52 protein-coding genes and 2 pseudogenes are annotated in these 53,816 nt (G+C 25.3%); 35 read left to right on the top strand and 19 right to left on the bottom strand.

Annotated elements, in window-relative coordinates:
- The first annotated feature begins 259 nt into the window (after positions 1–259).
- The 6 genes and pseudogenes from lepA to GM111_RS03725 all read left to right on the top strand — a co-directional run bounded on the left by lepA (position 260) and on the right by GM111_RS03725 (position 4,537).
- Positions 260–2,059: a translation elongation factor 4 gene (gene lepA, locus GM111_RS03750; RefSeq protein WP_156299536.1), complete on the top strand. Its 1,800-nt coding sequence runs from the start codon at positions 260–262 to the stop codon at positions 2,057–2,059.
- An 11-nt stretch (positions 2,060–2,070) separates the two neighbouring features.
- Positions 2,071–2,688: a 3'-5' exonuclease gene (locus tag GM111_RS03745; RefSeq protein WP_156299535.1), complete on the top strand. Its 618-nt coding sequence runs from the start codon at positions 2,071–2,073 to the stop codon at positions 2,686–2,688.
- The gene (locus tag GM111_RS03740; protein WP_156299534.1) at positions 2,660–3,322 is read left to right on the top strand and encodes a trimeric intracellular cation channel family protein; all 663 of its coding nucleotides are present in this window, start codon (positions 2,660–2,662) and stop codon (positions 3,320–3,322) included. Before GM111_RS03745 ends, GM111_RS03740 begins: the two co-directional genes overlap by 29 nt.
- A gap of 247 nt (positions 3,323–3,569) precedes the next feature.
- Positions 3,570–3,782 (top strand): annotated as a pseudogene (locus GM111_RS03735) (transposase); the annotation flags it as partial.
- 204 nt (positions 3,783–3,986) lie between these two features.
- Positions 3,987–4,295: a transposase gene (locus tag GM111_RS03730; protein ID WP_156299532.1), complete on the top strand. Its 309-nt coding sequence runs from the start codon at positions 3,987–3,989 to the stop codon at positions 4,293–4,295.
- Positions 4,292–4,537, top strand: coding sequence for a transposase (locus GM111_RS03725; protein WP_156299531.1), 246 nt, complete (start codon positions 4,292–4,294; stop codon positions 4,535–4,537). The genes GM111_RS03730 and GM111_RS03725 overlap by 4 nt, the downstream gene beginning before the upstream one ends.
- A 174-nt stretch (positions 4,538–4,711) precedes the next feature.
- Here the strand turns inward: GM111_RS03725 and GM111_RS03720 are convergent, their stop codons facing one another.
- Positions 4,712–6,754 (bottom strand): glutamine synthetase III, encoded by a 2,043-nt coding sequence (locus GM111_RS03720; RefSeq protein ID WP_156299530.1) that lies wholly within the window; start codon positions 6,752–6,754, stop codon positions 4,712–4,714.
- An 86-nt stretch (positions 6,755–6,840) separates the two neighbouring features.
- Positions 6,841–7,365 carry a C40 family peptidase gene (locus tag GM111_RS03715; RefSeq protein WP_156299529.1) on the bottom strand — a complete coding sequence of 175 codons (525 nt, stop codon included), beginning with the start codon at positions 7,363–7,365 and terminating at the stop codon, positions 6,841–6,843.
- Between the two features lie 148 nt (positions 7,366–7,513).
- On the opposite strand from GM111_RS03715, the gene GM111_RS08490 reads away from it, so the two are divergent.
- From GM111_RS08490 to GM111_RS03615, 20 genes are all read left to right on the top strand, one after another.
- On the top strand, positions 7,514–8,578 hold the full coding sequence (locus GM111_RS08490; protein WP_156299540.1) for a thymidine kinase: 1,065 nt from the start codon (positions 7,514–7,516) through the stop codon (positions 8,576–8,578).
- Position 8,579: 1 nt separating this feature from the next.
- Positions 8,580–9,101, top strand: a complete 522-nt coding sequence (locus GM111_RS03705) for a hypothetical protein (RefSeq protein WP_156299528.1) — start codon at positions 8,580–8,582, stop codon at positions 9,099–9,101.
- 3 nt (positions 9,102–9,104) lie between these two features.
- On the top strand, positions 9,105–12,323 hold the full coding sequence (locus tag GM111_RS03700; RefSeq protein WP_156299527.1) for an FtsX-like permease family protein: 3,219 nt from the start codon (positions 9,105–9,107) through the stop codon (positions 12,321–12,323).
- Positions 12,324–12,407: 84 nt separating this feature from the next.
- Positions 12,408–12,782, top strand: a complete 375-nt coding sequence (locus GM111_RS03695) for a hypothetical protein (RefSeq protein ID WP_156299526.1) — start codon at positions 12,408–12,410, stop codon at positions 12,780–12,782.
- Positions 12,783–12,823: 41 nt separating this feature from the next.
- On the top strand, positions 12,824–13,516 hold the full coding sequence (locus GM111_RS03690) for a pseudouridine synthase (protein WP_156299525.1): 693 nt from the start codon (positions 12,824–12,826) through the stop codon (positions 13,514–13,516).
- A complete protein-coding gene (locus GM111_RS03685) occupies positions 13,513–14,346 on the top strand; it encodes a Rossmann-fold NAD(P)-binding domain-containing protein (protein WP_156299524.1) in 834 nt (277 codons plus the stop codon). Before GM111_RS03690 ends, GM111_RS03685 begins: the two co-directional genes overlap by 4 nt.
- Positions 14,346–15,062, top strand: coding sequence for a hypothetical protein (locus GM111_RS03680; RefSeq protein WP_156299523.1), 717 nt, complete (start codon positions 14,346–14,348; stop codon positions 15,060–15,062). Before GM111_RS03685 ends, GM111_RS03680 begins: the two co-directional genes overlap by 1 nt.
- A complete protein-coding gene (locus GM111_RS03675; protein ID WP_156299522.1) occupies positions 15,062–15,736 on the top strand; it encodes an HAD family hydrolase in 675 nt (224 codons plus the stop codon). Before GM111_RS03680 ends, GM111_RS03675 begins: the two co-directional genes overlap by 1 nt.
- A complete protein-coding gene (dnaX, locus tag GM111_RS03670) occupies positions 15,714–17,081 on the top strand; it encodes a DNA polymerase III subunit gamma/tau (protein WP_156299521.1) in 1,368 nt (455 codons plus the stop codon). Before GM111_RS03675 ends, dnaX begins: the two co-directional genes overlap by 23 nt.
- 10 nt (positions 17,082–17,091) lie before the next feature.
- Positions 17,092–17,544 (top strand): 50S ribosomal protein L9, encoded by a 453-nt coding sequence (gene rplI, locus GM111_RS03665; protein ID WP_156299520.1) that lies wholly within the window; start codon positions 17,092–17,094, stop codon positions 17,542–17,544.
- Between the two features lie 13 nt (positions 17,545–17,557).
- A complete protein-coding gene (gene dnaB / locus GM111_RS03660; RefSeq protein ID WP_156299519.1) occupies positions 17,558–18,949 on the top strand; it encodes a replicative DNA helicase in 1,392 nt (463 codons plus the stop codon).
- A 9-nt stretch (positions 18,950–18,958) separates the two neighbouring features.
- Entirely contained in the window at positions 18,959–20,278 is a 1,320-nt protein-coding gene (locus GM111_RS03655; RefSeq protein ID WP_156299518.1) for a peptidase U32 family protein, read from the top strand.
- Between the two features lie 19 nt (positions 20,279–20,297).
- Complete coding sequence (locus tag GM111_RS03650) at positions 20,298–20,972, top strand: response regulator transcription factor (protein ID WP_156299517.1); 675 nt, start codon at positions 20,298–20,300, stop codon at positions 20,970–20,972.
- On the top strand, positions 20,959–22,485 hold the full coding sequence (locus GM111_RS03645; protein WP_156299516.1) for a sensor histidine kinase: 1,527 nt from the start codon (positions 20,959–20,961) through the stop codon (positions 22,483–22,485). The genes GM111_RS03650 and GM111_RS03645 overlap by 14 nt, the downstream gene beginning before the upstream one ends.
- 38 nt (positions 22,486–22,523) lie before the next feature.
- A complete protein-coding gene (truB, locus tag GM111_RS03640; RefSeq protein WP_156299515.1) occupies positions 22,524–23,381 on the top strand; it encodes a tRNA pseudouridine(55) synthase TruB in 858 nt (285 codons plus the stop codon).
- Position 23,382: 1 nt separating this feature from the next.
- Complete coding sequence (gene galU, locus GM111_RS03635; protein WP_156299514.1) at positions 23,383–24,276, top strand: UTP--glucose-1-phosphate uridylyltransferase GalU; 894 nt, start codon at positions 23,383–23,385, stop codon at positions 24,274–24,276.
- Positions 24,273–25,727, top strand: coding sequence for an NAD(P)H-hydrate dehydratase (locus GM111_RS03630; RefSeq protein WP_156299513.1), 1,455 nt, complete (start codon positions 24,273–24,275; stop codon positions 25,725–25,727). Before galU ends, GM111_RS03630 begins: the two co-directional genes overlap by 4 nt.
- A 655-nt stretch (positions 25,728–26,382) precedes the next feature.
- Positions 26,383–27,567, top strand: a complete 1,185-nt coding sequence (coaBC, locus tag GM111_RS03625; protein WP_156299512.1) for a bifunctional phosphopantothenoylcysteine decarboxylase/phosphopantothenate--cysteine ligase CoaBC — start codon at positions 26,383–26,385, stop codon at positions 27,565–27,567.
- 42 nt (positions 27,568–27,609) lie between these two features.
- On the top strand, positions 27,610–28,476 hold the full coding sequence (locus GM111_RS03620; protein ID WP_156299511.1) for a tRNA 2-thiocytidine biosynthesis TtcA family protein: 867 nt from the start codon (positions 27,610–27,612) through the stop codon (positions 28,474–28,476).
- Between the two features lie 121 nt (positions 28,477–28,597).
- On the top strand, positions 28,598–29,224 hold the full coding sequence (locus GM111_RS03615; protein WP_156299510.1) for a deoxynucleoside kinase: 627 nt from the start codon (positions 28,598–28,600) through the stop codon (positions 29,222–29,224).
- 22 nt (positions 29,225–29,246) lie between these two features.
- Here the strand turns inward: GM111_RS03615 and GM111_RS03610 are convergent, their stop codons facing one another.
- Genes GM111_RS03610 through GM111_RS03580 form a run of 7 tightly spaced genes read right to left on the bottom strand, consistent with a single transcriptional unit; the run spans position 29,247 to position 34,737 of the window.
- The gene (locus GM111_RS03610; RefSeq protein ID WP_156299509.1) at positions 29,247–30,278 is read right to left on the bottom strand and encodes a M42 family metallopeptidase; all 1,032 of its coding nucleotides are present in this window, start codon (positions 30,276–30,278) and stop codon (positions 29,247–29,249) included.
- A 10-nt stretch (positions 30,279–30,288) separates the two neighbouring features.
- Positions 30,289–30,792, bottom strand: a complete 504-nt coding sequence (locus GM111_RS03605) for a peptidylprolyl isomerase (RefSeq protein ID WP_156299508.1) — start codon at positions 30,790–30,792, stop codon at positions 30,289–30,291.
- Between the two features lie 13 nt (positions 30,793–30,805).
- Positions 30,806–31,639 (bottom strand): prohibitin family protein, encoded by an 834-nt coding sequence (locus tag GM111_RS03600; protein WP_197034458.1) that lies wholly within the window; start codon positions 31,637–31,639, stop codon positions 30,806–30,808.
- Between the two features lie 7 nt (positions 31,640–31,646).
- A complete protein-coding gene (locus GM111_RS03595; RefSeq protein WP_156299507.1) occupies positions 31,647–32,318 on the bottom strand; it encodes a M48 family metallopeptidase in 672 nt (223 codons plus the stop codon).
- The gene (locus tag GM111_RS03590) at positions 32,311–32,742 is read right to left on the bottom strand and encodes a hypothetical protein (protein WP_156299506.1); all 432 of its coding nucleotides are present in this window, start codon (positions 32,740–32,742) and stop codon (positions 32,311–32,313) included. The genes GM111_RS03595 and GM111_RS03590 overlap by 8 nt, the downstream gene beginning before the upstream one ends.
- 8 nt (positions 32,743–32,750) lie before the next feature.
- Positions 32,751–34,211: a magnesium transporter gene (mgtE, locus tag GM111_RS03585; protein WP_156299505.1), complete on the bottom strand. Its 1,461-nt coding sequence runs from the start codon at positions 34,209–34,211 to the stop codon at positions 32,751–32,753.
- The gene (locus GM111_RS03580) at positions 34,201–34,737 is read right to left on the bottom strand and encodes an NUDIX hydrolase (protein ID WP_156299504.1); all 537 of its coding nucleotides are present in this window, start codon (positions 34,735–34,737) and stop codon (positions 34,201–34,203) included. Before GM111_RS03580 ends, mgtE begins: the two co-directional genes overlap by 11 nt.
- Before the next feature lie 151 nt (positions 34,738–34,888).
- Here GM111_RS03580 and GM111_RS03575 point away from each other — a divergent pair, with 151 nt between their 5' ends.
- The gene (locus tag GM111_RS03575) at positions 34,889–36,508 is read left to right on the top strand and encodes an ABC-F family ATP-binding cassette domain-containing protein (RefSeq protein ID WP_156299503.1); all 1,620 of its coding nucleotides are present in this window, start codon (positions 34,889–34,891) and stop codon (positions 36,506–36,508) included.
- Between the two features lie 351 nt (positions 36,509–36,859).
- On the opposite strand, the gene GM111_RS08570 is transcribed toward GM111_RS03575, so the two are convergent.
- Positions 36,860–37,003 carry a transposase gene (locus tag GM111_RS08570; RefSeq protein WP_408022633.1) on the bottom strand — a complete coding sequence of 48 codons (144 nt, stop codon included), beginning with the start codon at positions 37,001–37,003 and terminating at the stop codon, positions 36,860–36,862.
- 24 nt (positions 37,004–37,027) lie between these two features.
- Between GM111_RS08570 and GM111_RS08385 the strand changes: the two genes are divergently transcribed.
- A complete protein-coding gene (locus GM111_RS08385; RefSeq protein WP_231479760.1) occupies positions 37,028–37,201 on the top strand; it encodes a hypothetical protein in 174 nt (57 codons plus the stop codon).
- Positions 37,202–37,257: 56 nt separating this feature from the next.
- Here the strand turns inward: GM111_RS08385 and GM111_RS08565 are convergent.
- Positions 37,258–37,668 (bottom strand): annotated as a pseudogene (locus GM111_RS08565) (IS110 family transposase); the annotation flags it as partial.
- Positions 37,669–37,897: 229 nt separating this feature from the next.
- On the opposite strand from GM111_RS08565, the gene GM111_RS03560 reads away from it, so the two are divergent.
- The gene (locus GM111_RS03560) at positions 37,898–38,224 is read left to right on the top strand and encodes a hypothetical protein (RefSeq protein WP_156299502.1); all 327 of its coding nucleotides are present in this window, start codon (positions 37,898–37,900) and stop codon (positions 38,222–38,224) included.
- A gap of 532 nt (positions 38,225–38,756) precedes the next feature.
- Here the strand turns inward: GM111_RS03560 and GM111_RS03555 are convergent.
- Entirely contained in the window at positions 38,757–39,410 is a 654-nt protein-coding gene (locus GM111_RS03555; protein WP_156299501.1) for an N-glycosylase/DNA lyase, read from the bottom strand.
- 118 nt (positions 39,411–39,528) lie between these two features.
- On the opposite strand from GM111_RS03555, the gene yajC reads away from it, so the two are divergent.
- The 6 genes from yajC to smpB are packed head-to-tail and all read left to right on the top strand — an operon-like array spanning position 39,529 to position 44,202.
- Positions 39,529–39,789, top strand: coding sequence for a preprotein translocase subunit YajC (gene yajC / locus GM111_RS03550; RefSeq protein ID WP_156299500.1), 261 nt, complete (start codon positions 39,529–39,531; stop codon positions 39,787–39,789).
- 9 nt (positions 39,790–39,798) lie between these two features.
- Complete coding sequence (locus GM111_RS03545) at positions 39,799–40,866, top strand: N-acetylmuramoyl-L-alanine amidase family protein (protein WP_156299499.1); 1,068 nt, start codon at positions 39,799–39,801, stop codon at positions 40,864–40,866.
- A gap of 4 nt (positions 40,867–40,870) precedes the next feature.
- Positions 40,871–41,329, top strand: coding sequence for a hypothetical protein (locus tag GM111_RS03540; RefSeq protein ID WP_156299498.1), 459 nt, complete (start codon positions 40,871–40,873; stop codon positions 41,327–41,329).
- A gap of 9 nt (positions 41,330–41,338) precedes the next feature.
- A complete protein-coding gene (yqeK, locus tag GM111_RS03535) occupies positions 41,339–41,908 on the top strand; it encodes a bis(5'-nucleosyl)-tetraphosphatase (symmetrical) YqeK (RefSeq protein ID WP_156299497.1) in 570 nt (189 codons plus the stop codon).
- A complete protein-coding gene (locus GM111_RS03530) occupies positions 41,909–43,768 on the top strand; it encodes a ribonuclease R family protein (RefSeq protein WP_156299496.1) in 1,860 nt (619 codons plus the stop codon). It begins immediately after the preceding gene.
- Positions 43,768–44,202 (top strand): SsrA-binding protein SmpB, encoded by a 435-nt coding sequence (gene smpB / locus GM111_RS03525; RefSeq protein WP_156299495.1) that lies wholly within the window; start codon positions 43,768–43,770, stop codon positions 44,200–44,202. The genes GM111_RS03530 and smpB overlap by 1 nt, the downstream gene beginning before the upstream one ends.
- Before the next feature lie 38 nt (positions 44,203–44,240).
- Here the strand turns inward: smpB and GM111_RS03520 are convergent, their stop codons facing one another.
- Genes GM111_RS03520 through GM111_RS03490 form a run of 7 tightly spaced genes read right to left on the bottom strand, consistent with a single transcriptional unit; the run spans position 44,241 to position 53,686 of the window.
- On the bottom strand, positions 44,241–45,185 hold the full coding sequence (locus GM111_RS03520; RefSeq protein ID WP_156299494.1) for an FAD-dependent oxidoreductase: 945 nt from the start codon (positions 45,183–45,185) through the stop codon (positions 44,241–44,243).
- Between the two features lie 10 nt (positions 45,186–45,195).
- Complete coding sequence (gene tyrS, locus GM111_RS03515; protein ID WP_156299493.1) at positions 45,196–46,404, bottom strand: tyrosine--tRNA ligase; 1,209 nt, start codon at positions 46,402–46,404, stop codon at positions 45,196–45,198.
- An 8-nt stretch (positions 46,405–46,412) separates the two neighbouring features.
- Entirely contained in the window at positions 46,413–49,067 is a 2,655-nt protein-coding gene (gene ppc, locus GM111_RS03510; RefSeq protein WP_156299492.1) for a phosphoenolpyruvate carboxylase, read from the bottom strand.
- A 12-nt stretch (positions 49,068–49,079) separates the two neighbouring features.
- A complete protein-coding gene (locus tag GM111_RS03505) occupies positions 49,080–50,735 on the bottom strand; it encodes a DEAD/DEAH box helicase (RefSeq protein WP_156299491.1) in 1,656 nt (551 codons plus the stop codon).
- The gene (gene ylqF / locus GM111_RS03500) at positions 50,725–51,621 is read right to left on the bottom strand and encodes a ribosome biogenesis GTPase YlqF (RefSeq protein WP_156299490.1); all 897 of its coding nucleotides are present in this window, start codon (positions 51,619–51,621) and stop codon (positions 50,725–50,727) included. The genes GM111_RS03505 and ylqF overlap by 11 nt, the downstream gene beginning before the upstream one ends.
- Positions 51,605–52,285, bottom strand: coding sequence for a 16S rRNA (cytidine(1402)-2'-O)-methyltransferase (gene rsmI, locus GM111_RS03495; protein WP_156299489.1), 681 nt, complete (start codon positions 52,283–52,285; stop codon positions 51,605–51,607). The genes ylqF and rsmI overlap by 17 nt, the downstream gene beginning before the upstream one ends.
- 9 nt (positions 52,286–52,294) lie before the next feature.
- Positions 52,295–53,686, bottom strand: coding sequence for a S41 family peptidase (locus GM111_RS03490; protein ID WP_156299488.1), 1,392 nt, complete (start codon positions 53,684–53,686; stop codon positions 52,295–52,297).
- Between the last annotated feature and the right edge of the window lie 130 nt (positions 53,687–53,816).

The raw sequence follows: 53,816 nt of genomic DNA, 5'->3' as shown, positions 1-53,816 counted from the left end.
CTCTATCTGCATAATTCAAATGTTTATATTTAGCTTTTTTATTATTTTCTAAATTTATGTTATTATTAGTCATGGGTATACAGTTCCTTTCAATGAATTTAGTCGTTTATGATTGTACTATATATCCACTTTTTTTCAACTTATATTTTGGACACTTACTATTTTAATTTAGGAAAATTAAATATATTTCAATATAACTTTATTTTTATATGTATTTATGGTAAAATATAAAATAAAATACTTTTATGGAGAGGTTAAAATGTCAGATAGAAGATTAAAAAGAAATTTCTCAATTATTGCACATATAGATCATGGAAAATCAACTATTGCAGATAGATTGCTTGAAATGACAGGAACTGTAAGTCAAAGAGAAATGAAAGAACAATTATTAGATAGTATGGATCTTGAGAGAGAAAAGGGGATTACAATAAAGGCACAAGCTGTTACATTAAATTATAATGCAAAAGATGGAAATGTTTATGAACTAAACTTAATCGATACCCCTGGACACGTTGACTTTATTTATGAAGTTTCTAGATCACTTGCTGCTTGTGATGGTGCATTATTAGTTGTAGATGCTGCACAAGGTATTGAAGCACAAACATTAGCAAACGTTTATTTAGCATTAGAGAATGATTTAGAAATATTACCTGTAATAAATAAAATAGATTTACCATCTGCTGACCCAGATAAAGTTATGTTAGAAATTGAGGACGTAATAGGGTTACCTACAGATAATTCAGTTTTAGTTTCTGGAAAAACAGGATTTGGAATTGATGATTTATTAGAAGGAATTGTTGCACATATTCCTGAGCCACAAGGTGATGCAACTAAACCATTAAAAGCTTTAATATTTGATTCACATTATGATGATTTTAGAGGAGTAATTACATATATTAGAGTATTAGATGGTAGTATAAAAAAAGGTGAAAAAATTAAAATTATGTCAACAGGTAAGGAATTTGAAGTTTTAGAAGTTGGAGTATTTTCACCTAAAATGAAAGAAAGAGAAGAATTAGATGCAGGGTCAGTTGGATATATAATTACTGGTATTAAGTCAATTAAAGATACACAAGTTGGAGATACAATAACTACAGTTAAAAATCCAACAGAATTTGCATTAGATGGATATAGACCTGCACAAAGTATGGTTTTTGCAGGAGTTTATCCAATATCAACAGATGATTACGAAGATTTAAGAGAAGCTTTAGAAAAATTACAACTTAATGATGCTTCTTTAACATATGAACCAGAAACTTCATTAGCATTAGGATTTGGATTCCGTTGTGGTTTCTTAGGATTATTACACATGGAAATAATTGTTGAAAGATTAAGAAGAGAATTTGGTATTGATTTAATATCAACTGCACCTTCAGTTGAGTATCATGTTACAGTTGAAGGTACAAATAATATGCTGGTGATTGATAACCCTGCTGAATTTCCAGAAGGTAGAAAACATATTGAAGAACCATATATTAAAGGGACAATAATTGCACCTAAAGATTATGTAGGAAATGTTATGGAATTATGCCAAGAAAAACGTGGTACTTTTGTTAACATGAGTTTCTTAGATGAAAATAGATCTATGATAGTGTACGATTTACCACTTGCTGAAATAGTTATTGATTTTTATGATAAATTAAAATCAAGAACAAAAGGTTATGCTTCATTTGAGTATGAGATGATAGGATTTAGAGAATCAAACCTTGTTAAGATAGATATATTAGTAAGTGGACAAGCTGTAGATGCATTCTCGTTTATAGCCCATAGCGATAATGCATATTATAGAGGAAGATCTATAGTTGAAAAATTAAAAGAAGTAATTCCTAGACAACAATTTGAAATACCTTTACAAGCTGCATTAGGAACTAAAGTTATTGCAAGAGAAACTGTTAAAGCTTTAAGAAAAAATGTATTAGCTAAATGTTATGGTGGAGATATTACTCGTAAGAAAAAATTATTAGAAAAACAAAAAGAAGGTAAAAAACGTATGAAGGCAATTGGAAACGTTGAAATACCTCAAGAAGCATTCTTATCAGTGCTTAAACTAAATGATTAAGGGTGAACTTTATGATAAAAAAAGTTATTTTTTTTGATGTAGAAACTAATGGAGTTACTCCTTTAAATTCTGTTTTATCAATTTCAGCAATGAAAGTTACTTTTGATACAGAAAGTAATAAAATGATAAAATTAGATGAATTTGATAGATTTTACTTTAGAAATGAAGGTGAACAACCAAATCTAGATGCCTTAAAAGTAAATGGTTTATATGATGAAGAAATAGAGAGAAGAAGAGCAATGTCTTCTATAGAATATCCAAAAACTTTTAAAGAGGATATTGATAATTTTTATATCTTTTGTGATAATGCAGAACATTTTGTAGCTCACAATATTAGATTTGATAGACAATTTATACCTTTTAATTTAAAATATCAATTTGATACTATGATAGAGAATATAGAGATTGTTAAGGTTCCAAACTTAACTGGATTTTCAAAATATAAATGGCCAAAGTTAATGGAATGTGCAAATTATTATAATATACCTTTAGATGAAAATGAATTACATAACAGTATGTATGATGTATTAATTATGGGAAGAGTGATGTTTAAAATGCTTAAAGATCCCGTTGCAAAATTGAAAGTAAGGAGATTTTTAGTTGATAATATTTCAACTAAATTTAAATAATATGGAATTTAATACATTTATTTATTTAGCTAATTTATTAGGTATAATTTCATTTGCATTGTCAGGTGTATTTAAAGGTATAAAACATGATCATGATCTATTTGGTGTGAGCTTACTTGCAATAATAACGTCAGTTGGTGGTGGTATAATGAGAGATGTTATGTTAAATAAAATACCAAATGCTTTAGTAAATCCTCAAGATATTTATATTGCATTAGCTACTGCTTTATTTGCATATCTCCCTTATTTATTATTTAAACCTAAATTTGATGAAAGTATTGTTGAAAGAGCGAGAACATTGGTATTAATATTTGATGCAGTTGGTTTATCATTATTTATTTCTATAGGTGCAAATATAGCTTTACATAATAATCTAAATACTATGGGTATTGTTATCATGGCTACAATCACATCTGTTGGCGGGGGAGTATTAAGAGATATTTTGGCTAATGAAACACCATTTATTTTAAAAGAAGATATATATGCAATATTGTGTGTAATAGCAGGATTTTTCTATAAAATTATGATAGTAGATTTAAAAATTACAGAAATTCAAACAACTACAATTATATTTTTTGTAGTATTAATAATTAGATTGTTTGTAATAAAAAATAAACTTAATTTACCAAAATAAAAAGTGGCTGTTCCGAAATAAACAGCTCTAAATAACCAAAAAAGCCAGCAAAAAACTGGCTTTTTTTGATGCTAAAAATACGCGTAAACATTGATAAAATCAACTTTTTAACCTAAATAATTACAAACTTTTTGAATTTGATGTAAATTTTCCTGTAAGTCTTCTTAACGAGCTAGCTAAGGAACTAGTTTTTAAAAATAAATCGAAAGTAAAGACTTACAAAAAAGGTAGAAAACCTAAAAATTCATTAGATGTTATGTTTAAAATAATTCTTTTATATGCTTTTTATTCTGAATTAGAATTAAGAAAGATAGTAAGAAATTGCAATGAAAATATTAACTTCATATATCTTCTTAACGGTGAAGAAGCACCTAAATTAAGAAGATTACAAAATTTTATTGAGAGATATAAAGAAGATATCATAGATTTACTTTATCAATTTGTATCAATATTAATATAAATGAAAATGAAGTATTTATTGATGGAACAAAGATAGAAGCTTTTTCGTTTGGAAGGGGAGCATAAAATATTTTCAAAAAAATAATAAAATAAAATTAGAGAGAATCCTTTTAGACTATCTTGCATTAAAAGGTTCGGAGTTAAATTTAGCTGAAATAGTTTCAGAAGAAGAAGTAAAATCTCTTAGAAATGATTAGAAGAGGTTATGAAAAAAGAGAAAGAATATCAAAATCACTTAGAGATATTAGGGGATAGAAATAGTTATTCTAAAACAGATAAAGAAGCTGTATTTATGGAACATATTAAATCAAATGGATATAATTTTAAAAATGTTGTTGCTGATGCAGGTTATGAAAGTTATGAAAATTTGAAACATTTAGAAGATAAAGGATATACTGCATATATAAAGCCAAAAAAACATGAAGTTGGAGTAAAATACATAATTACTAGAGAATATAAATATAGAGGTTTACTTAGAAGTGTATTTACTTCACAAAATGAAGAAAATAAATAGAGATAATATTAAGTGAATTAGGAGGTCAGTATAGATTGAATAGATCAATTCAAGTAGAAAGACCTTTTGGAGATATTAAAGAAAACTTTGATTATGATAGATTTAGAAGAAAAGGTTTAGAAAGAACTAAGCTAGAATTTGCAATGTATGCTTTAGGGTTTAATTTAAGAAAATATATAAATGATATTAGAAAAAATAGAGAAAATATAAATTTATATAAACTTAAAGAAGTAATTGCATAATCTTGAATTTAACTTTTTTGATATGAGGGTACAACCCTCAATTTAGTGTTGTATAAAAATATGAATTTTAATAAGAAAATGTATTATTTCAAAAAAAATTGGAGAATTCTAAAAAATTCTAGAATTCTCCGTTATTTTTTGAGCTATTTCGGAACAGCCCCGAATCACCTTTTTTTATAATGTGAATAATAATTCTGTATATGTTGGTATAGTCCAATATTCTGCAGGAATTACTGATTCTAAATAATCTATAACTTTTCTTATTTTACTTTCTAATAAGATAGCCTCATTACTTAAAAGTTTAGCTTTATCTTCTAAATCTATTTCATGTATTTGTTTTAATAATTGAGATAATTCTTTTTTATAATGTAATAAGTAATTTGCATAAGTCTTAACTTCTGTTTGTTCTTCTTCAAATATTATTGTAGGTATATATTTATATGCAAAATTTAAAATATATTTATCAATCATATATATTAATGTATTACATTCAGTTAGTCTATTATCTACATATCTATTTAAGAATGCTAAGTATCTTGAATGGCATTCTACTTCATTTAAAATATTATTTGACTCAAACATATTTACAATGTCTTTATCTAAATAATATTGTAATGCTTGATAAGTATTTGATATATTTTTTAATCCTCTTGAAGCAGCTTCTTTATGCCATGAAGCACTATATCCATCTCCATTAAATATTATTATACTATGTTTTTTATATGAATCACTTATAATTGTATTAATTGTTTTCTCAATATTTTTTGAAGTTTCTAATTTATCTGAGTATTCATTTAATACAGTTGAAATTATTGCATTAATAACCATAGAAGTATTAGCTGGAGAAGAAGTAGAACCAGGCATTCTAAATTCAAATTTATTTCCAGTGAATGCAAATGGAGAAGTTCTATTTCTATCATCAAAATCTTGATTGATATTTATCATAGTAACTTTCTTTTTAATTTTTTTATCTTTTTCAGCATAAACTATTTTATTATCAACAAGATTCAATTTTGCTTCTTTAAATTTTTCTGTTAAGTGAGAACCTAAAAATACAGATATTATACTTGGTGGAGCTTCATGACCACCTAGTCTATAGTCGTTAGAACAACTTGCAATCACAGTCCTTAAAATAGGGTAATATCTATCTACAGCTTCAACCATTGCAGATAAGAAAATCATAAATGTTGGAGATTTAGGATCAAATAAATTTACTCCAGTATCAGTAGCTAAACTCCAGTTATTATGTTTACCAGAACCATTTACATATGAAAACGGTTTTTCATGTAATAAAGCAACAAAACCATGTTTCAATGCTAATTTTTCTAATGTTTCCATTACAATATGATTTTGATCAGCTGCTAAATTTGCAATATCAAAAATAGATGCAATCTCAAATTGATTTGGTGCAACCTCATTATGTCTAGTTTTTGCAGATACACCAACTTTCCATAATTCATAATCTAAATTTGCCATAAAGTTTATGACTTTATCTTTTATTTTTCCATAATAATGATAAGAACTTTCTTGATTTTTTGGGGTTTTTGATCCAAATAAAGTACGTCCTGTAAACATTATATCTTTTCTCTTATCAAAGTGTTCTTTTTTAATTAAAAAATATTCTTGTTCAACACCTAGAGTAGGTATTACATTTTTTACTTCAGTATATCCTAGTAAATTTAATAATCTAGTAGCTGCTTTATTAACAGCATTCATCGATCTTAATAAAGGTAACTTTTTATCTAATGCTTCACCATTATATGAAATAAATGATGTAGGAATATATAATGTGGCACCAACTTCATTTTCTTTTATAAACGGAGGAGAATTTGTATCCCATACAGTATAACCTCTTGCTTCAAATGTTGATCTTAAACCACCATTTGGAAAAGATGATGCATCAGATTCCCCTTTAATTAGATTAGAACCAGAAAATCTATAAAGAAAATCTTTATCTCCGTTTGGTTCAATAAACGAATCGTGTTTTTCAGCTGTTAACTCTGTTAAAGGCTGAAACCAGTGACAGAAGTGTGTTGCATTTCTTTTAGTTGCCCAATCTTTTATAGCTGTTGCTATCAAATCAGCATTTTCTTTACTTAATTCAATTTCACCTTTTTGTACCTTTTTAAATTCTTCATAAACTTTTTTTGGTACACGTTTTTTCAAATTAGTTTCAGTGAATGCATTTTCACCAAAAATTTTCATAATGTTTTCCATTTATTCCCAAACCTTTCTTACTAGTTTTTTAGATTATATCATTATACAAAAAAATTGACAATAAAAAAACTGCTAAAAATAGCAGTTTATTCAAAAGGCGAAATAGCCCATTTAAATGTTTTTTTATAAAACCCACTTGCAATTGTTGAAATTGTAACTTTCTTTTGAGCAGAAGATGCATGAATAAATTCATTATTTCCAATATAAATACCAACGTGATTAATATTATTACCACTACCAGATGTATTAAAAAATAATAAATCTCCAACTCTTAGATCTTCAACTTTTTTCTTTTGTGCATATGTAGCCATATCTTTTGAAACACGAGGTAATCTTATAGAGGTATTTTTTGAAAATACATAATTAACAAATCCAGAGCAATCAAATTTATTGGGACCTACTGAACCCCAAGAATATGGCCTATCTAAATTTGTTTTAGCAAATTCTATAATTTTATCTCTTAACACTATTTCTTCTTCATGTGATATTTCAATATTATGTTCAGATATAACAATAAGTTCATTTAAAATTTTATTTAACCTTTCATCAGTTTCATTTTGAGAAAATAATACAAATGAAAGTAAAGATAAAAATATAAAAAACTTTTTCATATTCTACCACCTCATAAAAATTATAACTTATAAATTGTGATAAGTCAATTACATGAAATAAAAAAATAATTTACATTACTTATTGATATATTTTATGATATAATATTAAAAAAGAGAAAGGAGTTTGACCATTGGTCAAAATATAAATATGTTTTTAAAAAATAGTGATAATGTTGGTAGATTAGAAGTAATATGTGGAAGTATGTTTTCGGGAAAAAGTGAAGAGTTAATAAGAAGATTGAGAAGAGAATCATTTACAAAACAAAACGTTTTAATATTTAAACATGCAATTGATAAAAGATATGGTGAAAATGGTATTTTTTCACACAGTCAAGACAGTATTGGAGCATACCCGGTAAGTAATGTTTTAGAAATGGAAGACATAATCTCAAAACATCCAGATGTTGAAGTTATAGGTGTAGATGAAGTACAATTTTTTGGTAAAGATATAGTTGAATTTTGTAATAAATATGTTAATCTTGGTAAAAGAGTTGTGGTAGCAGGATTAGACTTGGACTTTAAAGCAGAACCATTTCATCCAATGCCTGAATTATTAACATACGCAGATTCTATTATAAAGTTAAAAGCTATATGTATGGTTTGTGGTAAAGAAGCCTATGCCAGCCAAAGACTTATCAATGGTGAGCCAGCATTTAGAGATGACCCAATTGTAATGGTGGGTGCTAGTGAAAATTATGAAGCAAGATGTAGAAGACACCATATTGTTAAAGATAGAGGAGATCAAAGAGCAAAAATTTATTTCTTATTTGGTACAGATATTAATGCTGGTAAAGAGGAAGTTGAAAAATATATACAAACTAAAAATCCAAATTCTAAAACTAAAACAATTAGTATATTCAAAAATGATGAAACAGTCATTGATTTAAGAAATGCTATTGAAGAAGCTTCACATGAATGTGACATTTTATTTATTAGAATTGTAAAAAGTCCTTTAATACCAATTGAAGGGGAATATAGTATTATAGATTTAATGTCTGAATATAGAAAAATTTCTTCTGTAATTTTAATTTCAAGAAATAGACGTGGAATGATTAATGAAGTTTTAATTTCTCATGAAACAATTAGAAAAGCAGATTTAAATCTTGAAGATATATACTTTACACCATCTGATAACCCAGAAAAAGAAGAAAATATACAAAATATAGAAAATATTATTAATACAAAAGCAATAATTATTAAGGGAGGAAATTAATATGAAAAAAATGATATTTATACTTACAGCTTTAACAACTTTAAATTCTTTTTCATATACAAGACTTTCATCTGATGAATTTTTAAGTGGATTATTTACAAGTAAAGCAACAAAAGAAATAATGAAAGACACTTTTGATTATGAGAATGATTTAGCAGTTGTTTCAGATAGATTAATTACAATTGAAGATGCAAAATTAGATGCAATTGAAGGTTTAACAAATTCAATTTATGAGCTTTCTTTTAGTACTTTAAAAAATTTATTTGAAAACACTAAACTTACTGGTCAAAATTTTGATTATGAAACAATGAAACTTATGGCAGATGATATTTCAAAAGAGATAATTGAGCTAAAAAAATATTCATTTGCAAAAACGGTAGAATTACAAAATACTGGAAAATACTTAACTTTAGCTAAAATTTCTAGAGAAGAAGTAGAAAAAATAACAAAAGAACATTTTAGAAAAAGATTATTCAATGTTATTCAAAGATTAAATGATTATTATCATGAATTAGGAAAATAGTTTATGAAAACGAATAATAAAGATATTATTCGTGAATTTTTTAAATCTAAAACTAGATTTTTAGCAATTTTTATTATTAATTTACTTGGTATATCAACTTTTATTGGTTTAAATGTATTAAGTAAAGATATGCATAAAACTATTGATAACTTATATTCAATGTATAATGTTGCAGATATTAAGGTTAGTTCAAATATTGCTTTAGATCAAAGAGATTTAGATATTTTAAATAATTTAGAATATATATCTGATATTGAATATGGATACAATGAAGAAATATATATAAATAATAGTAAAGATATAATTAATGTTAAAAATATACCTAAAAAAATTTCAACATTAAAATTAATTGATGGAAAATTTCCTGATAAAATTAATGAAATAATTATTGAAAGTACTTACAAAAATAAATACAGAATTAATGATAATATTAAATTAGAAAATGATAAAATTTTTAATGTTGTTGGTTATTATGAAAATGTTGAAGATAGACTTGAAAATTCTAAAAATATTGCATTTAAGGGCTATAGTGTTGTTAAAATTAATGCATATACGATTTTAGAATATTTCCAGAATAAAGAATATACATTTGCAAATATAAAATTAAATATTAATGAACCTACATATTCAGAAGAGTATGATAAATTTGTATTTGATAAAAAAATAGATATTCAAAATAAAATTTATGAAAATTCTTCATCAAAATTAAGTAACTTTCTAGATGAGAAATACAATGAAATTAATGATGGAAAAAATAAAATTATTGATGCAAAAAATGAAATTGATAAAAATGCTAATAAGATTTCAGATGCAAAAAATAAAATTTTTAATGCTGAAAAAGAATTAAATTCAAAAATAAATGAATTTGAAGGAGCTTTTGAGAAATTTCAGATTAATGAAAATAAAATAAATAAAAATAAAACTGAATTAATTGAAAAGTATTACGAATTAAAAGAAAATAAAGTTAAAATAGAAGAAGGATTAAAAGAATTAGAAACAAATAAAACTAAAATTCTTGATGGATTACAAGAAATAGAAAATGGGATTTTATTAATAAATGAAAATAAGATTAATATTGATAAATCTAAAGAGGAAGTCCTTAAAAATAAAGAATATGTGGATAATTTAAAGCCTAATTTATTTGTTTCTAATACTAAAATTGAAGAGGGGAAAAAACAAATTTCTAATGCTTTGATGGAAATAGAGCAAGGAGAAATTAAATTAGAGAAGGAAAAAATAAATTTATTAAATAAAAAATATGAATTAAATGAAAATTTAAAATTTATTTTAAATAAAATCAAAGAATTGGAAGAAAATAATTCCAAAATTGATGATGGATTAATTCAAGTTGAAAATGGTATCGATAAATTAGATGATGGAACTCAATTATTAATAAATGAAAAAAATAAATATAATTTAGACTATCAAAAAAATCTAAATGATATTAATCAAGGGAAGAAAAAAATAGAAAAAAATAAGAAAGAGATTAATATAGCTGAAGAAAAATTTGAAAATGAAAGAAATAAAGCAAATTTTGAAATAAATAAATCTTTAAATGAAATAGAAGTAAATGAACGTAAACTAGATAATTTAAAAGTTTTATATTTTGTCAATTCAAGAATTGATAATCCTAGTTATTCCTCATTTATTGAAAGTGTTGACAGTCTTAATATAATTTCAAAGCTTTTTCCTATAATATTTTATTTAATTGTTATTCTTGTTTCTACAACTACAATGACAAGAATGGTTGATGAACAAAGAAACTCTATAGGTACATATTTATTTTTAGGGTACAGTAAATGGGAAATTTCTAAAAAATATTATTATTATGCATTAATTCCGACAATTTTAGGGATAACATTAGGTATTTATTTTGGATTATTTTCTATGCCAAAATTTATTTATACTGCATTTAGAGCGGGTTCTATTTCTGCATACAATGATCTTCAAATAATTATAGATTTTAAGATTATCATTATAAGTATAATTTCATCAATTTTATCAACTATAATTTCTGTTTATTTAGCACTAAAGAATGATTTTAATATTGAAATTTCTGATTTATTAAAACCAAAAGTTCCTAAATATGGTACAAAAATTTTATTAGAAAATATAAAGTTCATATGGGAGAAATTGATGTTTTCAAATAAAATTACTTTAAGAAATATTTTTAGATATAAGGGTAAAATGATAATGAATATACTTGGTGTATCAGGATGTACAGCATTAATATTTTTAGGTTTTGCTATTAGAAATTCATTTTCGGAAATTTCTGAAATTCAGTATAATAAGATTAGAAATTTTCATGCTGAGGTTAATTTAAAACAACATTTAAATGAAAATGAAATAGACACAATATCTAAGGTACTTAAAGATAATTTTACAACATTAAGTTTACAAAGTATTGATGCTAAATTTATTGTAAATGATCGTGAAAATAATATAAAAATGTATATAATAGATGATATTAATATTTCTAATTTTATTTATTTAACCAATGATATTACTGATGATGGAGTTGTTATTTCAAAAAGAACTTTAACATTATTAAATAAAGGAATAGGTGATGAAATTATAGTTACAGATTATATTGGAAATAATTATAATCTAAAAGTTAAAAATATTACTGAAAATTATCAAGGAAATTATATATATATGTCTAGAAATTATTATGAAAATAGTTTAAATAAAGAATACAAAATAAATAACATTATTATAAAGGATACAAATAAAAATTTAGATTCTGTTTTAGATTATGAAGAAGTACAATCAATTTCACTTAACAAGACATATAAAGAAATTTTTGATAAAATCAGTGAAAGTTTAAACTTTATTGTTGTTTTTATAACATTACTTTCTGCAGTGCTTTCTATTGTGGTTACATATAGTTTACTCGAAATAAATGTAAATGAAAGACAAAGAGAATTAGCGACAATAAAAGTTATTGGATTTTACGCAAAAGAAGTTTCGTTATATATCTATAAAGAAATATTTATACTTACAGTTGTTGGAATAATATTTGGTTTAATTTTTGGTAGAGGTTTACATAAAATTATTTTAGTTTCAATGGAAAAAACTAATACAGTTTTTGTTGAATCTACTGGAATTTCACCATATATATTTGCTATTATTCTTACATTATTCTTTTCAATAATTTCAATGTTATTAGTACATAGAAAACTTAAAAATATAGATATGATAGAAGCATTAAAAATGGAATAAATACAAATGCCACAAATGTGGCATTTTTATTTGAAAAAATGGCAAAAATATGATAAAATATTAGAGAATAGGAGGATGATATTCATGAAAAGATTTTTATTAATAATTCTAACAATTTTTGGTATCACATCTTTTGCAAATTATAATGATGGTAAATATGAGGTTTCCCATAAAAAAGATGGATATACATTAACAATGAGAATTATTGTAAAGAACTCAAAAATTCTTTCTGTTGACTTTGATAAAATTGATGAAAAGGGAGTTAAATTATCAACTAAAGATAGCGAATTTAGAGAAAAAAAGGATATTGTAAAAAAATATATAGTAGAAAATCAAAGTTTTGAGAATTTACCAGATATATACGATAAGAATTCTAACAAGGAATTTCAAACTTTAATAGAATATTTAATTGAAAAAAGTAAGTCATCAAAGCCAGGAATTTTTGAGATTAAAAATTAGGGGATGTATTTATTGCATCCCTTTTACATAAAGGAAAATAAATGAGACTAGATAAATTTTTAGCTAATAGTGGAATAGGGACACGTAAAGAAGTAAAAGACATAATTAAATTTAAAAGAATAAAAGTTAACGATATAGTTGCAAAAACAACAGATATGAGAATTGATGAAATAAATGATCTTATTAAATTTGATGATAAAATAATTTCATATACAAAATTTAGATATGTCATGTTAAATAAACCAAAAGGATTTATTAGTGCAACTGAAGATACTAAACAGAAAACAGTTTTAGATTTAATTACAGATTTTAAAACATATAAATTATTTCCAGTTGGAAGACTTGATATTGATACTGAAGGATTATTACTTTTAACGAATGATGGTAATCTAGCGCATAATTTATTATCACCTAAGAAACATGTAGATAAAAAATATTATGTAGAATTACTTAAACCTATTTCAAAATCTGAAATAGAAAATATTGAGCAAGGTATTGATATTGGAGAAGATATAATAACTAAACCTTCAAAAATAGATGTGATTGATGATATGAAAGTTTATATTACAATTACAGAAGGAAAATTCCATCAAGTAAAACGTATGTTTAAAGCAGTAAATAATGAAGTAATTTATCTTAAAAGGGTATCTATGGGTTCTTTAAAATTAGATGAAACTTTAAGACTAGGGGAATACCGTGAATTAACAGATGAAGAACTGAGAGGTTTATTATGAAAAAAATAGCTTACGTAGGCAATAAAACTAATTTTGAAATATATCAAATAATTCATAATAGAATTAAAGAAGTAAAAAATTTAAACTCTGAAATATATCATGTAGAAAACATTATACAAAAATATCAAGAATATATTGATGAATTTGATGCAGTTTTTTTTGAAGATAATTTAAATCCTAATAGTAAATATGATTTTTTCTATAAAAATGATGAAATATTAGTAAAGGAGTCTTTAAAGAAAATTGCTTTTACAGAACTTTTAAAATATTCAAATTTTAAAGTGGATAAATCTAATGTTTTGATTTTAGAGACAAATGAATATTTTAAAACAATTTATGAAGTATTAAAAGAAAATAATGCTGAAAGAATACATATAGCTTCAATAAAACAAAATAATAATATAAAGCTAGATAAGGGTGATTATTTTAAAAATTTTTTAGATATTGAAAGATTATCAAATTTAGACTTAATAATAAATTTAACAGATGTTGGAAGTATTTATTGTATAGAAGAAAGTCCTTTAAAAAAAGACACTAGCATTACTGCAAAATATGCGTTAGATCTAGTAAAGATTCCTTTTGAGAGTACATTTTTAAAGCAATTTAAATTTAAAAATTCAAACTTAATTATGGCAATAGATTTATGCATTATTGAAATGCTACAACTATTACTTATTCTTTTTGGAAGAAAAGATATTTATTATATTGAAATAATAAAACAACTACATGTATTTGTAGACAGAAAAATTAATCCAAGAATAAAAACTGATGTTGAAGAAATAAATACTTCAAAAGAATTTTTAAAACTATTGAAAGGAAATATGAAATAATGGAAGATTTAAATATAGAATATGATAAATTACACAATTTTGCTAGATTATTTAACATAGAATATGAAACATATAAAAATGCTGTAGATGCATATAACAAGGATCTTAGAGCAGCGATATTAGAATATATAGGTTTTGATGATACAGAAGGTGAGATTCAAAATTACGAAACATTCTTTTATTATTTTGCAGCTGAGCATACTAATGCATATTTTCATAATTATAAATCAAAAAATTATACTAAAGGTATGAAAAGATTAGTTTCTGAATATTTAGATAAGTTAACTAATATTGATTTTGATGATTTCGAAAAAAAAGAAGATGAATATGAAGACATTCTTATAAACATTTTAATATCTGAAATTAACTACAACTTAAGAAAAGAAAAAAAATCAATTGTTGGTTTTTCAGTTGGATTAGATAATATTTTCTATTTATTATTAGATAATGATAAAGTAAAAGAAATGAAACAAATTGGATCTAAATTTTTAGTTGTAATTGATCTTGAATATCTAGAAAATCAGTTTGGTGTTATTTATAGATTGAAAGAAACAATTCCTGCTTTGCAAGAATATCTAAAAGAAGGTGACTATATTATGGAGCCAGAAGAAAATAAAGGAAGTTATATTACTTTATTTGATAAAGCAGTGAAAAAGAATCTTGCAATTAATTATCTAACAGATGATCAAAAGAAAGTATTAAAGGTTGTGTTATAATGTCTATAAAATTATGTATATTTGACATGGATGGTTTAATTTTTGATACTGAAAAAGAATATATAAATCAAGCAATTATTTTTGTTGAAAAACATAATATTAATATTACAGAAGAACAAATGCACAGCGTTATAGGGACAAGTAATGAGAGTTGTGTAAAATTTTATAAATCTCATTTTCCAAATTTAGATTTTCATTTTATTTTTAAATGTATAGAAGAAGAAATAATGAGATTAAGTGATTTAAAAAAAATAGGGGTTAAAAAAGGTGTTAGAGAGTTATTAAATTATTTAGTAAAAGAAAACATTGCAATAGCTCTTGCATCATCATCACCTAGACATAAAATATTAAAGTTACTTAAAAATGAGAATTTAGATGACTATTTTGAATATATTATATCTGGTGAAGAAGTAAAAGAAAGTAAACCTAATCCAGAAATATTTACTAAAGTTATTAATCATTTTAAATACGATCCAAAAGAATGTATTATTCTTGAAGATTCTTATAATGGTATTAGAGCTGCGGCTGCAGCAAAAGCTAATCCTATAATGATTCCTGATTTATTAATGCCAACAGATGAAACAAATGAATTATGTTTTAAAACGCTTAATAATTTGGTTGAAGTTATAGGTGTGATAGAGGAGATTAAAAATGGAGAACATAACATTATATAGAAAATATAGACCTCAAAATTTTTCTCAATTATATGGACAAGAACATATAGTAAGAGCAATAAAAAATAGTTTAGACAATGATAAATTATCGCATGCATATTTATTTAATGGACCTCGTGGAGTTGGAAAAACTACAATTGCAAGACTTATAGCAAAAGGAGCTAATTGTTTAAATGGCATTACTTCAACACCATGTGATAATTGTGAAAATTGTCAGGAAATTACTAAAGGTATTGCTGTAGATATAATAGAAATAGATGCTGCATCTAATAGAGGTATTGATGAAATTCGTGATTTAAAGGAAAGTACTGGTTATTTACCTGTTAAATGTAGAAAAAAAGTATATATTATCGATGAAGTTCATATGTTAACAAAAGAAGCATTTAATGCACTTCTTAAAATATTAGAAGAACCACCAAAACATATTATTTTTATATTAGCTACAACAGAAATAGAAAAAATACCAGATACTGTCAAATCTCGTTGTCAAAGATATGATTTTAAAACAATTAGTGAAAAAGATATAATTGAAATGTTAACACAAGTCGCTCAAAAAGAAAATATTAATATTGATACAGAAAGTTTAGAACTTATTTATTCTAAATCAGAAGGTTCAGCAAGAGATTCATTTTCTATTTTTGAACAAGTAGCTTCAAATTATTACAATGAAGATAAAATAACTGTTGAATTAACAGAAAAAGCACTTGGTGTAGTCTCAAAAATATTTCATCAAAATTTCACAAAATTATTATTAAATAATAAAAAGGAAGAGCTAATAATATTTATTGATAAATTATGGTTTGAAGGAATTCAAATTGATCAATTTTTAAGAGACTTTTGTAAATATTTAAAAATACAAGATATTGAATTGGATAAAAAAATAAATATTATATCAAACATACTTGAAATTTTAGTAAAATATAAGAATGAAGAAGATAAAAGATTGCTTGCATATATAATAATAAACAAAATTTTATCTACATCTAGACAAACAATAACACAAATACCACAAACACAGAATATAAGTATTGAGTTTTCTCAAGAAAAATGGGATATATTTATTAAATATTTAAATGAATTAGGTAGACAAAGATATTATAATTTAGTCAAAGATACTAAGATTTCAGCACAAAATAATAATATTACTATATTAAATGATAAATCAAGTTATTATTTTCGTTATTTAAACAATGAAAAAACTATTGAATTTTTAGAAACTGAATTAGAAAATAGATTTGGATTTAAATACAATGTTTTAATTGGTGGATCAGTTGAAAATGATGGAGAATTTGATGAAGAGATAAAAAATAAGATTATTTCAATATTTAATGCAATTGAAAAATAAGGAGAAGAATATGAAAGTAAAAGTAATTTTAAAAGAAAATATTAAAGGTGTAGGAAAAAAAGATGAAATAATAGAAGTAAAAGACGGATATGCAAATAACTTTTTATTTGCACAAAATAAAGCGGTACCAGCTACACCTGAAAATATAAATAAATTAGAGAGTCAAAAAAATAGAATTTCTAAAAACATTGAAAAAGAAATAAAACATGCTAATGAAGTAAAAGAAATTCTAGAAAAAAATACTATTACTTTAAAAGTAAAAGTAGGAAAAGATGGTAAAGTTTTTGGTTCTTTAGGTGCTAAAGAAATAGAAGAGGCAGTAAAAGAACAATTAAAAGTGGAAATTGATAAAAAGAAAATGGGTAATGATGCTAGATTAAAATCTATAGGTTTACATAACGTTGAAGTAAAACTTTATGCTGAAATAAAAGCTATTTTAAAAGTAAATGTAATAAGTCTATAATAGGAGATACCTTATGGAAAAAAATGATAATGTATTACATAACATACACTTTGAAAAATCAATATTAGGGGCAATTTTAGTAGACCCTAATCTATTAAGTGAAATTACCCCTTTATTGAAATCAAGTGATTTTTATTCAAATACTAACAAACTTGTATATGAAGCTATGTTAAAACATATTGACGATAAAGATAACTTAGATTTAGATGTACATGTTGTAAGTGAAATATTAAAATCCCAAAACAATTTAGAAAAGGTTGGTGGACTAGAATATCTTTCTAACTTAGTAGAAACATCATATTCATCTGCTAATGCACTAATATATTTAGATACAATACTTGAGTATTCTAAAAAAAGACGACTATCTGGTCTAGCAAGAAATATTAACGAACAATTATTTAATAATAATGATGTTAAAAATATACTTGAAAACTCACAACTTGAATTAAGTAAATTATATAATGATTCTACAAGTAATGGTGTAATCAATATTGAAGAATTAACTCATAAAGAGTTCGAAAGAATTAAAGAATTAAAAGATAACCCAAAACAAGAAACAAGAGTAAAAACTAAATATAAAAGATATGATGAAATTACTAATGGGCTACATCCAAGTAATTTATTAATATTAGCTGCAAGACCTTCAGTAGGAAAAACAACTTTATCTTTAAATATTGGATTAAATGTGGCTGAAAGCGGTAAAAAAGTTTTAATTTTCAGTTTAGAAATGGGTGAAGAGGAATTACTAAAGAAATTAATTGCAATGGCAGGAAACATTGAACTTGAAAAAATTAAAAAATTTGATTTTATTAGTGATCCTGAAACAATGCAAGAATATACACAAGCATTAGACAAATTAAGTAAACTTAAAATATTAATTGATGCAGGTGCTACGCCTACAATTTCAAATATTAAAAATACTTGTAGAAATGTTCAAAGAGAAGGTGAAGATATAGGGTTGATTATAATTGATTATCTACAATTAATTCAAGGAAGTTCAAGAGTCGGAAGTAGAGAACAAGAAATTTCTGAAATTTCTAGAGGTTTAAAATTATTAGCTAAGGAATTAAATGTACCTATACTAGCTTTATCTCAATTATCAAGAAAAGTTGATTCTCGTGAAGATAAAAGACCTATTTTATCTGATTTAAGAGAATCTGGATCAATTGAACAAGATGCCGATCAAGTTTTATTTATATTTAACCCAGAATATCATGAAGCAAGAAAAACAAATATTGCAGATATTAAAACTGAGCTTTTCCCAATTGAATTATTATTAGCTAAGCACAGAAATGGTCAAACTGGAAGTATGCTTTTATTATTTGATAAAGCAAGACAAAGATTTCTAAACCCAACTGGGAAATATGAACACAACTATTATAATAAACAACAAAGTGATGATTAAGGAGGAAAAATGATAAAAAAAGCAGAGCTACTTGCCCCTGCTGGTAACATGGAAAAATTAAAAGCTGCATTCCATTTTGGAGCTGATGCAGTATATATAGGTGGTAGAGGATTTAATCTAAGAGGAATGAGTGCAAACTTTACGGATAAGCAGTTAACTGAAGCTGTAAAATATGCTCATTCACTTGGAAAGAAGGTATATGTAACTTTAAATATTTTTGCACATAATCAAGAAGTAAACTATATACCAAAATTTATTAAATTTTTAGAAAAGGCAAATGTTGATGCTGTTATAGTTGGAGATTTAGGAATAATACAACAAGTTAGAGAACATGCACCAAACCTTGAAATACATGTAAGTACACAAGCTAATGCAACAAACTGGATGACAGTAAAAGCTTATAGAGATATGGGCGCTTCAAGAGTTATTTTAGCAAGAGAAATGTCTTTACATGAAATAAAACAAATAAAAGAGAAAGTACCTGATATAGAACTTGAAGTATTTATACATGGTGCTATGTGTATGGCTGTATCTGGTCGTTGCTTATTAAGTAATTACTTCACATCAAGAGATGCAAACAGAGGAATTTGTGCTCAAGATTGTAGATGGAATTACAAAGTTGTAGCAGAAGGACACGAAGAAACTGGAGCACATGATATAGTTGAAGATGAAGGTGGAACATTTATCTTTAATGCAAAAGATTTATGTACAATTGAATTTATAGATAAAATATTAGAAGCTGGGGTAGATTCATTAAAAATAGAAGGAAGAATGAAATCTATATATTATAATTCAACAGTTACTAAACAATATAGAGAAGCAATTGATGCATATTATACTGGAAATTATGTATATGACCCTAAATGGTTATATGAATTACAAACAATAAGCCATAGATTATATTCATCAGGATTCTTCTTTGGTTCAACAAGTGAATTTGATCAAAATTATAATACAAGCTCATCATATTCACAAACATATCAATTAGTTGCTAATGTATTAGAAAAAGTTGATACGGATAAATATAAGGTACAAATTAGAAATAGAATTATTGCACCAGAAGTTGAACTTGAATTAGTAAGACCTCATCAAGATCCAATTAAATTTAGGGTAAATAACTTCTATAATACAAAAACAGAGGAGTATGAAGAAATTGTACATCCGAATACAATCGCAATAATAGAAACAGAAATTGAAATGGGAGAATTAGATTTAATTAGAGTAAAACTTCCTGAAGGTGTTTCAGATTCTGATATGGATATTTCTGAAACAGATCAATCAAATACAGGTTTTACTCCTAAACAATGCTCTTGTGGAAAAAATAAATAAACAGGAAGGATAATTTATCATGAAAGAAAAGATTTTAATCATAGAAGATGATGTTAAGATTGCAAGAATTATCGAAGTAGAATTAAAATTTGAAGGATTTGATGTGCAAATCCAAAATGATGGAAAAGAAGGATTATTAGCTGCAAAATACAATCATTTTGATTTAATATTACTAGATGTAATGTTACCTAAAATGAATGGTTTTGAAATTTGTAAGAGAATTAGAGAAGACTCAGATGTACCAATAATTTTCTTAACAGCTAAAGATCAAATAACTGACAAAGTAATTTCTTTTGATTATGGAGCTGATGATTATATAACAAAACCATTTTCAAATGAAGAACTAATTGCTAGAATAAAAGCATTATTAAGACGTTCTAAAAAGAAAAACGAGAAGAAAGAAGACTTTGTATTTGAAGATTTAAGAATTTCTTATACCGCACACGAAGTTTACAGAGGTGGAGAATTAATACAACTTTCTAAAAAAGAATTTGATTTATTAGACTACTTAGTCTTAAATAAAGGTATTGTTTTAGGAAGAGATAACATTCTTGAAGAAGTTTGGGGATTTGATCAAATTGGAAATAATAATATTTTAGATTTATATATTAAATATTTAAGAGATAAAATTGATAAACCTTATCCAAGAAAATTTATTCAAACTAAAAGAGGGATAGGATTTGTATTCAAATAATGAGTTTAAAAAACTATATGGTATAAAGAATAGAATTACAATAACATTTAGTTTTGTTTTTATATTTATAACTATATTTTCAACTGTAATTTTATTTTTTATTTTAAATGGACAAAATACTAATGTTCTAATTTCACAATACTCAAATAAGGTTAATGAAATTAATGCTTATTTTTCACGTATTGAGGATTATACTAATAAATATAACGAAAAAAAATTAAAACTTAAATTTGAACCTGAAATAAATGGTCAAAGTATAGTTTATACAAAACCTTTCAATCCAGGGGAAGAAGATTTTAGATATGTTTTACATATAGTTGCAAAAAATAATCTTGATGTAGTTGCTTTAAACACGTCAGGATTTACAATTACAAATGAAAATTTGAATAAAACATTTAATAATATTAACTCTAATATACTTATTCCAAAAACAATAGTTTTAAATAATGGTTCCAATGAATCTTCAACTTTTTCTGTAGTTAAATTAACAAAAGATATTAAAGGTGCTATATTTGATGTATATATTTTAAAAAATATAGATCAACACGTTAAAACTATAAATACACTTAAAATACTATTTTTATTTAGTGCATTTTTAGGTTTAATATTAATATTTTTAACTTCTAGAGAAATAAGTAATAGAATTCTAAAACCAATAAAAAATATAATAAAAACTTCTAAGGAAATTTCAAGTGGAGATTTATCACGTAGAATTCCAAATTTTGAAGTAAAAGATGAATTATTTGATTTAACAAATATAATAAACGAGATGTTAGATAAAATTAATCTAACTTTTGATAAACAATCTAGATTTATTTCTGATGTATCTCATGAATTAAGAACACCTATCTCAATAATTAAGGGATATGCTGAACTAATTAATAGAAGATACATAAAGTCATTAACTGATGAGGAAAAAGAATTACCTAAAAATGAATTATTAATAGAATCTACAGATTCAATAGTAAAAGAAAGTGAAAATATGACAAAATTAATTACATCTTTATTATTCTTATCACGTGGAGATGAAAATAATATAAAGATGTTAAATAAAGTAAACGTAAATTCATCTAAAATATTAAATCAAATTGAAACAGATTATAAACTAGTTAGTCTAAATAAAAAAGTTTTAATCGAAGAAGATGAAACATTTGAATTTATCAGTGATGAAAACTTACTTTTACAATCTCTTAGAATAATTATTGAAAATGGACTTAAATATTCTCCAGAAAAATCTAATGTCTATATTTCTAGTAAATATGATAAAGTTACTAATACTGGTAAATTTATTGTAAGAGATGAAGGATATGGAATAGAAAAAGAAGAAGTAGATAAAATTTTTGATAGATTTTATAGAGTAGATGAATCACGTAATAAAGAAACTGGTGGTTATGGTCTTGGATTATCAATATTTAAGAGAATATTAGAAATACAAAATCAGAAATTTGAAATTGAATCAGAAATAAACATTGGTACAAAGATTACAATTATAATTAATAATATAAATAATTAGGCAATATTTTTATTGCCTATTTTTTAAAAAGGAGAGCGATGGAAGATTACATATTAGTATTGAATAAACCAAAAGATATTACTTCATTCTCATATATTCAAAAAGTACGTAAAGAATTAGATATAAAAAAAATTGGTCATGCAGGTACATTAGATCCAATGGCCGAAGGTTTAATGATAGTTATGGCTAATAATGCTACTAAATTTTCTGATTACTTAATGAAGCACTCTAAAACATATTATGTTGAAATGGAACTTGGTTATGAAACAAATACATTTGATTTAGAGGGTGAAATTACAAATAAATCTGATTCTGAATTTAAATTATCTTTAAATCAAATTAACAATACTATAAATAAATATATTTGTAAATTTTCTCAAATTCCACCAATGTTTTCTGCGATTAAAAAAAATGGTGTGAAACTTTACGATTTAGCTAGAAAAGGAATAGAACTTGAACTAGATGGAAGAGAAGTTGAGATTTACAATATTTATGATATTGAGTATAAAGAAAATATATTATCATTTAGAGCTGATGTAAGTAGTGGTACATACATAAGATCATTAGTAAGAGATATTGGAAGAGATTTAGATACTTATGCTACTATGACTAAATTAGTTAGAGAACGTATTGATAAATATACTTTAAATGATGTAAATACAAAAATACCAGTTGAAAAACTCTTTAATTATAAGAGACTTGATGTTGATGAAAAAATGTATTTAGAACTACTTAATGGTATGACAAAAATAATAGAATTAAAAGTAATTGATGAAAATGATAAATATCTAAAAATTTATTATAATAATATTTTTGCTGGACTAGTAGAAATTAAGCAAAAAATAAGATATACTTATTATATAAAAAGGAGTAAATACTTTAAGGAGTTGAGATAATATGAAAATTCGTAAAGCAATTATCCCTGCAGCGGGACTTGGTACAAGAGTTTTACCAGCAACAAAAGCACAGCCAAAGGAAATGCTTAGTATTGTTGATAAACCAGCATTACAATATCTTGTAGAAGAATTAATAGAAAGTGGTATACAGGAAATATTAATTATAACAGGTAGAAATAAACAATCAATTGAAAATCATTTTGATTATTCTTATGAATTAGAAGCAATCTTAAAAGAGAAAGGTAAAGAAGAACTATTTAATGAAGTCCAAAATATATCTAAAATGGTAAATATGTATTATGTAAGACAAAAATTACCTTTAGGATTAGGGCACGCTATATCATGTGCAGAATCATTTGTAGCAAATGAGCCATTCTTAATCTTATTAGGTGATGATATCATTTACACAGATAAGGAAAAAGGTGAAATTCCCGTATCTAAACAATTGATTGATGCATATGAGAAAAACGGTGGAGGAAGTATAGTTGGAGTTCAAAAAGTACCTAAAAAAGATCTAAATAAATATGGTATTATAAAACAAGGAAACAGGATTGATGAAAGAATTTATGAAATTGAAAATTTCGTTGAAAAACCAAATATAGAAGATGCTCCAAGTGAATTTGCTGCATTAGGTAGATATATCCTAGAACCTCAAATCTTTAAATATCTTAAGCAAGAAAAACCTGTAGACTTTGAGATACAGTTAACACCTGCAATACTTAATATGGCTAAAAATAATGAATCAAAACTTTATTCATATGAATTTGATGGTTTAAGATATGATACAGGTGATAAATTTGGAATGTTTAAAGCTACTGTAGAATTCGGACTTAGACATCCAGAACTTAAAGATAGAATAAAAGAATACTTGAAAGATTTAAAGGTAGAATTATGATAATTGTTGGTGATAATATTACAACTAAACAAATTGATGAATACATTGAAAATCAATGTGAAATTAGTAAAGATGTACTAATGGAAAATGTTGTTTTTAAGTTATATGAGAGTATAGATAAAAATTTTGATACTTATTTGATAATCGCAGGCTTTGGCAATAATGGAGGAGATGGATATGCTCTTGCAAGACAATTACATACAAATAATAAAGAAGTTATTGTTTTTAAAATAAATAACGATTTTTATAGTGAAGAATGTAAAAAAAATATCATTAGATGTGAAAAAATAGGTATACAAATAATTGATAATATTGAAAAATTAGATTTTTATTTACAAAGATCTGAAGTTGTTATTGATGCAATCTTTGGTATAGGTTTAAATAGAGAATTATCAAAAAATATTAAAGATATTATTTATAAAATAAATAAGTATAAAATATTATCACAATATAAAGTATATAGTATAGATATACCATCTGGACTAGACTCAAAATATGGTAATACATATGGTGCATGTATTGAAGCTGATAAAACATTAAGTATAATGACATATAAACAAGGATTCTTAAATTATAATTGTAAAATTAATACAGGAGAAATTGAAGTAATTAAAAATATTGTTATTCCAAATGAAGAACTAAAAAAATTTTCAACAACCTATCTAGTCGAAAAGGCTGATATAAAAAAAATGGAATTAAAAAGAAGAGAAGAAGATAATAAAACTACATATGGTAAAACATTTATTATTTCTGGATCTAAAAAGTATTTTGGTGCTGCAGAACTAGCAACACAAGCTTCAGTAAAATGCGGTAGTGGTTATACATATTTGTTATCGGACTACGATAAGATAGAGGAAATTACAAGAAATATTCCAGAAATTATATTTGAAAAGAATATCAACAATCTTGAAAAAGCAACTACAATAGCAATTGGACCTGGAATGGAATTCAATGAATATATATATAATATAATTGAAGAATATAAAGATGATAAATTTTTTGTTATTGATGCAGGTGCGTTAAATAATGTTATCAATTTTAATGATCCAGAGAAAACAATAATTACACCCCATATAGGAGAATTTTCAAGAATAAGTAAAATTGATTTGAATACAATAATAAAAGAGCCAATTGAAACAATACTAGAATATTCAAAGCAAAACAGAGTAACATTATTATTGAAAGGTAAGAATACATATATAACTAATGGAAGAGAAGTATACATAATTGATACTGGAAATCCATATATGGCAAATGCAGGAATGGGTGATGTACTAACAGGTATGATTTCATCAATAAATTCACAAGGCTATGGAGTAATGAATGCAGCAATTATAGCAACATATTTACATGGATATATAGCAGATAAATTACAAGAAGAACAATACATAATAAATCCAAGTGATATAATTAAAAATATAAGTAAGTATATGAAAGAATTATTTAAATAACACTTTAACAGGTGTTATTTTTTTTATTATATAGGAAATTAGAATTCTAATAAGATGTATATAATTTTATTGATTAATATAAAAAGAAACCACAGTTTATAGAAAATTAATAAGTAAATTTAAGTAATACAAAAATACCTATTTAAATAATAGGCCATTAGGGTTATAGAATTTATGAATAGGTCGGCCAATAGCAGAGGAAACAAAAAGTTCATAAGCTTCAAGATAAATATTACAATTAGGACACATAAAAGGATCAAAGCTCCAAATAGTTTTAAAGTTCTTTCTAAAAAGAGAAGGAACTTTTTTTATTTGGGTGTTGTGTATTTGGAACATTACCAACAGCTGATAAAATCACGTTTTTGCTATATTTGTTCTAAATATATAACATCAAACTTTTTGTGTTATACATTTTTTACAAATAAAGTTAAACTGTATTGTACAATGTGAATAATCGGCGATATTGTGACTAATTATATTGATGTATTTTTTTTAAGTGCATTATTAAATCTTGTTTCTTTTTATTGAAATGTAAGTTTTGTGACTTAAATAATAAGTTTTGTGAGTAAGTGTTTTGTGTGTGAATTGTAAAAAATAAACTTATATTGAATTTGTCTGTTTATTATTGTATAATTAATTTAAAAGAGGTGATTAAATGAAAAATATTGTTATTGGTGTAACTTCTGGTATTGCTTGCTATAAAGCTCTAGATTTATGTTCTAAACTAAAAAAACAAAATTATAATATAACTGTAATAATGACTGAAAATGCTACAAAACTTATTTCACCATTATTATTTCAGACAATAACCGGGAATAAGGTTTATACCGAAATATTTGACAAAGATGATATCAAGGTAACTCATATAGAGTTATCCAAAAAAGCTGACTTAGTATGCATAGTTCCAGCAACCTATAATCTTATTGGTAAAGTTTCATCAGGGATAGCTGATGATTTTTTAACAACATTTATTGCTGCATGTAACTCAAAAAAGGTTATGTTTTTCCCTGCAATGAATACAAATATGTATCTAAATCCAATATTGCAAGACAATTTAAACAAATTAAATAATTATGGATATAGAATTTTTAACCCTGCAACTGGATTATTAGCTTGTGGAGATAATGGAATCGGCAAATTACCACAAATAGATGAAATTTTTAATGAAATTGTTTTTGAAATTGAAAGATCAAGTGAATTACTTAATAAAAACATATTAATTACAGCTGGTGGGACACTAGAGCCAATAGATCCAGTTAGATATATATCTAATAAATCAAGTGGTAAAATGGGCTACGCTATAGCTAAACAAGCATCATTAAAAGGTGCAAATGTTACACTAGTGAGCACAAAACCCGAATTAGATGTTCCAAAAGGTATTGATAAAGTAATTTATGTAAAAAGTGCAAAAGAAATGCATGATGTTGTTTTAACTGAAAGTAAATTTAACGATTATATTTTTATGGTTGCAGCTGTATCTGATTTCAAAGTAAAAAATTATTCAGAAAATAAAATAAAGAAAAATCAATTAACAGAACTAAAAATTGATTTAGATTTAAATCCAGATATTTTAAAAGATTTATCAGAAATTAAACCAAGAACATTTACCTTAATTGGTTTTGCAGCTGAAAGCAATAACATTTATGAAAATGCAAAACAAAAACTTAAGAATAAAAATTTAGATTATATAATTTTAAATGACATATCTGATAATACAATTGGATTTAATTCAGAAAATAATAAAGTTATAATATTTGATAAAAATGAAAATATAATTGATATTGATAAAAATACTAAAGATAATGTTGCAAAAGAAATCTTGGATAAAATTTTAATATGAGTCCGATAATATACCTTATGTATAAATAGAAAGGAGATGAAAATGTCTTTAGGAAATACAAACTGCCCTATTATACTCCCAGAAGTTCCAATACAACCTTTAGATATAATTGAAAAAAGTATACAAAAAAAATATAGAGAATATTTATGGTCTCCTTTTATTAAAGCTTTAAAAGATTTTGAATTGGTCAATGAAAATGATAAAATTGCTGTTGCAATATCAGGAGGTAAAGATTCATTATTATTAGCAAAACTATTTCAAGAATTACAAAGAGCTTCAAATACAAAATTTGATTTAGTTTTTATTGCTATGAACCCTGGATTTAATCAACGTAACCTAGATAATTTAAAATTTAACCTTGACCACTTAAATATCCCTTGTCATATATATAATGATAATATATTTGAAGTTGCTGGTAAAATTGCTAAGGATTATCCTTGTTATATGTGTGCTAAAATGCGTCGTGGGTCTCTTTATAACAAAGCTACAGAACTTGGCTGTAATAAACTTGCCTTAGGTCATCATTTAGATGATGTAATTGAAACTACTCTAATGTCTATGTTTTATATGGGTAAATATGAAACTATGTTACCAAAATTAAGGTCCGATAATTTTAATATAGAGCTGATTAGACCTCTATTCTACGTTGAGGAAAAAAATATCATAAAATTTGTAAAAAATAATGGTATTCAAGCTATGAATTGCGGCTGTACAGTTGCTGCTGAAAAAACTTCAAGTAAAAGACGTGAAACTAAAGAACTTATTGAGAATTTATCTAGATTTAACCCAAATATTAAAAAGAAAATTCTCTCTTCTACTTTCAATGTAAATATTGAAAAAATCTTAGGTTTTAAATATAAAAGTAAACACTTCTCTTATCTTGATGATTATGAATTAATAAAAAAATAAGATTGTTTATATCATATTCTCATGGTATAATTTATTGAAATATTTAAATAGGAGTATTAATGTAATGCATAAAAGTTATTATGAAGATTATTTTAAAAATATAAAAATTAAGGAGAGTGTAATGAAAGGAATAATTTGTGTTGATGGAGTTGTTGGTGTTGGAAAATCTTCTTTAGGAAAAATATTAGCAGAGAAATATGATTCTATATTGTATGAAGAACCTGTTGTAAATAATCCTATTCTAGATAAGTATTATTATGATAGAAAAAGATGGTCTTTCCCATTACAAATATTTTTCTTAAATAAAAGATTCCAAATGATAAAGAATGCGTCAAAATTAGGTAGATGTGTTATGGATAGATCTATTTATGGAGATGTAATCTTCTCTAAAATGCTTGTTGAAGATGGAGACATGACACAAGAAGAATTTGAATTATATGAAGAATTACTTTTTAATATGTTAGAACATGTTGAAAAACCAGCATTGATGATCTATTTAGAAACTTCTGTAGAATCTGCTTTAGCTAAGATTAAAAAAAGAGGTAGAGATTACGAGCAAATCGTTCCTAGAGACTATTGGGAAAGTTTAGATAGACATTATAGAGAATATTTTAAAAATTATAATATATCTGAAATAATAACTATAAATGTAGATGAAATCGATTTTGTTAACAATGAAAAAGATAGAGAATATATTTTAAGTTTAATTGATGAAAAATTATCAAAACTTGAAAATAATATAAAATAAAGCTATTCATATGAATAGCTTTTTATATTAAATTACTTTTTAAATAAACATCTACTAATTTTTCAGTTGCTTTTACTGAATCTATGTGACTTCTTTCATAAGAATGTGAAGATTCAACACCAGCACCTATTAAAGCATGTCTAACATCAATTCCTGCTCTCATTGCACTTGAAGCATCACTTCCATAATATGGATATATATCTAATTTATAACCAATATTATTTTTTTCTGATAAATTAACCAAATGTTGACGTAATTCATAATGATATGGACCTGAAGCATCTTTCACACAAATTGAAACAGTATATTCATCTGTTTGTTGATCATCACCCATAGCTCCCATATCAATTGCTAAATATTCAACAACATTTTCTGGTATACTCGAATTTGCTCCATAGCCAATTTCTTCATTATTACTGAAGTAAAAATGTGTTGTATTAGGTAAAATTATTTTATTTTCAGAATAATCTTTAAGTAAATTTAGCATTATTGCAGCACTTATTTTATCATCTAAATGTCTACTCTTAATGAACCCACTGTCTGTAACTACAGTTCTTGGATCAAAAGAAATAAAATCTCCTACTTCTATACCTAAATCTCTAGTTTCTTTTTCACTAGTTACTTTTTCATCAATTCTTACCTCAATATTAGTTTGATTTCTTTCAATAGTTCCTGCATTTTTATATACATGAACACTAGTTTGATGCATTAATATAGTTCCATCAATAGCTTTTTCATTTTTTGAAACATGAATTTTACAATTTTCTCCTTCTATAGAATTAAATGTAAAACCTCCAATTAAATCTATTTTAAGGCGACCGTTTGGTTTAATTGCTCTCACCATTGCACCTAAGGTATCTAAATGAGCTGTTACAATACGATGTTTCTCATCATCAATACCTTTTAAAGTAACCATTACAGCCCCTTTATTTGTATATTGAGGAAATAAACCAAAACTTTTTATTTCATCATAAACAAATTTCATTATATTTTTTGTATAACCTGTTGGCGAAGGAATGCTAGTTAATTTTAATAAATAATCTAATGTATTCATTCTTTTTCTCCTATTTATTTTTATCTAAAGCTTTGTTAAATTCAGCAATTACATGTTCTACTTCTTTTAAATACTCTTCGTTTGTTTCTGTTATTTCAACTTTTTCCATTATATCTCCAGTAACTAATTCTTTTACAACTTTTAAATCAGCTTCAGATTCTACTTCACCAAATATTGTGTGATTATTATTTAACCATCCTGTTATTACTGTAGTTATAAAAAATTGAGACCCATTTGTATTTGGCCCTGCATTAGCCATTGCTAAATATCCAGGTTTATCAAATACATATCCATTAAAGAATTCATCACCAAATGCATACCCAGGACCACCCATTCCAGTTCCTGTAGGATCTCCACCTTGCGCCATAAAATCTTCAATTACTCTATGAAATTTTAAACCATCATAATATCCTCTACTAATTAAATTAACGAAATTAGCAACTGTTACTGGTGCCGCATCTTCAAATAAATTCAAATTAATTATCCCTTTGTTTGTCGTCATTTTTACTTTCATATTTTACCTCTTTCTATCTTATAACATCATTTATTAAAATTGAAGAAGAACCATCTTGAACTTTAGGTAATTCTCCATTCCATTTTTCAATTGCCATTTTTTGTAATAATTGTTTACTTAACGAATTACTTTCAATTTGATTCGCCTTTGCTTGTAATTCTTTTTCTTTTAAATTATACTCAGCTAATTTTACTCTATTTTCTGCTTCAACAGATAATTTTTCTTGTTCTGCTTTTGCTTTTTCTACTGCTTGTTCTGCTACTTTCTTCTGTTCAATTGCTTTTTCATATTCATCAGAAAAGTCATGATTAACAATAGAAATATTAGATACATTTAGACCATAAGTTTCAAAATCATCTTTTAAGTCTTCAAATATTAATCTTGAAATTTCTGTTCTTTTCGAAACAAATTCCTCAATTGTATATTTAGATATTGTGGCTTGTACTATTTCTCTTACTCTAGGTCTTATGAATCTAGATTCATGATTTCCACGAAAAGCTTTATATAATTTTTCAGGATCAGAAATACTTGCTTGAACATTTAGTTCAATATTTACAGTTTGTATATCTTTTGTTGAAACATTTAAAGATAAATCTTCTCCATTTTCTTTTGTAAAATCATAAATTCTTTCCCTAATCTCCAACATATCTTTTGACTGTATAAAAGGTATTTTAAAATTAAGTCCTTCACCCTCGATTTTATTTACTTTACCAAAAGTAGAAATAACTGCTACCTCCCCTGTATTTACAGTATAACAGCTTAATACAATTGAAACAATCGCCAATACAGCTATGATACCAGCTGAAATACTCTTATAACTTGGTTTATAATTATTTATTGAATTCATATTACACCTACCTGTATTTTAATTTTGTTTCCGCATCCTTATAATTTTTCATATATTTTTCAATGTGCCTATAAAAATTTACACTATGATTTGGATGCTTTAGATGTGCCAACTCATGTATTATAACATAATCAATTTCAAATAATGAACGTTTTATTAAATTTGTATTTAACGCTATTATTTTCTCAGTTGGCTTACAATAACCCCACTTTCCTTTAATAGTCTTTATTATTAATCTATCAATTTTTTCATTCATAACTGATAAATAAATTTCTATTCTCTGTTTAAAAAGTTTTTCTGCTTCTTTATAATAAAATTGTTCTATAAGCTTCTTTTTATAATTAAATTCGTTATTTTTAGTATTTATAATAATTCTATCTTCTGAAATATTTACATTATCATAAGTATTTTCAATAATATTTAAACTAAAATATTTCCCTAAAAATTTTATCTTAGTAGAATCTTCAAAAGTTTCTTCTTGAACATTCTCTTTATATACTTTAAACTTCTGTATATTCTTATCTATCCAATCTTTTTTTGATAATATAAACTGCTCTATATAATAATTATCAATATTTAATGGTGCAGATATATATATACTTAAATCACTTCTTACCCTTAAATTAATGTTTTTTACTTTTTTTCTTTCTACTTCATAACCAAGTATTTTCTCAATCAACTTTTATATCCTCCATCTCTTTTTCAAGAGTATATCTTATTGGATCAAAAACAAATACTGTTTTATCTAAAACTTTATAATATAGACTTTCATCTAAAAGTTTTATTGCTTTTATTATTTTTAAAACATTATTTTTTTTATTAATAAATAATTTTTTATCTCCAACTAACAAAATAATTTTAAACTTATTTATTCTAGCTCCTTCAGATGTTGAATTAAAAGAAAGAGAATTTACTAGAATATCTTTTACTTCATAAAGATCAATATAAATATTTTTAATAGTAAATAAATCTCTTTTTGTAATAATAAGCTCATTATTTATTCCTACTACTTTTTCAAATTTATCATTATAAGTTTGCATAATTTTTCTAGTTATTCTAATTACTATACTTGTTAAAAAAAATACAACTAAAAATCTTACCATCTATTCTCCTATACTAATTTATCTAAAAATACTGTTGCTAAACCTAAGAATAAGAAAAATCCACAAATGTCTGTAATTGTTGTTAATACAACTGCTGAAGCCATTGCTGGATCTATCTTTGCTAATTTTAGACCAACTGGTATAAGATATCCAACTAAACATGCAATTACACAATTTCCAATCATCGCTAAAAATATTACAAAGCTTAGATAAAAACTCTTATAAAAGAAATAAATTGCAATCGCACATATTACTCCTAAAACTATACCATTTATAAATCCTAAAGCAATATATTTTAAAGATATTTTCCAACTATCATCACTATCGCTCTCGTCAAGCGCAATCGATCTAATTGTAACAGCTAAACTTTGAGTTCCTGCATTTCCACCCATTCCTGATACTATAGGCATAGAAACAGCAAGTGCTACAACCGCATCTATTGTCTCTGAAAATAATCCTACTGTAAATGAAGCTAAAAATGCTGTTACTAAATTAATCGCTAACCAAGGCAGTCTTTTTGAAACACTATCTTTTAATGTTGTTTCTAAAGTCTCATCATCCCCTGCCCCGTGTAATTTCAAGATATCCTCTGTATTTTCTTCATTAATTACATCAATAACGTCATCTATCGTAATTATTCCTAACATATTACCTTTTCTATTAACTACAGGAACAACTTTTAATCCATATCTAGAAACTATTTGTGCAACTTTTTCTTGATCATAATATGGATCAACATAAATAATATTTTCATCTGTTATTTCTTCTAAAATTGTATCATCTGATGCTATTAAAATATCACGTAAATCGGCTTCTCCAAATAATCTTGACTCTTCATCTAATACAAATATAGTTTCTATATATTCTGTTTTAGGACCAATAACTTTTATTTTTTCCATAATGTCTTTAATTTTAAGGTTTTTCTTAAATGCAATATACTGAGTGGTCATTATCCCCCCTGCAGTATCATCTGCATAACCTAATAGCAATCTGATTTTATTTGCATCAGATCTTTTCATATTATCTAATATTTCTTTACTTTTTCTTAATTCTAATGAACCTAAAATATCGGCAACATCATCTGGTGGTAAATAAGTTAAAATATCAATTGATTCTTCTAAATCAAGTAAATTTAAAATACGAATTTGTAGTTCTTCATCTGCTTGTTCAAATATTTCTATTTGTGCTTCTTCACTAAATAATTTAAATACTCTTAAAAGTTCTGAATCATCTTCTATTTCATAAAATGAATCAGCAATATCTACTGTATGGTGTTCTTCAACAAATTCTTCAACTTCTTCTTCAGATTCTAAATTTTGAAGATCTTCTGCTATTTCCTCTGTATCTATATCATCCGCATCTTCAAAATATTCTTCTTCTTCACCATGTTCTAATCTATTCTTAATTTCTTGTTTTAATAAATCAATTTCTTCTTGTGTTAATTTATCTATATCTACATTATTTTTCATTTTTCACCCTCATTTCTTTTAAGATAGGTAAAAAATATTTTACAGCTAATAATGTTTTCATATCTATTAGATATTCCTCAATTTCATCTATTTTAACCCAATGTGATTTTATATCCTCTCCCTCATCAAAGTCTGTATTACCTGGTAATATATCATTTGATTTTAATCTAGCTGCATAAAAATATATAAACTGTGTCATATATGGGTCAACTAACATAGGATTTCTGATTTCTATCATGTCACATACATCTTCAGGATTATATCCTGTTTCTTCTTTCAATTCTCTATTTATAGCATAATAAGGAGATTCACCTGGATCAATAATACCTGCAACATTTTCAAAAGTAGCCTTATCAACACCTGGACGATATTGTTCTACTAATAAAACTTTTTCTAAGTTCTCATCAAACAATGTCAGGCATACTGCATCATCTTTTACAATATACTCTAATGGCACATTGGTTGTAGGATGATACTTAATTGCTCCCTTTAAAAATTTAAAACCATCTTTTATTGGTATTTCCATTTTAATCACCTCTTTTTTTCATTAAATTATACTAATATTATACTATAATTAATCGAATAAAAGCAACCTTTTTAGGGTATATTTAAAATTTGAAAAAATCAATATAATTTGCTATAATATATAGAAGAAAATATAATTGAAAGGATGTAATATGATAACTACAAGTAATTTAACTGTCCAATTTGGAGGAAGAAAATTATTCGAGGATGTAAATATAAAATTTACAGAAGGAAATTGTTATGGAATTATAGGTGCTAATGGTGCTGGTAAATCTACATTTCTTAGAGTATTAACTGGTGAAGTTGACTCTACAAATGGTGAAATTATTATAGATAAAAATAAAAGAATATCATTTTTAAAACAAGACCACTTTGCTTATGAAGAAAACATGGTTTTAGATGTTGTAATTATGGGCCATGAAAAACTTTATCAAATAATGCAAGAAAGAAATGAAATATACTCTAAGACTGAATTTACAGATGAAGATGGAATTAAAATTTCAGAACTAGAAGGTGAATTTGCTGATTTAGATGGTTGGGAAGCTGAAACTAATGCTGAAAAATTATTAAATGGATTAGGTATAACACCTGATTTACACTATAAACTTATGAAAGAATTAACAGAACCTGAAAAAGTTAAAGTCTTATTAGCTCAAAGCTTATTTGGTAATCCAGATATATTACTTCTTGATGAGCCTACAAACGGACTTGATTTAAAAGCTGTTAACTGGCTTGAAAATTTTATAATGGATCTTGAAAGTACAACTGTATTAATAGTATCTCATGATAGACACTTCTTAAATAAAGTATGTACACACATTGCAGACATTGATTATGGAAAAATTAAACTTTTTGTTGGAAACTATAACTTCTGGTATGAGTCTTCACAATTAATGCAAGAATTATTAAGAAACCAAAATAAAAAAGTTGAACAAAAAAGAAAAGAATTACAAGAATTTATTGCTAGATTCTCTGCTAATGCATCAAAATCTAAACAAGCAACAAGTAGAAAAAAACAATTAGAAAAATTACAATTAGAAGATATGCAAGTATCTAATAGAAAGTACCCATATGTTGATTTTAAACCTGAAAGAGAAGCTGGAAACAATATGTTAAAAGTTGAAAACCTATCTAAAACTATAGATGGTGAACTAGTATTAGATAATATTAGTTTTACTATTAATACAAATGATAAAGTTGCTATTCTTTCAAGAAATGATATAGCTAAAACAACTCTATTCCAAATCCTTGCAGGAGAAATCGAACCAGATACCGGAACTTATGAATGGGGTATGACTACTACTCAAAGTTATTTCCCTAAAGATAACTCTGAGTATTTTGAAAATGTTGACTTATCTTTAATTGATTGGTTAAGACAATTTTCAAAAGATCAACATGAAGAATATGTTAGAGGATTTTTAGGCCGTATGCTATTCTCTGGTGAAGAAGCTAGAAAAGAAGCAAAAGTACTTTCTGGGGGAGAAAAAGTTAGATGTATGTTAGCTAAAATGATGTTATCAGGTGCAAATGTATTACTTCTTGACAACCCTACAGACCATTTAGACTTAGAATCAATTACTTCATTAAATAAAGGTTTAACTAAATTTAACGGTACTATATTATTTACAACACATGATCATGAATTTATTGAAACTGTTGCAAATAAGATTATTGAAATTACACCTAAAGGTTTAATATATAAAGAAATGAGCTTTGATGAATATATCGAAGACGAAGAATTACAAGAACAAATCAATGATTTGTATAGATAAAAATAAAAGGAGCCCAACTATGATTTGTCAAGTATAAATTAATAAAAATATAGTTGGATAGGTTATCAAATTTTAGACATAACAAAATTAGCACTAAATGATGTGCTTTTTAAACAATATCAATTATCCTAAAGAATCAGGATCAAAGGCAACATTATCCTTAAGGATTTTAAATATAACATGAATTAACTTTTTAGCAACATGACCCAAAGCAGAGTAATGTTTTTTACCTTGATTTCTTTTTAATTGATAATATTTTGCAAATGTATTGTTTAAAAGTGAAATTTGTCAAGCATCATTAATTAAAGCATATCTTAATAATGCTGGTCCACGTTTAGACATTCTAGTAGATTATTGAGCATTAAAATTACCAGATTGTCTAACTGTACAATCAAGACCTGCATATGCAACTAATTTAGCTGGACTATCGAATTTATCAATATTACCTATTTCACCTAGTATAATTGCGGCATTAGAGTTAGAAATACCGGGTATAGTTAAAATAAGAATTTAATTTGAGTGTCTAGAGAGCTAGTGCAATTCCCTATAGAATTTTTAGCAAGTTCTATTAAATCTACAGCTTTAGACTGTTTAAACCGACCATTAGAACTTTTGTTAAGAATAGTAGTTAATTTCTTAATAGATAAGGTTTTAATTCTATTAGGGTTTGCGCTATCTTTAAGTATTGTATAAGAAGTTTTAGTATGAATACCAGAATTAAAAAAGCTAATATATTCAGGGAAAGGTTCATCAATATAAGAAGTAAGCTTTGTTTTTAAAGAAGCAATAGATTTTTTTAGATTTCTTCTAAATTTAGAAAGTTCTTTAAATGAAGAATAAGCACAAAGTAATGCTGTTTGAGCAATAGAGATAGAATCTATCTTATCGTTTTTAGCATTACGTATAGAAGCTTTTCTTAATCTATTTGTAAGTATAGGATTTAAAATAGTAATTTTAAATCCAAGATTATAGAAATACTTAATAAGGTTATTTCCATAAATAGAAGTAGATTCAATAACTATTAAAACCTCTTCTTTATTGTAATCTTTTAAAGCATCTTTTAGTTTAGAAAAACCAGAAGCATTATTAGTTACAAGAAAAGGTTTACCAATAACTTCATTACTAGAATTAATAACAGAAGCATAGTGTACACCAAATATTATACTAATAGACTTGTAATGAGATTAAAATTTGATAACTTATCCAACTATAAAAAATAGATATAATACTGGGGTAATACTCTCCTTTAAAAAGTAAAACAATAAGAATTCATAAATTATACTCAGTAATTATACTTAAATTATACTTGATAATATTAAAATGTAAAAAACTAAAGAAAGGAGATGTATGATAAAGTTTAAGAACTAACTATATCGTACAAGGAAAATTATGTATTCATTAGATGATTTTAACAAAGATTTTGAACAAATTAAAGAAGTTGTGAATGGTGCAGATTTAAGTAATGGGCTTGATTTAGTTAAATCAAATTTAGGTGATTTTACTACTAAATTAAACGGATTATTTGAAGATAACCAAATTACAAAAGAAGAGTTAACTACATATGTAGATAAAATTAAAGAATTTGCTAAACAATACTTAGGTGAAGAAGCTATAAGCGGTTTAACCGCTAAATTAGAAGAAGCATTAGGCTCATTATTAAAAAATGCAAATGTAGATTCATTACTAGATGCAGCTAAAGGTTTATTTGGTAAATAAAAATTACTGGGGCTGTTGAAAAGTAAGAGTTTTTTTCTTCCTCAATAGTCTCCTCAAAAAAATAGAAGGGATTAATCTAAAAAAATTAGATAATTCCTTTTAATTTTATTTTTTATAAACTGTTGTTGTGTTTTATATTAATCAATAAAATTATACACATCTTATTAGAATTATAATTTCCTATATAATAAAAAAAAGAGATAAAATTTATATGAATTTTCATATATTTTTTATCTCTTTTCATTAATTAGGACTTTTCAACAGCCCCATCTTTTTTATAACATATATTTAGTTATTTTATTAATATGCGTTATTATACATTTTTTCTCACTTTATCTACATTTTATTACCATCTTTAAAATATCTTTATTTTAATACTTCTTAACATATTTTATCAAAAAAAATATTTTTATTCTATATTTTTTTATCAATTTGTTATTTAAAAACATTTATATATATGCCCTCACTTTTACTATAGTATAAAAAGCGAATAAATTGTTAATTTATTAAAATATTCTACTTTAAGATTAACTTATTTAAACACATCCCCTGCTTGTTGATACCAAAATACAAGATCTAATGCATCCATTGGTATACTAACTTTTTTTGAATATTCCTCCATCAAACTTTCAATTTCAAAATATTTCTTTGGAGTTAAAGTTTTAGGAATTTCTTCAATTACACCTAACTCTTTAAGGTTTTTAAGCACATGTCTATCAAGTATCGCTAAATACCTACCATAGCCTAAATTTCTTAATACATGTGCCGCTTCTTTTAAACCCATCCCTTTTACATTTGTTAATATCCAATCTCTTTTTTCTTTTACACCTTCGATTTCTGCTAATATGTTTTTACTATCTAATTTTCCATTTCTAGTCATTAAATCCCTTAATTCTACTAGATATTTAGCTTTATTATTTTTAAATCTTACCACATTTAAATATTCTACTATTTCTTCTGCTGTTCCTTTATATAATAAATCTGTTTCTTTTAATTTTTCAATTGCAGACCAAGCATTTTTTGCTTTACTTTGTGGAGTTAAAATACAGAAAGCTATTTCTGCAAAATAATCTTTTTCACTATATTTTATAGTATTCTCATAACCTTTTATTGCTTTTTCTATTCTATTTAATACTGATTTATATATTTCATCAATTTCTTGTTGTTTAACTTTATTAATTTTCATAATTCACCTTCCTTTCTTATATAATAAAGTAAATTCAAATATTTGTCTATATATTTATTTATAGATTTTTAAAATTTTATATGTTATAATTTATATATGAATTTGAAGGGAGTAAATTATGAATTCTACAGGAACAATTTTAGCAATATATGCTGTAATATTATTACCATTTGCTGGTATTATGTATTATAGTAATGCAAAGAAAAAAAATAAATTTAATGAAATGATGAATAGTTTAACAGTAGGTCAAAAAATAATGACAGTTGGAGGTATAATTGGAACTATTACTAAATTAGATACTGAAACAGTTGAAATTAAAGTTGATCAAAATGCAAGACTTACAATAACAAAAAGAGCTGTTTCACGTATAATAAATTAAGGAGTTTTTATGTTTAAAAAAATAAAAAAAACATTACTTCTTCTAGGTATATGTGTATCATCTTTAACTTTCTCTGCCGTATTGGAGGATGTAAAATATCAAAACGGGGAATTTATACTTAGATTTGACTCTAGTATTACAAAACCAGTAATTAATAAAACTAAAATTACATCTAACAATATTAGTTACAATGTTACAGAACTTAATCTTAAAAATACAAAAATATCTGAAGAAGTACTAAAACAAGTTAATATTAATGATGAATTCTATAAATATATTATGATAGATGAAATAACAAAAGATGTTACGGGAATCTATACATATTCACAATATGGATTTAATTCAAATATTACTTATACCGACAATGAAATTAAAATAAAACAAACTAAAGTTGAGGTTCCCAAAAAAATAAGCCCACTTACAAAAAAACAGTTAGTTATAGTTTTAGATGCTGGACATGGTGGTCATGATTCAGGAGCTAGAGGTCATGGAAAATTAGAAAAAGACATAGCTTTAGATGTAACTTTAAAATTAGCCAAAAATCTTAAAAGAGATCATAAAGTTATACTTACAAGAAATGATGATAATTTCATAACTTTAAGTGAAAGACCAAGAATTGGTAATAAAAATTCTGCTGATTTATTTGTAAGTATACATTTAAATGCTGCATCAAATGAAGCTGCAAATGGTGCTGAAATCTTCTATTTTTCTAAAGAAACTAACCCATATACTTCAAAATTAATAGAACTTGAAGAAAAATATGATGAGGCTCAAGCAAAAAAAGTAAGTATCATTAATCAAATCCTTGGCGATTTTTTTATTAATAGAACTAAAGAAAAAAGCGCTAATTTAGCAAGAGTTATTTTAGATAACTACTCTAAACAAATGAATTTTAGAAAAAGAGGTATATTTGGAGCAAATTTTGCTGTACTTCGTGGTAGTGAATCTGCTTCAATTTTAATAGAACTTGGATTTATAACAAATGAATCAGATAATGTAAAACTAGCAAGTGAAACTGGACAAATGATTGCAGTTAATGCTATTGCAGATGCAATTAGAGAGAATTTTGAGGAGTAAAATTATGAAAAAAAATAAATTATTAATTATTCTATCAAGTTTAGCTATAATAAGTACTATTTCATATTTTTATGTAAATAATAGAGTAAATAACCCTATATTATCTACTGAAAATAGTATTAATAGTGAAATAAAATACCTAACAGTCTATTTATATGATAAAAAAGCAAAAGAATATAAACAGCTTGAAGTTGAGACTGAATCTGCTGTTGTAGATGAAGGTGATTATGTAAATGCTGTAATTAAAAATTCTAGTTTTTATAAGTTAAATGATAACTATAAATTTTTAGCTGCATATTCAATTCAAGATAATGGTAAGAATGTACTAATTATTAAACTAAACAACTATTTTAGTAAATTAAATAACGAATCAATACAAATGTTTGTTAATTCTGTCAAATATACTTTAAAAGAAAATTTTAAAGACTATGATGAAATTAATGTAGAAATAGATGCAAATTAAGGAGAACTTATGTATAACTTAAAAGAAATAGATCAAGAGTTACAAAAATTAGTAACTGATAAAAGATACAATCATATTTTAAGGGTTAGAGATAAGGCAATAGAACTTGCAAAAATATATAATGCACCAACTGAAATTGTAGAAGTTGGTGCTTTATTGCATGATATAGCTAAATATTTTAGTGATGAAAAATCCTACTCTATCATTGAAGATGAATATAAATATATTTTTGATAATGGATTCAAAATAAATCAAGTATTACACGGATTTGCCGCTGCAGCTTACGCTAAGAAAAGATTTAATATAACAGATGAAATAATACTTGATTCCCTAAGATATCATACAATAGGTCGTTCAGAAATGACCTTAGTAGATAAAATCGTTTATTTAGCCGATGCTATTGAAGATGGTAGAAACTATCCAAATGTTGATTTAATAAGAGCTGAAGCAATAAAAAATTTAGATTCAGCTATATTAATGGAGATTAATTTTAAATTACAACACTTAATTAATAAAAATGTTACTATACATCCAAATACGATTTTATTTAGAAATAAACTTATAAATAAAGGTGAATAAATGAATAAAATTTTTGAAAGTAAATTTATATGCAAAAATCGTAGATTTGCTTTTGCATATACTGAAAATAATGAAAAAGTATTAATTAGAGATTTAAACTTTAATAATGCTTTTGATGGAGACACAGTTAAAGTTGAAATTATTGATGAGGAAAAACTAATAGGTAAAGTTTTACAAGTTTTAAAAAGACAGAAAACACCATATTTTGGAAATGTTATTTTGTGTAAAAGAAATAAATATATAATTAGGCTTAATCGTAGTGATTTAATCGTTACTACTTCATCAAATAAAATAAAAATAAAACATGGAGATATATTAAGTTTTACAATTGATTACTCTACTTTAAATAAAGACGATATAAAAGTTAATGTAATAACAAATTTTGGGAATATTAATAATTCAAATAACTTATTAAATTCTTTGCTGTATGCTGCAAATATCTCAGTAGGATTTAATCCAGAAATAAAAAAAGAAACTGTACAAATTAAAAAACCGGAAATTACTGAAGAATTAAATTATAGAGTTGATTTACGTGAACAAAATACTGTCACTATAGATGATATTACTGCAAAAGATCTTGATGATGCCATCTATTTAGAAAAGGATGACAATAGTTATACTTTATATGTTAGTATTGCCGATGTATCTCATTTTGTTAAAGAATACTCTACTCTTGATTTAGAAGCTGCAAAAAGAGGAAATAGTATTTATCTAGCTGAACAAGTTATTCCAATGTTACCAAAAAAATTATCAAATAACTTATGTTCTTTAAATCCAGATGAAGATAAATTAACATTTACTGTAAAATTAAAATATGACTTAAATGGAAAATTAATTGAAAGTGACTTCTTTAAATCAATTATTAGATCACATCATAGATTAAATTATGATGATGTAAATAATATGTATCATAATAACGATAAAAGTTTTCCTATGTTATGGGATATGTTAGATTTATCAAGATTATTAAGAAATCAAAAAAATAAAAAAGGGATGATTAATTTCAATATACCAGAAATTAAATTAATACTTGATGAAAACGGAGATATTATTAATATTTCAAGAAGAGTTTCTGGACTATCACAAGAATTAATTGAAGATTTTATGGTTGCTGCAAATGAAGCAGTAGCAGAATATTTGCATTGGCAAAATACTCCTGCTATTTATAGAGTACATGAAGCTCCAGAAATTGATACATTAAGGACCTTAAATCAAAAACTTAATATTTTAGGTTATAACATTAATAATATAATGGATGTACACCCTGGAAAAATAGCAAAAATAATTGATAAGAGTGCAGATGATGATAATTCATATTTAATACATAAAACAATTTTAAAAGCAATGAAAAGAGCTAAATATATGAATGAAAACAAGGGACATTTTGGCCTTGCTTTAGATAATTATCTACATTTTACATCACCAATTAGAAGATATTCAGATTTAATCGTTCATAGAATGTTACAATATTCATTAACAAATAAAAAATTATCTACTAAATATATAGATAAAAAATTAGAAGAATATAAAATGATTGCAGAACATATATCTAAGACTGAAAGAATTGCAGAAAGACTAGAAAAAGATTCAATTAAATTAAAGTTATTAGATTATATGAAGAAAGACCTAAACGAAGTTTTTGAAGCAAGAATTTCTGGCATTATTACAGGTAAATTATTCTTACAACTTGAAAATTTAGTTGAAGTTGTATTCTATGATAATGATAGTTATAAGTATACTATTACTGATAATCTATTAGTTGATAATAAAGGAAATCAATTTAATATTGGAGATAAAGTTAAAATCAAAATTATTAAATTAGATTATGAAAGAATTGAAATTATATCGGAGGTAATTTAATGAAATTGTTAGCTAATAATAAAAAAGCATATTTTGATTATTTTATAGAGGATGAATATGATGCCGGTATAGAACTTAAAGGTACCGAGGTAAAATCAATTAAACTAGGAAAGGTTAGTATCAAAGAAAGCTTTGTTAGAATAATTAAAAATGAAGTTTGGATACTAGGAATGTTTGTATCACAATATACTTTTGGTAATATCTATAATGTTAATGAAACGAGAGTTAGAAAATTATTATTAAATAAAAGAGAAATAAAAAAATTATCGGAAAAAGTAAAAGAACAAGGATATACAATTGTTCCTTTAACTGTATATAATAAAGATGGTCTTGTAAAAGTAAAAATAGCTACCGCACGTGGAAAGAAAAACTATGATAAACGTGAAAGTATTAAACAAAGAGATATTTCAAGAGATATTAGAAAAAATTACTAAAAAAGGAATTATGCAAAGTAGTGCATAATTCCTTTTTTTTAATGTTTAATTACATATTCAAATGTACTTAAGGCAGCTTTCGCTCCTTCACCCATTGCTATAATTATTTGTTTATGTTTTGTGTTTGTACAATCACCTGCTGCAAAAATTCCAGGTACAGATGTCATATTCATTTCATCAATAACAATCTCTCCTGCTTTATTAGTTTCAACTAAATCTTTTACAAGATCAGAATTTGCACTTAAACCAATTTCTACAAATAATCCATCCATTTTTAATTCAAATTCATCTGAATTATTTCTATTTCTCAATTTAGCAATTTCTGCATACACATTTCCTACGATTTCAGTTACAGCTGATGATAAATATACTCTGACATTTTCAAGTGTAGCTAATCTATCTTGTAATACTTTATCCGCTTTTAATTCATCCATATATTCAACTAATACAACATTTTTAGCAATATTTGAAATTTCAATTGCAGCTTCCACACCCGAATTTCCTCCACCTACAATAACTACATCCTTATTTCTATAGAATGGTCCATCACAAGTAGAACAATAATGTACTCCTCTTCCTGTATATTCTTTTTCTCCAGGTATTCCTAATTGTCTCCATTTTGCTCCAGTAGCAATTATTATAGTTTTAGTTAATACAGCTTTATTATCATCTGTAATTACTTTTTTTAATGCACCTTCATCGACAATTTCCTTTACTCTATGTCCTTTATAAAAATAAACTTCATATTCTGCTAAATGCTTTTCAAGCTCCATCGCATAGTCAAATCCATTTGTTAAAGGTACTCCAATTATATTTTCTATTTCATTTGTATCTAAAATCTGTCCTCCAATATCTTCACCTATCATTGCTGTTTTTAAACCTTTTCTAACAGCATAAATACTAGCAGAAACAGCAGATGGTCCAGCACCTATTACAATAGTATCATAAGTAATAGTTTCATCAAATTTTAATATTTTACTCATTGTTCCTCCATTATTTTGTTATTTTAATTATTTTCTTTTTACCACAACGAATAATAGTTCCATCTTCTAATTTAATAACTTCATTTATATTTTGAACTGCAACATCATTAACTTTCATTGCTTTTTGATCAATTAATCTTCTTCCTTCACTATTTGAAGAAATAAAGTTTAATTTAGTAAGTAATTCTAAAGCTGGTAATTCATTCTCTTCTATTTTAATTTCAGGTAATTCTACATTTAAATTTTTATTACTGAAGACATTTTCAAACCATAACTTTGCTTCACTTGCTTTTTCTTCTCCGTAATATTCTTTAACTAATTCAAACCCAAGTCTTTTCTTTGATTCCATTGGATGTTGTGTAGCTAACATTTCTTTAACTTCTTCTAATGGTAAATTTGTAATCATTTCATAGTAATTTGGCATTAATTCATCAGAAATTGACATTATTTTACCAAACATATCCGTTGGTGTATCTTGAATTGAAATATAGTTTCCTAAAGATTTAGACATTTTTTCAACACCATCTAATCCAACTAAAATAGGCATTATCATACATGTTTGTTGTTCTTGATCAAAATTCTTTTGCAAATCTCTTCCTCTTAATAAGTTAAATTTTTGCTCAGTAGCACCTAATTCTACATCAGCTTCTAGAGCAACTGAATCATACCCTTGTAATATTGGATAAGTAAATTCAATTAATGAAACTGGAAGATTATTAGCTAATCTCTTAGAAAAATCTTCTCTTTGTATCATTTGAGATACAGTAAACATTGATAATAGTTTTAACATTTCTTCTAAAGTTAGTTTTTCTAACCATTCATGGTTATATACAACTTTAATTTTATCTAAATCTAAAATTAATTTTACTTGCTCTAAATATGTTCTAATATTTTCTTGTATAGTTTCAAAACTTAACATTTTTCTTGTTTCAGATTTTCCAGTTGGATCTCCTATTCTTGCAGTAAATGTACCTATTAAAAAGTTAACTTCATGTCCTAAGTCTTGAAATTGTTTTAATTTTCTAATGGGTACCGCATGTCCTAAATGTAGTTCAGAACCAGTAGGATCGATACCAAACTTAATCTTTAAAGGTTTTTTATTTTTAATTGATTTTTCTAATTTTTTCTTAAATTCTTCTTCGCTTATTATTTCTTCACATCCTCTTTTAAGAATGTTAAATTGTCTCTCTACTTCTTGTTTTAACTCTAATTCTGTCATTTTTCCTCCTATCCACTATTTCTTAAACCTGTTGCAATACCATTTATACTCGTATGTATTGCTTTATTTACTTCTTCAGTATTATTTCCACATCTTTCTTGTCTTATTAATTCTATTTGTAAATAATTTAGGGCATTAAAATATGGTAATCTATTTTTTAAACTTAACGTTAACATTTCATTGTCTTCAAGCAAGTAATTAATACCTGTAATTTGTTTTAATAAATCAAATGTTAATTGCCATTCGTTATTTATCATATTAAATATTTTTTCAGACAATTCTTTATTATTAACAAGGTTTGCATATTCTCTTGCAATATTCATATCTGTTTTTGAAAGTACCATCTCTAAATTAGATAATAAAGCCTTAAAGAATGGCCAATTATTATACATAAATCTTAATACTTCCAAACCATTATTTTCTTTTATCCATTTATCAAATGAAGAACCCACACCATACCAACCTGGTAACATTACTCTAGTTTGCGACCATGAAAATACCCAAGGTATAGCTCTTAATCCTTCAATATCTAATACTTTTTTTCTAGATGATGGTCTTGAACCTATATTTAATGAAGACACTTCATTTATTGGTGTTGATTCAAAGAAATATTCAGAAAAACCATCTGTATCATAAACTAAATTTCTATACTCTTTGTAGCTGATTTCAGAAATTTGTTCCATTATATTTTCATATTCTTTTATATCTTTTGTTTCATCTTTAAGACTTTTTTCTAATGTAGCAGATAATAAAGCTTCTAGGTTAAATTTACCTAAATCTAAATTTCCATATTTAGCACCAATAACTTCTCCTTGCTCAGTAAGTCTAATTTTACCAAGTATAGAACCACTAGGTTGTGATAATATTGCTTCATAACTTGGTCCTCCTCCACGACCAACTGTTCCACCACGTCCGTGGAAGAAATTTAATTTAACATTATATTCTTTAGCTAAATTTACTAATTCTTTTTGAGCTTTATATAAATACCAGCTTGAAGTTATATATCCTCCATCTTTGTTACTGTCAGAATATCCAAGCATTATTTCTTGAACTCCTCCATTAATACTTAACCATTTTTTTACAATCGATAATTCAAACCATGTTCTCATTATTTCTTCAGAATTCTTTAAATCTTCAATACTTTCAAATAATGGTGAAATATTAACTTTGCCATCTAAATCAAACTCTTTTAATAGTAATGCAAGTTCAAGCATATCAGATATTTCTACAGTATGTGAAATTATATTTTGTTTAATTATATTTTTACCAAAAATATTAATTAATTTTTTCATAGTTCCAAATATTTTTAGTTCTTTTTCTAAAGCTTCTGATTTAAAACAATTTACTGAACTTAACTTTCTTGGTTCATTTTCTATTTGATTAATTAATATTTTACATTTTTCTCCTTCTTTTAACTGTGAATAATTTTCAGTTATTTTAGCAATTTTAAGTAATTCATTAACACAATATTCATATACACTTGAATCCTGTCTTAAATCTATAGATGATAAATGATATCCAAAAACTTTTACAGCTTCAATTAATTCATCTAATCTACCATATGCTAAAATTTCATCACTATATGTTTCAATAGATTTTCTTATTATTAGAAGATCTTTTAATAATTTTTTTGAATTATAATATGAATCATACGGCAATTCTAATTTATCATCTAATAATTTAATTTTTACATCTCTTAAACTATCTAAAATATATGATATTGCTAATCTATATGGTTCATACACTCTATGTTCAGATGTATCTTTTGATAATTTTACTAATTCTTTTAACTCATCACTATAATCATTTTTTAAACTTGAAATTGAAAATTCTCTATATAATTTCTCAAGTTCAGAAATATAGTAAGTAATCGCTTTATCAACTTGTGAATAAGCAGCATTTAATAATGTTTCTTCAGTTACAAATGGATTACCATCTCTATCTCCACCTATCCATGTCCCCATTATGATTGGTGTATAAGAATTTGAAAATATCCCTAATTTTTTTGCTAAATCCTTAAATTTTAAATTAATCTTAGGAATTGCCTTTAAGAATGTTGAATCATAATAACTTAGTGAATTTGTGATTTCATTACTTACTCTTAATTTTGAGTTTCTTAAAATATCTGTTCTCCATAATAAGTTAATATTTTTTCTAAGTTCATTCATCCACTCATTTTCATCAAGTAATTTATGTTCAACTAATTCTCTTTTTTCTAAAATCTCATAAATATTTTGTGTTAAATCTAATACAGACTTTCTTTGTACTTGAGTAGGGTGTGCAGTTAGTACTGGTACTACTCTAATATCTAGAAATACTTCTTTCAACTTTTCTTTATCCATATTATCTAAGTTTAATTTATTAACTAAATTTTCTATCATACCTTCAGTATAATTTTTATTAATTGTATTATATTTTAACATTCTAGATTGATATACATCCTCTACAATATTTATTAATAAAGGTAAAATTGTTAGTAATCTTACAACATTAGATTCAATTTTTCCATTATCTTTAAAATGCTTTTCATTTTCTAAAATTGAAACGATATCTACATCTGGAACAATCTCTGAAAGTATACTTTTAATAACATCAATCTCTTTATTAATTAATCCTTTATTTAACTTAATTTCATTATCTGGCTTTAATATAACTGAATTCATATTGACCTCACATTATTTTCTTTTTTTCTTGCTTTCTCCAGTTTTTGAACTACTTTTTGAATTACTTCTTGATCTACTTCTTTTTCTACCGCCATCTCCTGCTTTATCAGAGTTCGCAACTTCAACCATTGGCTTATTATTTTTAGCCGTATTTTTGTTAAATATTTTAATAATTGTTTCTGCCTCTTCTAAAGGTACAGTAATGAATGAAAAGTTGGGCATAACTTTAACATCTTTTATTTTTCTTCCTGGTACTTTTGTTTTTTCATGTATAAGTTTTAATAATTTATTTACATTTAAACCATCTTTTTCTCCAAGAGCAATAAATAATCTAGTATTATCTTTTATTTCTACTTGTACATTTTTTATTTTACTATAGCTAGCAGGTATAAATTCATCATCATAAATATGTCTTAATAATGATGCAACTGCAGCTTCAGTATTTTTACCTTTTAATATTTTATTTGCTAAATTTAAATATAATTTATAATCATTTTCTATCATTATTTCTTCAACAGAAGCTATTAATAATTCTTCCTTAGCTTTAATAATATCTTCTATATTAGGTATATTTTCTTTTTTAATTTCAGATTTTGTTTCTCTTTTAATTTGTGCTAATTTTCTAGATTCTTGTGGTGTAACAAATGTAATTGCAATACCTTTATTTCCAGCTCTTCCTGTTCTTCCAATTCTATGAACATATGAGTCAGATTCTTGTGGTATTGAATAATTTATAACATGAGTTAAATTACTTACATCTATTCCACGAGCAGCAACGTCAGTTGCAACTAAAATATTTAAAATTTTATTTTTAAATAAATCTAATGCTTTTTCCCTTAATCCTTGAGTAATATCTCCATGAATTGCTTCAGCGTCATAATTTCTCGCTTTTAATTTATTTGTAACTTCATCAACTTCTGATTTTGTTCTACAGAATACTATTCCATAAAAATCTGGTTTATAATCAAGTACTCTACATAATGCTTCAAATTTATCTTCTCTTCTAACCTCAAAATAAATTTGCTCTGTTAAATGTGTAGTTAATTCCTTTTTCTGAACTTTTAATATTTTATGTTCAGGCATGAATCTCTTTGCTATTGCTAAAATTGGTTTAGGAATAGTTGCTGAGAAAAATAACATTTTTTTATCTTCATTTGTTTTTTCTAATATTAACTCAATATCTTCAATGAATCCCATATTTAACATTTCATCTGCTTCATCTAAAACGAAATACTCTAATTCACTTAACTTTAATGCACCTTTGTTTATCATATCAATAACACGACCAGGTGTTCCAACAACAATATCAACACCTTTTTTAAGGTTTTTAATTTGATTTTCAATTGAAGCCCCACCATAAACTGCTAAAACCTTAACATCTTTCTCACCTTTTAGTGAATAAATTTCATCACTTACTTGATTTGCTAATTCTCTTGTAGGAGCCAAAATTAAAGCTTTTACTTTTTTTGTAGGGATAATTCTTTCTAATATAGGAATTGAAAACGCAGCTGTTTTACCAGTTCCTGTTTGAGCTTGACCAATTAAATGTGTCTCCTCTTTTAATAATTCTGGTATAACTAACGCTTGTATTTCACTAGGTGTAGTAAACCCTTTCTTTTCTAATGCTTCTAGCATTTCATTACTTAAATTGTAATCTCTAAAATTCATCTGTACCTTCTTTCTTAAAATCGCTAGGATATTCAAGAAGGAATTTACCTAACTTACCTATCCTATACTCTTTGAGTAATCTTCTTGAGATTATCTCATAACTAAATTTTTCACTCTTATGTATTCCTAATCTTTTTTCCAATAATTCAAAAATTTCTATGTTTGTTTTATCAGTTAAAGTATCTACATCTAAATTATATGAATCTATTAAATTATTAATAATATCTTGTTTTTTCATAATATCTACTAATCTATTTGATACTTCTTCTAAAGGAAGAATATCATCTCTAATAGATCCGGTGATCGCTAAATTAAATGAAACTAAATTATCTTCAAATTTAGGCCATAATACTCCTGGCGTATCTAATAACTCAAATTTTTCATCTACTGTTATCCACTGTTTACCTCTTGTAAACCCAGGTTTATTACCAACTTTAGCCTTATTTTTATTCGAAAATTTATTAATAAATTTAGACTTACCTACATTAGGAATACCTACTATCATCGCTCTAACGACTGTTTTCCTTAAACCTTTTTTCTTCATTTTTTCAAGTTTTTCATCATAAATTTTATTCACTATTTTTCTTAGTTCATTAAAATTTTTATTTTTTTCAACACTTATTGCCAAAAAATGATGAGATATATTATTGTCAATAAAATACCTTTCCCATTCTTTAAGTTTTGCTTCATCAACTAAATCAGTTTTATTTAAAACAATAACTCTTAATTTATTTTTGGCTAAAGTTTCAATATCTGGATTTTTACTTGAAATTGGTATTCTTGCATCTAATATTTCTATAACTAAATCAACAATTTTTAAATTTTCCACTATCATTTCTTTAGTTTTTTTCATATGACCTGGATACCAGTTAATCATCACACTCATTTTCTTCTCCGCTCGCTATAAAAAGTACTATTTCACCTTTTACATTTCTTTTTTCTAATTTTTCTATTAATTCACTCGTTTTACCTCTAAGTATTTCTTCGTACATTTTAGTAAGTTCACGAGTAATTACGACATATCTATCACCTAAATAAGTTTGTATATCTTTTAAAGTCTTTACTATTCTATTTGGTGATTCTAAAATAATTATTGCTCTTTCTTCTTTTTGAAGTTTTAAAAATAAAGTTTGTCTTCCTTTCTTTTTAGGAAGAAATCCCTCATATGCCATACGTCTTGTATCTATACCAGCTATTGCAGCACCTGTTGTAATAGATGACGGCCCAGGTATCGCAGTTACTTTAATTTCTTCCTTTAATGCCGCATCTACAAGTTCATACCCAGGATCTGAAATACAAGGCATCCCGGCATCAGTAACGATTGCAACATTTTTGTCTTCTTTCAATAATTTAATTATATTATCTATTTGATATTGTTTATTATGTTCATGATATTGATATACTTTTGTATCAATCTCATAATGATTAAGTAATCTTTTAGTTACCCTAGTATCTTCTGCAAAAATATATTCTACTTCTTTTAAAGTTCTAACAGCTCTAAAAGTCATATCTTCTAAATTTCCAATAGGTGTTCCTACTATATATAACATACCATCACTCTATTTCTTTTCTTTATTTTCTTCTAATAATAAATCTTTTTTTGTTTTTTTATCAGATTTATCATCTTCTTTTTTATCAGGAGTAACTTTCTCTCCTAAAAGATGACTTACAGCAGCTTTAAGTTGTCTGTCACCTTCTTTTATAATTTCAGCTGTTTTTTCTTTACCTTCTGTTTCCTCTAATATCTTTATTATTTCTTTTCTTCTATTTTCTTTTGCTTCTTTTGTTTCAGTTGAATAACCTTTATCAGATAATAAAGCATTCATTTTAATATAGATATTAGGTTCTATACCATTTTTATTAATATTATTATTTTTTGGTGTTGAATATTCTGCTATTGTAAGCTTAAGAGCATCTTTTTCATTTTTAAATGGATAAATACCTTGCGCAACTCCTTTACCATAAGTTGTTTCACCAATAATTGTTGCTCTTTCATAATCTTTTAGCACACCTGTTACAATTTCAGAAGCTGATGCAGATCCTTTATTTACAAGAATAACCATATCTCCTTTAAAAATTTGATTTCCTACTCTTGTATATTTTTTATCTACTCCTAACTTTGTTTTTAAAGATACAATTAAATTGTCTGGTACAAACATTGACGCTATTTCAACAGCTTCTTGAAGAGAACCTCCCGGATTTGTTCTTAAATCAAAAATTAATTTCTCCATACCCTGTTTTTCTAGATCTAATATTGCAGTTTTAATTTCTTCACCAACTTTGCTTCCAAATTGTAATAAAGATATATATCCAATTTTGTTATCTTTGTCAAACATTTTATATTCCACATTATCAAGCTTGATTGTTGCTCTCGTTAATGTAATTATTAGAGGAGCTTTACGTCCACGTCTATATATTTCTACTTTAACTTTGGTATTTTCATCTCCTCTTAACTTTTTTGAACTTTCAGTAGCTGTTAAATCTAATATGTCTACATCATCAATTTTAGTAATGATATCACCAATTTGAATTCCAGCTTTAAATGCCGGTCCACCAATAAATGGTGAGATTACTTCCATATAATCTCCTTTTTCTTTTCTAATTGACATTCCAACACCTACATAAACTCCATCTAAATCTTCATTAAGCTCATTTAAATCTTTTTCACTTAAATATTCAGAATAAGGATCTTTTAGACTTTTCACCATACCACGAAGTGCAGCTTCATAAAGTGATTCTTTATCTACTTCTTCTGATCCAACCCAAATTTCATTTATATAATTTATGGTTTGAATAATTTTATTTATATTTTTAATATCAACTGTTGCATTAGCTCTTTGAACTGCTAATACTTCCTTTTTCTTTTCAATTTGTGTTTCTTCAGAATATGTTACATATCCAAATAAGCCAATTAAGAAAACAGTTAATAAATGCTTTTTATTTATTTTCATAAATTACTTGTATGATATAGTTAGTTCTTAAACTTTATCATACAACTCCTTTCTTTAGTTTTTTACATTTTAATATTATCAAGTATAATTTAAGTATAATTACTGAGTATAATTTATGAATTCTTATTGT

The sequence above is a fragment of the Streptobacillus canis genome, assembly GCF_009733925.1.
GTDB lineage: Bacteria > Fusobacteriota > Fusobacteriia > Fusobacteriales > Leptotrichiaceae > Streptobacillus > Streptobacillus canis.
This window is presented reverse-complemented; position numbering and strand designations above follow the sequence as displayed.

Excerpts from the sequence above, each read along its gene's own strand:
- GM111_RS03675 (WP_156299522.1), top strand. The coding sequence starts at position 15,062 with ATGTCTATAAAATTATGTATATTTGACATGGATGGTTTAATTTTTGAT.
- GM111_RS03685 (WP_156299524.1), top strand. The coding sequence starts at position 13,513 with ATGAAAAAAATAGCTTACGTAGGCAATAAAACTAATTTTGAAATATAT.
- GM111_RS03745 (WP_156299535.1), top strand. The coding sequence starts at position 2,071 with ATGATAAAAAAAGTTATTTTTTTTGATGTAGAAACTAATGGAGTTACT.
- smpB (WP_156299495.1), top strand. The coding sequence starts at position 43,768 with ATGAAATTGTTAGCTAATAATAAAAAAGCATATTTTGATTATTTTATA.
- GM111_RS03540 (WP_156299498.1), top strand. The coding sequence starts at position 40,871 with ATGAAAAAAAATAAATTATTAATTATTCTATCAAGTTTAGCTATAATA.
- GM111_RS03655 (WP_156299518.1), top strand. The coding sequence starts at position 18,959 with ATGATAAAAAAAGCAGAGCTACTTGCCCCTGCTGGTAACATGGAAAAA.
- yqeK (WP_156299497.1), top strand. The coding sequence starts at position 41,339 with ATGTATAACTTAAAAGAAATAGATCAAGAGTTACAAAAATTAGTAACT.
- GM111_RS03560 (WP_156299502.1), top strand. The coding sequence starts at position 37,898 with ATGTATTCATTAGATGATTTTAACAAAGATTTTGAACAAATTAAAGAA.
- ppc (WP_156299492.1), bottom strand. The coding sequence starts at position 49,067 with ATGAATTCAGTTATATTAAAGCCAGATAATGAAATTAAGTTAAATAAA.
- GM111_RS03605 (WP_156299508.1), bottom strand. The coding sequence starts at position 30,792 with ATGAAAGTAAAAATGACGACAAACAAAGGGATAATTAATTTGAATTTA.
- GM111_RS03575 (WP_156299503.1), top strand. The coding sequence starts at position 34,889 with ATGATAACTACAAGTAATTTAACTGTCCAATTTGGAGGAAGAAAATTA.
- GM111_RS03530 (WP_156299496.1), top strand. The coding sequence starts at position 41,909 with ATGAATAAAATTTTTGAAAGTAAATTTATATGCAAAAATCGTAGATTT.
- GM111_RS03680 (WP_156299523.1), top strand. The coding sequence starts at position 14,346 with ATGGAAGATTTAAATATAGAATATGATAAATTACACAATTTTGCTAGA.
- rplI (WP_156299520.1), top strand. The coding sequence starts at position 17,092 with ATGAAAGTAAAAGTAATTTTAAAAGAAAATATTAAAGGTGTAGGAAAA.
- dnaB (WP_156299519.1), top strand. The coding sequence starts at position 17,558 with ATGGAAAAAAATGATAATGTATTACATAACATACACTTTGAAAAATCA.
- rsmI (WP_156299489.1), bottom strand. The coding sequence starts at position 52,285 with ATGTTATATATAGTAGGAACACCTATTGGAAATTTAGAAGATATGACT.
- GM111_RS03505 (WP_156299491.1), bottom strand. The coding sequence starts at position 50,735 with ATGAATTTTAGAGATTACAATTTAAGTAATGAAATGCTAGAAGCATTA.
- coaBC (WP_156299512.1), top strand. The coding sequence starts at position 26,383 with ATGAAAAATATTGTTATTGGTGTAACTTCTGGTATTGCTTGCTATAAA.
- GM111_RS03600 (WP_197034458.1), bottom strand. The coding sequence starts at position 31,639 with ATGAATTCAATAAATAATTATAAACCAAGTTATAAGAGTATTTCAGCT.
- lepA (WP_156299536.1), top strand. The coding sequence starts at position 260 with ATGTCAGATAGAAGATTAAAAAGAAATTTCTCAATTATTGCACATATA.
- galU (WP_156299514.1), top strand. The coding sequence starts at position 23,383 with ATGAAAATTCGTAAAGCAATTATCCCTGCAGCGGGACTTGGTACAAGA.
- GM111_RS03490 (WP_156299488.1), bottom strand. The coding sequence starts at position 53,686 with ATGAAAATAAATAAAAAGCATTTATTAACTGTTTTCTTAATTGGCTTA.
- GM111_RS03620 (WP_156299511.1), top strand. The coding sequence starts at position 27,610 with ATGTCTTTAGGAAATACAAACTGCCCTATTATACTCCCAGAAGTTCCA.
- tyrS (WP_156299493.1), bottom strand. The coding sequence starts at position 46,404 with ATGACAGAATTAGAGTTAAAACAAGAAGTAGAGAGACAATTTAACATT.
- GM111_RS03545 (WP_156299499.1), top strand. The coding sequence starts at position 39,799 with ATGTTTAAAAAAATAAAAAAAACATTACTTCTTCTAGGTATATGTGTA.
- GM111_RS03555 (WP_156299501.1), bottom strand. The coding sequence starts at position 39,410 with ATGAAAATTAATAAAGTTAAACAACAAGAAATTGATGAAATATATAAA.
- GM111_RS03720 (WP_156299530.1), bottom strand. The coding sequence starts at position 6,754 with ATGGAAAACATTATGAAAATTTTTGGTGAAAATGCATTCACTGAAACT.
- GM111_RS03715 (WP_156299529.1), bottom strand. The coding sequence starts at position 7,365 with ATGAAAAAGTTTTTTATATTTTTATCTTTACTTTCATTTGTATTATTT.
- mgtE (WP_156299505.1), bottom strand. The coding sequence starts at position 34,211 with ATGAAAAATAATGTAGATATAGATAAATTAACACAAGAAGAAATTGAT.
- dnaX (WP_156299521.1), top strand. The coding sequence starts at position 15,714 with ATGGAGAACATAACATTATATAGAAAATATAGACCTCAAAATTTTTCT.
- yajC (WP_156299500.1), top strand. The coding sequence starts at position 39,529 with ATGAATTCTACAGGAACAATTTTAGCAATATATGCTGTAATATTATTA.
- GM111_RS03590 (WP_156299506.1), bottom strand. The coding sequence starts at position 32,742 with ATGGTAAGATTTTTAGTTGTATTTTTTTTAACAAGTATAGTAATTAGA.
- truB (WP_156299515.1), top strand. The coding sequence starts at position 22,524 with ATGGAAGATTACATATTAGTATTGAATAAACCAAAAGATATTACTTCA.
- GM111_RS03610 (WP_156299509.1), bottom strand. The coding sequence starts at position 30,278 with ATGAATACATTAGATTATTTATTAAAATTAACTAGCATTCCTTCGCCA.
- GM111_RS08490 (WP_156299540.1), top strand. The coding sequence starts at position 7,514 with ATGTTTTTAAAAAATAGTGATAATGTTGGTAGATTAGAAGTAATATGT.
- GM111_RS03700 (WP_156299527.1), top strand. The coding sequence starts at position 9,105 with ATGAAAACGAATAATAAAGATATTATTCGTGAATTTTTTAAATCTAAA.
- GM111_RS03615 (WP_156299510.1), top strand. The coding sequence starts at position 28,598 with ATGAAAGGAATAATTTGTGTTGATGGAGTTGTTGGTGTTGGAAAATCT.
- GM111_RS03705 (WP_156299528.1), top strand. The coding sequence starts at position 8,580 with ATGAAAAAAATGATATTTATACTTACAGCTTTAACAACTTTAAATTCT.
- GM111_RS03580 (WP_156299504.1), bottom strand. The coding sequence starts at position 34,737 with ATGGAAATACCAATAAAAGATGGTTTTAAATTTTTAAAGGGAGCAATT.
- GM111_RS03690 (WP_156299525.1), top strand. The coding sequence starts at position 12,824 with ATGAGACTAGATAAATTTTTAGCTAATAGTGGAATAGGGACACGTAAA.
- GM111_RS03630 (WP_156299513.1), top strand. The coding sequence starts at position 24,273 with ATGATAATTGTTGGTGATAATATTACAACTAAACAAATTGATGAATAC.
- GM111_RS03650 (WP_156299517.1), top strand. The coding sequence starts at position 20,298 with ATGAAAGAAAAGATTTTAATCATAGAAGATGATGTTAAGATTGCAAGA.
- ylqF (WP_156299490.1), bottom strand. The coding sequence starts at position 51,621 with ATGAGTGTGATGATTAACTGGTATCCAGGTCATATGAAAAAAACTAAA.
- GM111_RS03695 (WP_156299526.1), top strand. The coding sequence starts at position 12,408 with ATGAAAAGATTTTTATTAATAATTCTAACAATTTTTGGTATCACATCT.
- GM111_RS03520 (WP_156299494.1), bottom strand. The coding sequence starts at position 45,185 with ATGAGTAAAATATTAAAATTTGATGAAACTATTACTTATGATACTATT.
- GM111_RS03730 (WP_156299532.1), top strand. The coding sequence starts at position 3,987 with ATGAAAAAAGAGAAAGAATATCAAAATCACTTAGAGATATTAGGGGAT.